General features: G+C 64.7%; 52 protein-coding genes (1 of these 52 cut by a window edge). 28 read left to right on the forward strand and 24 right to left on the reverse strand.

The genetic code is table 11. The features are described 5' to 3' along the window. Positions 1-114: 114 nt before the first annotated feature. Positions 115-237 carry a hypothetical protein gene (locus YU9_RS50805; protein WP_256375916.1) on the forward strand — a complete coding sequence of 41 codons (123 nt, stop codon included), beginning with the start codon at positions 115-117 and terminating at the stop codon, positions 235-237. A 254-nt stretch (positions 238-491) separates the two neighbouring features. On the opposite strand, the gene YU9_RS0121835 is transcribed toward YU9_RS50805, so the two are convergent. The 5 genes from YU9_RS0121835 to YU9_RS0121855 form a co-directional block, all read right to left on the reverse strand. Beyond that, positions 492-1,103, reverse strand: a complete 612-nt coding sequence (locus YU9_RS0121835; RefSeq protein WP_027574699.1) for a sigma-70 family RNA polymerase sigma factor — start codon at positions 1,101-1,103, stop codon at positions 492-494. Positions 1,104-1,549: 446 nt separating this feature from the next. After that, the gene (locus YU9_RS0121840; protein ID WP_027574700.1) at positions 1,550-2,287 is read right to left on the reverse strand and encodes a response regulator; all 738 of its coding nucleotides are present in this window, start codon (positions 2,285-2,287) and stop codon (positions 1,550-1,552) included. A gap of 24 nt (positions 2,288-2,311) precedes the next feature. Continuing rightward, complete coding sequence (locus YU9_RS0121845) at positions 2,312-4,057, reverse strand: DUF3369 domain-containing protein (protein ID WP_027574701.1); 1,746 nt, start codon at positions 4,055-4,057, stop codon at positions 2,312-2,314. Continuing rightward, positions 4,027-6,027 (reverse strand): ATP-binding protein, encoded by a 2,001-nt coding sequence (locus YU9_RS0121850; RefSeq protein ID WP_245266484.1) that lies wholly within the window; start codon positions 6,025-6,027, stop codon positions 4,027-4,029. The genes YU9_RS0121845 and YU9_RS0121850 overlap by 31 nt, the downstream gene beginning before the upstream one ends. 84 nt (positions 6,028-6,111) lie before the next feature. Next, positions 6,112-7,107 carry a TRAP transporter substrate-binding protein gene (locus tag YU9_RS0121855; RefSeq protein ID WP_027574703.1) on the reverse strand — a complete coding sequence of 332 codons (996 nt, stop codon included), beginning with the start codon at positions 7,105-7,107 and terminating at the stop codon, positions 6,112-6,114. A gap of 144 nt (positions 7,108-7,251) precedes the next feature. Between YU9_RS0121855 and ugpB the strand changes: the two genes are divergently transcribed. The 10 genes from ugpB (at position 7,252) to YU9_RS0121910 (ending at position 18,777) form a co-directional block, all read left to right on the forward strand. Next, positions 7,252-8,634, forward strand: coding sequence for a sn-glycerol-3-phosphate ABC transporter substrate-binding protein UgpB (ugpB, locus tag YU9_RS0121860; RefSeq protein ID WP_051380477.1), 1,383 nt, complete (start codon positions 7,252-7,254; stop codon positions 8,632-8,634). A gap of 224 nt (positions 8,635-8,858) precedes the next feature. After that, on the forward strand, positions 8,859-9,818 hold the full coding sequence (locus tag YU9_RS0121865; RefSeq protein WP_027574705.1) for a phosphotransferase: 960 nt from the start codon (positions 8,859-8,861) through the stop codon (positions 9,816-9,818). A 377-nt stretch (positions 9,819-10,195) separates the two neighbouring features. Then, complete coding sequence (locus YU9_RS0121870) at positions 10,196-11,818, forward strand: ABC transporter substrate-binding protein (RefSeq protein ID WP_027574706.1); 1,623 nt, start codon at positions 10,196-10,198, stop codon at positions 11,816-11,818. A 188-nt stretch (positions 11,819-12,006) separates the two neighbouring features. Beyond that, positions 12,007-13,020: an ABC transporter permease gene (locus YU9_RS0121875; protein WP_027574707.1), complete on the forward strand. Its 1,014-nt coding sequence runs from the start codon at positions 12,007-12,009 to the stop codon at positions 13,018-13,020. A 242-nt stretch (positions 13,021-13,262) separates the two neighbouring features. Beyond that, positions 13,263-14,162 carry an ABC transporter permease gene (locus YU9_RS0121885; RefSeq protein ID WP_027574709.1) on the forward strand — a complete coding sequence of 300 codons (900 nt, stop codon included), beginning with the start codon at positions 13,263-13,265 and terminating at the stop codon, positions 14,160-14,162. Between the two features lie 106 nt (positions 14,163-14,268). After that, positions 14,269-16,050: an ABC transporter ATP-binding protein gene (locus YU9_RS0121890; protein ID WP_027574710.1), complete on the forward strand. Its 1,782-nt coding sequence runs from the start codon at positions 14,269-14,271 to the stop codon at positions 16,048-16,050. An 18-nt stretch (positions 16,051-16,068) separates the two neighbouring features. Then, complete coding sequence (locus YU9_RS0121895; protein WP_018316853.1) at positions 16,069-16,248, forward strand: DUF4089 domain-containing protein; 180 nt, start codon at positions 16,069-16,071, stop codon at positions 16,246-16,248. Between the two features lie 7 nt (positions 16,249-16,255). Next, positions 16,256-17,650, forward strand: coding sequence for an AtzE family amidohydrolase (locus tag YU9_RS0121900; protein ID WP_027574711.1), 1,395 nt, complete (start codon positions 16,256-16,258; stop codon positions 17,648-17,650). Between the two features lie 12 nt (positions 17,651-17,662). Continuing rightward, on the forward strand, positions 17,663-18,058 hold the full coding sequence (hpxZ, locus tag YU9_RS0121905; protein ID WP_027574712.1) for an oxalurate catabolism protein HpxZ: 396 nt from the start codon (positions 17,663-17,665) through the stop codon (positions 18,056-18,058). Then, positions 18,055-18,777 carry a GntR family transcriptional regulator gene (locus tag YU9_RS0121910; RefSeq protein ID WP_027574713.1) on the forward strand — a complete coding sequence of 241 codons (723 nt, stop codon included), beginning with the start codon at positions 18,055-18,057 and terminating at the stop codon, positions 18,775-18,777. Before hpxZ ends, YU9_RS0121910 begins: the two co-directional genes overlap by 4 nt. A gap of 202 nt (positions 18,778-18,979) precedes the next feature. Here the strand turns inward: YU9_RS0121910 and atzF are convergent, their stop codons facing one another. Next, entirely contained in the window at positions 18,980-20,788 is a 1,809-nt protein-coding gene (gene atzF / locus YU9_RS0121915) for an allophanate hydrolase (RefSeq protein ID WP_027574714.1), read from the reverse strand. A 194-nt stretch (positions 20,789-20,982) separates the two neighbouring features. Then, positions 20,983-21,489, reverse strand: coding sequence for a MarR family winged helix-turn-helix transcriptional regulator (locus YU9_RS0121920; RefSeq protein WP_027574715.1), 507 nt, complete (start codon positions 21,487-21,489; stop codon positions 20,983-20,985). Between the two features lie 147 nt (positions 21,490-21,636). Here YU9_RS0121920 and YU9_RS42245 point away from each other — a divergent pair, with 147 nt between their 5' ends. Next, positions 21,637-23,556, forward strand: a complete 1,920-nt coding sequence (locus YU9_RS42245) for a feruloyl-CoA synthase (protein ID WP_245266482.1) — start codon at positions 21,637-21,639, stop codon at positions 23,554-23,556. 326 nt (positions 23,557-23,882) lie between these two features. Here the strand turns inward: YU9_RS42245 and YU9_RS0121930 are convergent, their stop codons facing one another. Beyond that, a complete protein-coding gene (locus YU9_RS0121930) occupies positions 23,883-24,389 on the reverse strand; it encodes a MarR family winged helix-turn-helix transcriptional regulator (RefSeq protein WP_027574716.1) in 507 nt (168 codons plus the stop codon). Between the two features lie 80 nt (positions 24,390-24,469). Between YU9_RS0121930 and YU9_RS0121935 the strand changes: the two genes are divergently transcribed. Genes YU9_RS0121935 through YU9_RS0121945 form a run of 3 tightly spaced genes read left to right on the forward strand, consistent with a single transcriptional unit; the run spans position 24,470 to position 27,275 of the window. Continuing rightward, positions 24,470-25,678, forward strand: a complete 1,209-nt coding sequence (locus YU9_RS0121935) for a cytochrome P450 (RefSeq protein WP_027574717.1) — start codon at positions 24,470-24,472, stop codon at positions 25,676-25,678. Between the two features lie 12 nt (positions 25,679-25,690). After that, positions 25,691-26,014 (forward strand): 2Fe-2S iron-sulfur cluster-binding protein, encoded by a 324-nt coding sequence (locus tag YU9_RS0121940; RefSeq protein ID WP_027574718.1) that lies wholly within the window; start codon positions 25,691-25,693, stop codon positions 26,012-26,014. Between the two features lie 49 nt (positions 26,015-26,063). Then, positions 26,064-27,275, forward strand: coding sequence for an ABC transporter substrate-binding protein (locus tag YU9_RS0121945; protein WP_027574719.1), 1,212 nt, complete (start codon positions 26,064-26,066; stop codon positions 27,273-27,275). A gap of 286 nt (positions 27,276-27,561) precedes the next feature. On the opposite strand, the gene YU9_RS0121950 is transcribed toward YU9_RS0121945, so the two are convergent. Beyond that, a complete protein-coding gene (locus tag YU9_RS0121950) occupies positions 27,562-28,824 on the reverse strand; it encodes an NAD(P)/FAD-dependent oxidoreductase (protein ID WP_027574720.1) in 1,263 nt (420 codons plus the stop codon). A 298-nt stretch (positions 28,825-29,122) separates the two neighbouring features. On the opposite strand from YU9_RS0121950, the gene YU9_RS0121955 reads away from it, so the two are divergent. Next, positions 29,123-30,295, forward strand: a complete 1,173-nt coding sequence (locus YU9_RS0121955) for an ABC transporter substrate-binding protein (RefSeq protein ID WP_027574721.1) — start codon at positions 29,123-29,125, stop codon at positions 30,293-30,295. Positions 30,296-30,591: 296 nt separating this feature from the next. Here the strand turns inward: YU9_RS0121955 and YU9_RS0121960 are convergent, their stop codons facing one another. From YU9_RS0121960 to YU9_RS48025, 10 genes are all read right to left on the reverse strand, one after another. Then, on the reverse strand, positions 30,592-32,463 hold the full coding sequence (locus YU9_RS0121960; RefSeq protein ID WP_027574722.1) for a bifunctional sugar phosphate isomerase/epimerase/4-hydroxyphenylpyruvate dioxygenase family protein: 1,872 nt from the start codon (positions 32,461-32,463) through the stop codon (positions 30,592-30,594). Further along, entirely contained in the window at positions 32,460-33,518 is a 1,059-nt protein-coding gene (locus tag YU9_RS0121965; protein WP_027574723.1) for a Gfo/Idh/MocA family protein, read from the reverse strand. Before YU9_RS0121965 ends, YU9_RS0121960 begins: the two co-directional genes overlap by 4 nt. After that, positions 33,515-34,252, reverse strand: a complete 738-nt coding sequence (locus YU9_RS0121970; RefSeq protein WP_027574724.1) for an ABC transporter ATP-binding protein — start codon at positions 34,250-34,252, stop codon at positions 33,515-33,517. The genes YU9_RS0121965 and YU9_RS0121970 overlap by 4 nt, the downstream gene beginning before the upstream one ends. Before the next feature lie 2 nt (positions 34,253-34,254). Then, positions 34,255-34,998, reverse strand: a complete 744-nt coding sequence (locus YU9_RS0121975; RefSeq protein WP_027574725.1) for an ABC transporter ATP-binding protein — start codon at positions 34,996-34,998, stop codon at positions 34,255-34,257. Next, positions 34,995-35,993: a branched-chain amino acid ABC transporter permease gene (locus YU9_RS0121980; protein WP_027574726.1), complete on the reverse strand. Its 999-nt coding sequence runs from the start codon at positions 35,991-35,993 to the stop codon at positions 34,995-34,997. Before YU9_RS0121980 ends, YU9_RS0121975 begins: the two co-directional genes overlap by 4 nt. After that, entirely contained in the window at positions 35,990-36,865 is an 876-nt protein-coding gene (locus tag YU9_RS0121985; RefSeq protein ID WP_027574727.1) for a branched-chain amino acid ABC transporter permease, read from the reverse strand. The genes YU9_RS0121980 and YU9_RS0121985 overlap by 4 nt, the downstream gene beginning before the upstream one ends. A gap of 195 nt (positions 36,866-37,060) precedes the next feature. After that, entirely contained in the window at positions 37,061-38,191 is a 1,131-nt protein-coding gene (locus YU9_RS0121990) for an ABC transporter substrate-binding protein (RefSeq protein ID WP_027574728.1), read from the reverse strand. A gap of 55 nt (positions 38,192-38,246) precedes the next feature. Next, on the reverse strand, positions 38,247-39,125 hold the full coding sequence (locus YU9_RS0121995; protein ID WP_027574729.1) for a shikimate dehydrogenase: 879 nt from the start codon (positions 39,123-39,125) through the stop codon (positions 38,247-38,249). A gap of 133 nt (positions 39,126-39,258) precedes the next feature. After that, on the reverse strand, positions 39,259-40,197 hold the full coding sequence (locus YU9_RS0122000; RefSeq protein WP_027574730.1) for a LysR family transcriptional regulator: 939 nt from the start codon (positions 40,195-40,197) through the stop codon (positions 39,259-39,261). A 275-nt stretch (positions 40,198-40,472) separates the two neighbouring features. Next, entirely contained in the window at positions 40,473-40,649 is a 177-nt protein-coding gene (locus YU9_RS48025; RefSeq protein WP_036017812.1) for a hypothetical protein, read from the reverse strand. A gap of 177 nt (positions 40,650-40,826) precedes the next feature. Here YU9_RS48025 and YU9_RS0122010 point away from each other — a divergent pair, with 177 nt between their 5' ends. From YU9_RS0122010 to YU9_RS0122040, 7 genes are all read left to right on the forward strand, one after another. Further along, positions 40,827-41,555 (forward strand): LuxR family transcriptional regulator, encoded by a 729-nt coding sequence (locus tag YU9_RS0122010; RefSeq protein ID WP_027574731.1) that lies wholly within the window; start codon positions 40,827-40,829, stop codon positions 41,553-41,555. Between the two features lie 71 nt (positions 41,556-41,626). Continuing rightward, positions 41,627-42,298, forward strand: a complete 672-nt coding sequence (locus YU9_RS0122015) for an acyl-homoserine-lactone synthase (protein ID WP_156952041.1) — start codon at positions 41,627-41,629, stop codon at positions 42,296-42,298. Between the two features lies 1 nt (position 42,299). Further along, positions 42,300-42,518 (forward strand): hypothetical protein, encoded by a 219-nt coding sequence (locus YU9_RS0122020; RefSeq protein ID WP_027574733.1) that lies wholly within the window; start codon positions 42,300-42,302, stop codon positions 42,516-42,518. Between the two features lie 292 nt (positions 42,519-42,810). Next, positions 42,811-43,728 carry a branched-chain amino acid ABC transporter permease gene (locus tag YU9_RS0122025; RefSeq protein ID WP_027574734.1) on the forward strand — a complete coding sequence of 306 codons (918 nt, stop codon included), beginning with the start codon at positions 42,811-42,813 and terminating at the stop codon, positions 43,726-43,728. Then, the gene (locus YU9_RS0122030) at positions 43,725-44,669 is read left to right on the forward strand and encodes a branched-chain amino acid ABC transporter permease (protein ID WP_027574735.1); all 945 of its coding nucleotides are present in this window, start codon (positions 43,725-43,727) and stop codon (positions 44,667-44,669) included. The genes YU9_RS0122025 and YU9_RS0122030 overlap by 4 nt, the downstream gene beginning before the upstream one ends. Further along, entirely contained in the window at positions 44,662-45,429 is a 768-nt protein-coding gene (locus YU9_RS0122035; protein ID WP_027574736.1) for an ABC transporter ATP-binding protein, read from the forward strand. Before YU9_RS0122030 ends, YU9_RS0122035 begins: the two co-directional genes overlap by 8 nt. Next, the gene (locus YU9_RS0122040; protein WP_027574737.1) at positions 45,422-46,135 is read left to right on the forward strand and encodes an ABC transporter ATP-binding protein; all 714 of its coding nucleotides are present in this window, start codon (positions 45,422-45,424) and stop codon (positions 46,133-46,135) included. Before YU9_RS0122035 ends, YU9_RS0122040 begins: the two co-directional genes overlap by 8 nt. A 148-nt stretch (positions 46,136-46,283) precedes the next feature. On the opposite strand, the gene YU9_RS0122045 is transcribed toward YU9_RS0122040, so the two are convergent. From YU9_RS0122045 to YU9_RS0122055, 3 genes are all read right to left on the reverse strand, one after another. After that, positions 46,284-46,592: a hypothetical protein gene (locus YU9_RS0122045; RefSeq protein WP_027574738.1), complete on the reverse strand. Its 309-nt coding sequence runs from the start codon at positions 46,590-46,592 to the stop codon at positions 46,284-46,286. A 293-nt stretch (positions 46,593-46,885) separates the two neighbouring features. After that, positions 46,886-48,334 carry a glutamine synthetase family protein gene (locus YU9_RS0122050; RefSeq protein ID WP_027574739.1) on the reverse strand — a complete coding sequence of 483 codons (1,449 nt, stop codon included), beginning with the start codon at positions 48,332-48,334 and terminating at the stop codon, positions 46,886-46,888. A gap of 133 nt (positions 48,335-48,467) precedes the next feature. Further along, positions 48,468-49,826, reverse strand: a complete 1,359-nt coding sequence (locus tag YU9_RS0122055) for an aromatic ring-hydroxylating dioxygenase subunit alpha (RefSeq protein ID WP_027574740.1) — start codon at positions 49,824-49,826, stop codon at positions 48,468-48,470. A 112-nt stretch (positions 49,827-49,938) separates the two neighbouring features. Here YU9_RS0122055 and YU9_RS0122060 point away from each other — a divergent pair, with 112 nt between their 5' ends. Further along, positions 49,939-50,724, forward strand: a complete 786-nt coding sequence (locus YU9_RS0122060) for an IclR family transcriptional regulator C-terminal domain-containing protein (protein WP_027574741.1) — start codon at positions 49,939-49,941, stop codon at positions 50,722-50,724. A 65-nt stretch (positions 50,725-50,789) separates the two neighbouring features. Beyond that, positions 50,790-51,122, forward strand: a complete 333-nt coding sequence (locus YU9_RS0122065; RefSeq protein ID WP_027574742.1) for a PRC-barrel domain-containing protein — start codon at positions 50,790-50,792, stop codon at positions 51,120-51,122. 33 nt (positions 51,123-51,155) lie between these two features. Here YU9_RS0122065 and YU9_RS0122070 read toward each other — a convergent pair whose 3' ends face one another. Then, positions 51,156-51,551 (reverse strand): group II truncated hemoglobin, encoded by a 396-nt coding sequence (locus tag YU9_RS0122070; protein WP_027574743.1) that lies wholly within the window; start codon positions 51,549-51,551, stop codon positions 51,156-51,158. 2 nt (positions 51,552-51,553) lie between these two features. Further along, positions 51,554-52,462, reverse strand: coding sequence for a helix-turn-helix transcriptional regulator (locus YU9_RS0122075; RefSeq protein ID WP_027574744.1), 909 nt, complete (start codon positions 52,460-52,462; stop codon positions 51,554-51,556). A 121-nt stretch (positions 52,463-52,583) separates the two neighbouring features. On the opposite strand from YU9_RS0122075, the gene YU9_RS0122080 reads away from it, so the two are divergent. From YU9_RS0122080 to boxC, 3 genes are all read left to right on the forward strand, one after another. Next, the gene (locus YU9_RS0122080; RefSeq protein ID WP_027574745.1) at positions 52,584-54,125 is read left to right on the forward strand and encodes a benzoate-CoA ligase family protein; all 1,542 of its coding nucleotides are present in this window, start codon (positions 52,584-52,586) and stop codon (positions 54,123-54,125) included. A gap of 229 nt (positions 54,126-54,354) precedes the next feature. Next, positions 54,355-55,173, forward strand: coding sequence for an alpha/beta fold hydrolase (locus YU9_RS0122085; protein WP_027574746.1), 819 nt, complete (start codon positions 54,355-54,357; stop codon positions 55,171-55,173). A 132-nt stretch (positions 55,174-55,305) separates the two neighbouring features. Beyond that, positions 55,306-56,227, forward strand: the 5' portion of a protein-coding gene (boxC, locus tag YU9_RS0122090; RefSeq protein ID WP_027574747.1) for a 2,3-epoxybenzoyl-CoA dihydrolase. Its footprint extends 767 nt past the window's final position; 922 of the gene's 1,689 nt are visible here — the first part of the coding sequence; the start codon lies at positions 55,306-55,308; the stop codon falls past the right edge of the window.

The following is a 56,227-nucleotide window of genomic DNA, read 5'->3' on the forward strand; positions in this document are numbered from 1 at the left end:
CTGGGCGCGCGCCCGCTATCTGGGCTTGGCGCGCAACCAGACGCATCTGCGCCTGATCTGCCTCGCCATGAATCTCAAACGATGGGCGGTGCTGTCTCCTGCGGGAGCTGCGGCATGACCGCCGCCGCCCGACGCCAGCGGTCGGCCGCGGAAAACGCACCCATTCCACGCCGCGCGCCGTCCGACGCCGCGCAAAAAAAGCCCGACATCGGGAACCACTCGCTCACATCCCATTAAGCAAAGCTCTCGCAAGCGGGAGAGGCGGGCGCTCGCGGCGAGAGCCTGGGCCCAAACACAAAACGACCCGGACGGGGGCATCGTCCGGGTCGTTGGAGGTCTTGGGAGGTTTAACGAAACCGTATGGGAGCTTTATAGGGGGGAAGTTTTTCCGCCTGATGTTGTCGTTTGTTTCAATTGTTTCGTCGGTGGTAACGCTTCCGTGTCCCGGATAGGACCAAACAAAGGTCCTATCCCATTGAAATATCTAAAGTTCAGGCGGCGAAACGATCGACGCCGGCGCCCTTAAGCAAATCGGCCAGCTGCTTGCGGGCGTAGAACATCCGCGTCTTCACCGTGCTCTGGGGGATGCCGATGATCTGGCCGACCTCCTCCACCGACTTCTCGTGGTAGTAGACGAGGTTGATGATCTCCCGGTGCGCCGGCGACAGCTTCTGCACGCAGGCGCGCAGGATGGCGCTGGTGTCGCTGCGGTCGAGCGAGGTCTCCGGCGTGTCGCAATCGTCGGGAATCTGGCGCACGTCTTCCTGGTCGATGTCCTCGAAACGGCGCTGGCGCATCGCGGTCAGCGCCTTGAAGCGGGCGATCGACAGCAGCCAGGTCGAGACCTGCGAGCGGCCCTGGAACTGGCCGGCGGTCCGCCACACGTCCAAGAACACCTGGCTGACCAGGTCTTCCGCCGTGGTGGCATCGCGCACGATGCGCAGGATGAAGCGGTACACCCGCACATTATGCCGGCAATAAAGGATGTGCATGGCGGTCCGGTTGCCGTCGGCGATGCTCTCGAGGAGCATGTCGTCCGAGGTCGCCTGAGCGGCAATGATGCTCTGGCTGGCTTGGGCGTTGATGGCAATGACGTTCCGCATGGACTTGGCTCCCCGTAGCGCCGCAACCGAGCGGCGTTTCCTTGGACCAAAGTGTTAATGAGCCAACGTTTCGGGACGTCTGCACCAAAAGCGGAAAATGGTTTCGTGCGCCGCCAAATTGTTTCGTCGCAACGGGCACGACGAAACATTCGGAGCAAAAAAGCGTGGAATTTCAATGTAGGGAAAATACGGGGTGGGGATTTGGTGGAGCCCTGAGCAGCCCGGAACGAATCTCCGGGCTTTGCGTTCGGTGTCGCCAAACACTCGCCTGTCGTCCCGGGGGCGCGAAGCGAACCCGGGACCCCGGGACCCATAACCACAGGATGCAGTTTGACGAAGGCTCGGAGTTACAGCTTCCCGGCAAACCACGCCCTGTGGCTGGGTCCCGGATCGGCGCGCGCTTGAGGCGCGCTTGTCCGGGACGACAGCGGTGGGTGCCGCGTCCCTTACGCCTTCTCGCCGGCCGGCGAGAACAGATAGCCGCCGCCGCGGATGGTGCGAATCACGGCCGGCTTGGCCGGGTCGGGCTCGATCTTGCGGCGGATGCGCATGATGCGGAGATCGACGGCGCGGTCGAAGGCCTCGGCGTCGCGCGCATTGGCCAATTCCAGCAGGCGCTCGCGCGACAGCACGCGTTTCGGATTGGCCGCGAACACCTTGAGCAGGCCAAACTCGGACGCCGTCAGCGGATGCTCGTTGCCCTCGTCGTCGCGCAGGGCCTGTGCTTCGAGATCGAGCCATTTGGTGCCGAAGCGCACCAATTGGTCCTTGTCCGATTTCGCCGCCGACGCGTCCGGCGCGGCAGCCTTGGCCGGCCCGCTCCGCCGCAGCACCGAGCGGATGCGCGCCATCAGCTCGCGCAGCTCGCACGGCTTTGCCACGTAATCGTCGGCGCCGAGCTCGAGCCCGACGACGCGGTCGATCGGGCTCGCGGTCGCCGTCAGCATGATGACGGGCACGTTGATGCGGCTCTTGAGGTCGCGAATGATCGAGAGCCCGTCTTCCTCGGGCATGTTGAGATCGAGCACGACGAGATCGGGCATGCTGCCCTGGATCGCGGCGCGCAAGCTCTTGCCGCCGTCGCACAGCGTCACGGTGAAGCCGTGCATCTTGAGATAATCGCCGACCATCTCCCGGGCCGGGGCCTCGTCGTCGACGATCATGATGTGCTGGCTTTGGGTCATGTCACTAAGATCTTGGCGCTCAAATCATGGCATTTCTGTCGTGGGCAGGGTGATGGTGAATGTCGAGCCCTGGCCGGGCCCGTCGCTGTCTGCGGTCACCTCGCCGCCATGCATGTCGATAATACGCTTTACAATCGACAACCCAAGCCCTGTTGAGCTCTCGCCGGCGGTCGGTTTTGCGGAGAGCCGCTGGAACCGGCCGAACAGGCGGCCAAGATCCTCTGGCGACAGGCCGGCACCCTCGTCGCTGACGCGGACGATGGTGTCGCTGCCGTCGTGAGTGACGGCCACGTCGATCCTGCCGCCGATCGGTGAGTATTTGATGGCGTTGCTGATGAGATTGTCGATCGCCTCGCGGATGCGGTCGGTGTCGCACATCGTGACGATGTTGGGCGGCGCGGTGACGCTGATCGCCTGCTGCTTGTTGACCGCGAGCGGCTGGTTGGCGTCGGCGACCTCCTTGACCAGGGCCGCGACGTCGACCGGCTCGCGGCGGATGGTGATGTCGAAGGCATCGGCCATCGCATCCGAGATCAAATGATCGACCATCGTGGTCAGGCGCTTGGTGGCGTCGCGGATGTGGTCGACCTGGGCGACCACGCCGCTTTCCGATGCGCCGGTCGAGATCAGCTCCTTCAGCATCTCGGTGCGGCCGAGGATGACGCCGAGCGGGTTCTTCAGGTCGTGCGCGACGGTGCCCAGGATCTCGTTCTTGAAGCCGTTGGCGCGCTGCAGCCGCAGCCATTGCGCCGACAGGCGGCGGTTGGCCTGCATCAGCGCGCGGGTGCGCTGGGCGACGCGGTCTTCGAGCTGGGTGTTGGCGTCCTGCAGTTGCTGGTAGAGGATCACGTTGTCGAAGGCGATCGACAGCCGGCTGGAGAAGATCTCGACCAGCGAGCGGTCGGTCTCCGACAGCTCGCGCTCGGCCTGGAGCAGCACCACGACCTCGCGGCCCGATCCGGTGCGCAAATAGATCACGCTGCGATGGTCGGCGAACTCGTTCTTGCGGCGCTGGAACGCGGCCTCGACCATCTCGCGCAGCTCGGGGTCGAGCGCCTTCGAGGAGGTGGTGCCGATGAAGCGGCTGTAGCAGCCGCTACCGGCGAGCACCGAGAGCTCGGGATCGGTGCCGCCATTGTCGCGCAGGACCAGGATCCCGGCGCAATCGACGTTGAGCAGCGAGGCGAGCTGGGTCAGCACGCCCTCGGCGAGCCGCTGCATCGACTTGAAGTCGTACAGCGTGGAAGCGGCGTCGATGATGATCTCCAGCCCGCGCCGTGTCTGCACCATGCGCTCGAGCTGCTGATAGGAGCGCAGCGCCGCGGTCAGCGAGGTGAACAGCTTGTCGGCGGTGAGCTCGGTCTTGGCCTTGTAGTCGTTGATGTCGTACTGCACGATCACGCGCCGCTCCGGCGCCTGGCCGGGCTGGCCGGTGCGCAGGATGATGCGCACGGTCTCGTTCCTGATCTCGTTGCGGATGAACTCGACCAGCTCGAGGCCGGCGACGTCGGTCTCCATGATGACGTCGAGCAGCACGGCGGCGATGTCGCCGTGCTCGGCCATCAGCTTGCGGCCTTCCGCTGCGGAATAGGCCGACAGGATCTCCAGGCTCTGGCCGTTCAAGCTGTAATCCGAGAGAGCAAAACGGGTGCCGTCATGCACGGCCGGATCGTCGTCGATGACGGCGATCTTCCATTTCCGGGCGTTACTATCCTCCGACGCGGTACCGGTATCGTCGATCAGGTGGAGGACATCGTCCTGTTCGGCCATTGAGAAGTCCCGTCACTTTCTGTGCTTTGCGCGCCGCCCTTGGCGACCCGGGGCATGATAATGCGAAAAGTAGTGCCTTGTCCCAGCTTGGATTCCAGCATCATGCGGCCGCCGAGCTGCTGGGTGACGAGGTTATAGACGATATGCAGGCCAAGTCCCGTGCCGCCTTCATTGCGCCGGGTGGTAAAGAAAGGGTCAAAGGCTTGGCGCTGCACGTCGGGGGTCATGCCGGCCCCATCATCGGCAAAGCTGATCTCGATGTCCTCGGTCCCGCGCGGCCGCGCCGAGATCGAGATCGTGCCGGCGCGCCCGTCGGCGAAGGCGTGGTTGGCGGCGTTGAGGAAGAGGTTGGTCAGGATCTGGCCATAGGAGCCGGGATAGCCGTCGAGCAGCAGCCCCTCGGGCACATCAACCTGAAGCGTGATCGGCGAGCGCTTCAGCACCGGGCGCAGGCTGGCGATGATCTGGTCGGTGGCTTCGCTTAAGCTGAATTGCCGTCGCTCGGCATGGGAGCGGTCGACCGCGACCTGCTTGAACGACTGGATCAGCTCGCCGGCGCGGGTGAGGTTGGCGACGAGCTGCTGCGAGGCGTCGCGCGAGGACTGCACGAACTCCTCCAGCTGCGAACGGCGCAAGCCGCCGTCGCCCTTGAGCTGGGCCTCGAAGATCTCGGTGCGCCGGGCAAAGCTCGAGGCAACGGTGAGGCTGATGCCGATCGGGTTGTTGACCTCGTGCGCGACGCCGGCGACGAGACCGCCGAGCGCGGCGAGCCGCTCGGCGTCGATCAAATTCTGCTGCGCGGTGTTGAGCTCGAGCAGGGCGCTCTCGGCCTTCTCCTTCGAGGCGCGCAGCTCGTCCTCGGTCTCGCGCTTGGCGATCGCGTTCTCGCGGAACACCTCCACCGCGCGCGCCATGGCGCCGACCTCGTCGCGGGCCTTGGTGCCCTGCACCTCGCGGTCGAGGTCACCGAGCGTGATGGCGCGCATCGCCGTCATGATCTGCTGCAGCGGCAGTCGGATCGACAGTGCGATCAAGACGCCCGCCGTGAGGATGATGCCGAGGAAGATGATCGCGATCGACAGCACGCGCCGGGAAATGTCGGCCAGCGTGCGATCGAAGGTCTCCTGCGCCTTCTGCTCGCGCTGGCGCATCTTGGTGGAGAGGTCGTCGATGGCGCCGATCGCCTCGGCCTGGCTGGCATCGATGGTGTTGCGAAGCAGCTCGGTGCGGCTCGCAAGCTGCTCGGAGAGCTTTGCAAAGCCCTCGCGCAGGGACGCGGTGCGGTCGGCGAGCTTTCGCAGCGCCATGCGCTGGAGGTCGTTGTCGGCGAGATCGATCATCACGGGGATGGTCTTCTCGATCGTCTCGGTGTTGCGGCGCGCGTCGTCGGCAGCGCCCGATGACTGCGACAGATAATAGGAATTGGCCGCGACCAGCATCGCGGTGAAGGCCTCGCGGGACTTGCCGAGCGACGGCCAGATCAGCGCGTCGCGATGGCCGGTGGCGCCCTCGATGATGGAGTAGAGGCCGGCCATGTCCCTGGCCGGCCCTTGCACCTGCTCCTCATAGGTTTTCGCGATCGTTGCCTGCACGCTGCGCAGCTCGCCAAAACCGTTGAGGAAGCGGTCGGTGGTGCGCTCCAGCTCCTCGACCGAGCCCGACAGCATCGGGTCCTTGGCGGCGCGGCTGGTCAACGTGCCCAGCACCGCCTCGCGCAACAGCAGGATCTCGGCGAACAGGTCCGGGCTCGGCTGGTTGATGTAGCGGTGGATCAGGTTCTGCAGTCGCCCGGTCTCGCTTTCGAGCAGCGCCAGGATCCGGTCCGACTCGCGCACCCGGCGCACGTCGTCCCAAGCCGAGCCCAGCACCTGCGCGCCGTTCCAGATCATCCCCACCAGCACCACCACCACGGCGGAGTTCAGCGCCGCGATCGACAGGATGCGCCAGCGGATCGGCACCGCCCGCAGCATGCCGACGAGTCGCGCGCGCAGCTGCCCGATCGGGCCGGGCGGCCTGTCCGCGTGCTCGTGATGTCCAAGCGCAGCCAACGCGGCTCACTCCACCTTGCGAATGCGTTCGATCAGCGCGGCTGCCGCGGGATCGCGTCCGGCCTTGGCGTAGATTGCGGCCATGGCGTCCTCGAACGGCTTGCGGTCGATATCCTTGATGATGGTCACGCCGGCTTCCTGCGCCTTGCGCTGCGACTGCTCCTCGAGGTCGCGCCACTTCTCGCGCATGAACCGGCTGGAGCGCTGCGCGGCCTCCTTGAAGATCATCTGCTCCTCCGCCGACAGGCTTTTCCAGGCCTTAAGCGAGATCACCAGCACCTCCGGGCTCATCGTGTGCTCGGTGAGGGTGTAATGGCCGGCATGCCTGTAATGGTCCGTCGTCACGAAGGATGGCCAGTTGTTCTCGGCGCCGTCGATCAGGTGGTTGGCAAGTCCGGTCAGCACCTGCCCGTAAGGCATCTCGACCGGTTCGGCGCCGAGCGAGCGGATCATCTGGCTCATCAACTCCGACTGCTGCACCCGGATCCGCAGGCCCCGGAGGTCTTTGAGGCTCCGGACCGGGCGGACGCCGTTGTAGATCGACCGCGCACCCGAATCGTAGAAAGCGAGCCCGACGAAGCCGTAGGGCTCGAAGCTGCCGAGGATCTCGCTGCCGATGGGCCCGTCCAGCACCTTCTGCATGTGCTCGACGGACCGGAACAGGAACGGCATGGCGAGCACGTTCATCGCCGGGACGAAATTGCCGATCAGGGCAACATTGGTCCGATTGAGGTCGATCGCGCCGGCCCGGGTCTGCTCGATGGTCTCCCTTTCCTCGCCGAGCTGACGGGAGTGGAACACCTTGATCTCGTGCCGGCCGCCGGTGCGCTCAGTGATCAGGGCGCCCATGTAGCGCAGCGCCTGGACGGTCGGGTAGTCCTCGGTCTGGGTGTCGGCGGCGCGAAATTCGCGTGCAACGGCGCCCGTCGTCCAGACGGCAAGCAGAAGCGCGACGAAGATCACCCCGGTCCGCGAGAGTTCGGCACGGCTCAGCACTGGCACACTCAACCCCTCAGTGGTGGAGTCTATGGCAGGAGGAAAAGGTTCAATGCAATCTAGCAGATGGTTAAGGGAAGGCCATCCCACGCCGGGCCCGCAGGGCGATTGTGCGGCGCGGCTTGACCGTATTCCCGGTTGAAACCGCCAATGCCCCGCCTTAAGCAGGGGCAGTCGCCTTTGTTGTGCGAGACGGGAAGAGCCATCGTGACGTCAGCATCGCGCCTTCTGCAGCTCGTCGCCGCCTTTGCGGCGCTCTCATTGGCCGTCCCTGCGCGTGCCGCCACCGACATCGCGTTGTGGCACGCCATGTCCGGAGAGCTCGGCCGGCAGCTGGACAAGCTCGCCGCCGACTTCAACGCCTCGCAGTCCGACTACCGGATCGTTCCTGCCTACAAGGGCAACTACACCGAGACCGTGACGGCTGCGATCTTCGCCTTCCGCTCGCGCAGCCAGCCCGCGATTGTCCAGGTCAACGAGGTCGCCACCGCCACCATGACCGCGGCCAAGGGCGCGATCTACCCGGTGTTCAGCCTGATGCGGGACCAGGGCGAGCCGTTCTCGCTGGGCGATTACCTGCCCGCGGTCTCCGGCTACTACACCGATGCGGCCGGCAATCTCTTGTCCTTCCCGTTCAATTCCTCGACGCCGATCCTGTACTACAACAAAACCATGTTCCGCGACGCCGGCCTCGATCCGGAGGCGCCGCCGAAGACCTGGCCCGAGCTCGGGCTAGCCGCGAAGCGCTTGCGCGACCGTGGCGCGGCCTGCGGCTTCACCACGTCCTGGCCGTCCTGGATTCACGTCGAGAACTTCTCCGCCTTCCACAATCTGCCGCTGGCGACGCGAGCGAATGGCTTTGCCGGACTGGATGCGGAATTGACCATCAACAATCCGACGCTGGTGCATCACATCGCGGCGCTCAGCGAATGGCAGAAAACCAAGCTGTTCGACTACAGCGGTCGCGGGCAAGCGGCGGAGCCGCGCTTCCAGAACGGCGAATGTGGCATCTTCATCGGCTCCTCGGCGACGCGCGCCGACATCAGAGCGAATTCGAAGTTCGAGATCGGCTACGGCATGATGCCGTATTGGCCGGACGTGAAGGGCGCGCCGCAGAACTCGATCATCGGCGGCGCCACGCTGTGGGTGCTGCGCGATCGTCCCCGCGAGGAATACAAGGGCGTGGCGCGGTTCTTCGCCTATCTGTCGCAGCCCGGCGTGCAGGCCGCCTGGCACCAGAACACCGGCTATCTCCCTGTGACCCGCGCCGCCTTCGAGCTGACGCGCTCGCAAGGATTCTACGAGCGCAATCCGGGCTCGGCGATCTCGTTCGAGCAGATCACGCTCAATCCGCCGACGGAGAACTCCAAGGGCATCCGGCTCGGCTCCTTCGTCCTGATCCGCGGCGCCATCGAGGACGAGCTCGAGCAGGCCTTCGCCGGCCACAAGAGCGCGCAGAAAGCGCTCGATTCCGCCGTCGAGCGCGGCAACAAGCTCTTGCGCCAGTTCGAGCGCGCAAGTCCCGAGCGGTAGGGGCGTGCTCTAATGAGCTCTCGCTGTCGCCGCGGACCAGGTGCGCTCCCTCCCCCGCCTGCGGGGGAGGGCTGGGGAGAGGGCTGTTTCCACAACGGGACAATCCCCTAGAGGAAAAAGCCCTCACCCGGCACTACGTGCCGACCTCTCCCGCAAGCGGGAGAGGTGCACCGTCTCCTCGGCCTCCATCGAGCCGACAAGCTAATCCTGCTTTCGATATGCAAATGACAGTCACGCCGCCGCAACAGCTGCCTCACCTCACCGACGCCGAAAGCTTTCGCACCTTCCGCTCCCGTCCATCCCGATGGCTGCCGATCGCGCTCGACATCGCGCGCGGCCATGGCCTCAATGCCGGCTCGCCGCAGGTGTTTGCGACCGGCACCAATCTCGTGGTTGGGCTCGGCGACAAACTCATCCTGAAAATCTTCCCGCCGCTGCTCCGCGCGCAATTCGTCTCCGAGCGCGCCTCGCTGACGCAGCTGGCCGGCCGCTTGCATTTGCCGATCCCCGAGATCGCCGCGGAGGGCGAGCGCGATGGCTGGCCCTATCTCGTCATCACGCGCCTTGCCGGCACGCTCGGCTCGGAGGTGTGGCCTTCACTCCCGGAACACCAGAAGGAACGCCTGCTGCGCCAGATCGGCGAGGTCATCGCTAGCGTCCAGCGCGTGCCTCTCGGGGAGCTCGCACACATCGAGCCGCGCTGGGACGCGTTCGTGCGCGCCCAGATGCAGGCTTGCCGCGCGCGGCACACCCGTCTCGGCCTCGCACCAAAATTCCTCGCCGGCTTCGACGACCTCCTGCGCGATGCGACAAAGCTGATCCCGATGGATGAGCCGCCCGTCATTTTGATCGGCGAATACATTCCCGAGAATTTCCTGCTCGCCTGCGATGACGGTCAATGGTCGCTCAAAGGCCTGTTCGATTTCGGCGACGTGATCGCAGGATGGCGCGATTACGATCTGCTCGGCCCCAGCGCCTTCATGGCGGCGGGCCGGCCGGGCCGAGTCCGCAGCCTGCTCGAAGGCTTTGGCTATGCGGAGCTGGATTTCGAGTTGAAGCGCCGCCTGATGGCCCTGATGCTGCTGCACCGCGCCAGCGATCTCAACGCGCACATCTGTATTGAGGGCTGGCAAGACAAAGCCAACGACCTGATCGAGCTGCAGGAGCTGATCTGGCCAGGGTGAGTGCACGACCTCCCGCCGTCATTCCGGGGCGCCGCAGAGCGGCGAGCCCGGAATCCATTGTCCCGCGCGTGCTGCGGCCCGATGGATTCCGAGCTCGATGCTGCGCATTGCCCCGGAATGACAGCCGGGACATGCCGCTTGCGGCCCATCACCAACGATTCCGCCCGTCGCCTCCCCAATGGGCTTCCAAATTATGCAGCCTAATTTTTGCGCAATTGCTCCTCTTTGTATGCAATTGCGCCTGCTACACAGCGTGACGAAACTGAAAGAATAATGTTTTATATCAATCGGTTATGGCGAATTTAGCGCTTCGTTAAGCGCTGGCACGAACCTTGCGAATCCGGTTCCAACCAAAAATGTTATGTTGGAGCGATTTCATGAAGCGCCGCGATTTCCTCAAGTCCGTTTCCGGATTGGCCGCTGGCGCGGCGCTTCCGGCCATGCCTTCCGTGATCTCCTCGGCCAAGGCCGACGCCCGATCGGAGACGCTGCTGATCGTCTCGGAGGGTGGCCCCAACAATCTCGACATCCACGGTGTCGGCACCAACGTGCCCGGCTATGAAGTTTCGTGGAATTGCTATGACCGCCTGATCAGCCACGAGATGAAGAGCGGCCCCGGGGGCGTGCCCTATTACGACCGCGACAAGTTCAAGGGCGAACTCGCCGAGGACTTCAGGATCGACGACATGTCGGTCACCTTCAAGCTGAAGAAGAACGCCAAATTCCACGACGGCACGCCGGTCACCGCGAAAGACGTGAAATGGTCGCTCGACCGCGCCGTCAGCGTCGGCGGCTTCCCCACCTTCCAGATGAGCGCGGGCTCGCTGACCAAGCCGGAGCAGTTCGTCGTGGTCGACGACTACACCGTGCGTGTCGACTTCCTGAAGAAGGACAAGCTGACGATTCCCGATCTCGCAGTCATCGTGCCCTGCATCGTCAACTCCGAGCTGGTGAAGAAGAACGCCAGCGAAAAGGACCCCTGGGGTCTCGAGTTTACAAAACAGCAGACCGCGGGCTCCGGCGCCTACAAGGTGACGAAGTGGACCGCTGGCACCGAAGTGATCATGGAGCGCAACGAGGACTGGGTCGGCGGTCCGCTGCCCAAGATCAAGCGCGTGATCTGGCGCATGGTGCCGCAGGCCGGCAACCGCCGCGCGTTGCTCGAGCGCGGCGACGCCGACATCTCCTATGAATTGCCGTTCAAGGATTTCCAGGAGATGAAGGCGAACGGCAAGCTCAACGTGGTGTCGCTGCCGTTCTCCAACGGCATCCAGTATATCGGCATGAACGTCACCAAGCCGCCGTTCGACAATCCCAAGGTGCGGCAGGCCATCGCCTATGCGCTGCCGTACCAGAAGATCATGGACGCGGTGCTGTTCGGTCTCGGCAATCCCATGTTCGGCGCGCCCAAGGACAAGGCCACCGAGGTCGCCTGGCCACAACCGCACAAATACAACACCGACATCGAGAAGGCGAAGGCGCTGCTCAGCGAGGCCGGCTACGCCAACGGCTTCGAGACCACGATCTCGTTCGACCTGAATTTTGCCGGCGTCAACGAGCCACTCTGCGTGCTGGTGCAGGAGAGCCTGGCGCAGATCGGCATCAAGACCACCATCAACAAGGTGCCCGGCGCCAACTGGCGCACCGAACTGAACAAGAAGGAGATGCCGCTCTTCACCAACGTGTTCTCGGGCTGGCTCGATTACCCCGAGTACTTCTTCTACTGGTGCTATCACGGCAACAATTCCGTCTTCAACACCATGAGCTACAAGTCGGCGGAGATGGACAAGCTGATCGACGGCGCGCGCACCGCCGCTGCGAGCGGCGACAAGGCCGCCTACGATGCCGACGTGAAGGGCTTCGTCAATCTCGCCTTCACCGACATCCCGCGCATCCCGCTGTACCAGCCCTTCGTCAACGTCGCGATGCAGAAGAACATCAGCGGCTACCAGTACTGGTTCCACCGGAGGCTCGACTATCGCGCGATGGCGAAGGGGTGAGCGATCATGGGTGAGGTGAGCACGCTCTTCAGGCTCCCTCCCCCCTTTCGGGGGAGGGTTGGGGAGAGGGGTAGCCCCGAACTCCGATCTCGCTTGGGGCCACCCCTCTCCCTAGCCCTCCCCCGCAAGGGGGGAGGGAACATAGCTGCGCTTTCCGAGAGAACTTTGTCCACGATGGGGAGCACCCCATGCTCACCATGATCGGCAAGCGCCTGATGTTTGCGATTCCCTCGCTGATCGGGGTCGTCATCGTCACGTTCCTGCTGACGCGCGCGCTGCCCGGTGATCCCGCCGCGTATTTCGCCGGGCCGGCCGCAACCAAGGAAGCCGTCGAGCAGATCCGCAAGAAACTCGGCCTCGACAGGCCGCTGATCGAGCAGTTCTTCCGCTACACCAACGATCTCGCTCATGGCGATTTCGGCAACTCGCTGACCACGGGACAACCGGTCGCGGCCGAGATCCGCAATCGCCTGCCGGCATCCGCCGAGCTGACGCTGCTCGGCCTCTTCGTCTCGATCGTGATCGCCATTCCGCTGGGCGTGCTGGCAGCGACACGGCCGGGATCATGGATCGATCATCTCTGCCGGGTCACGACGACAGCCGGCGTGTCGCTGCCGGTGTTCTTTACCGGCCTCGTGCTGGTGTACGTGTTCTATTTCCGGCTCGGCTGGTCGCCGGCGCCGCTCGGCCGGCTCGACGTGTTCTACAGCGCGCCGCCGACGGTGACCGGCTTCTATCTGATCGACACCCTGATTGCGCGCGATGCCGAGGCGTTCCGCTCGGCGCTGAGCCAGCTCATTTTGCCGGCAACGACGCTTGCGGTCTTCTCCCTGGCACCGATCGCACGCATGACACGCGCCTCGATGCTGGCGGTGCTCGCGAGCGAATTCGTCCGCACGGCCCGCGCCAGCGGCTTGTCGCCGTCGACCGTCATCGTCACCTACGCGTTTCGGAATGCGATGCTGCCCGTTATCACCACGCTCAGCATGGTGTTCTCGTTCCTGCTGGGGGCCAACGTGCTGGTGGAGAAAGTGTTCGCCTGGCCCGGCATCGGCTCCTACGCGGTGGAAGCGCTGATCTCGTCGGACTTCGCGCCGGTGCAGGGTTTCGTGCTGACCATGGCGGTCATGTACGTGCTGCTCAATCTCGTGATCGACATTTTGTACGGCGTGATCGATCCGCGCGTGCGGCTGGAGGGGTAGCCCATAATGATCGCGTTCGATTCGAGTCATGCGAACGGTGCGCTCCCTCCCCCGCTTGCAGGGGAGGGTTGGGGAGAGGGTTTCTCCTCGGTCGAGACCCCCCAAGAGGAGAGAGCCCTCACCCGCGCCGGAGCCTGTCATCGGGCGCGCCTGCGGCGCGACCCGTTGGGCGCGACCTCTCCCGCAAGCAGGAGAGGTGAAGCCAACTCCCAGCTCGTCATGAAGCACCAGGAGTGAAACCAATGAGCTCCGTTGCGCCTGCTGTTGAACCTGTCGGCCCCGCCCGCACGTCGGGATTATCAGCGATCCTCGAACAGACTCGCTACGTCCTCAGTGAAAACAAGGTCACGGGCTTCGCCTTCGCGCTGCTCCTGATCATCGTCTTCGCCGCGCTGTTCGGCCCCTATGTCGTGCCCTACGATCCGCTCGCCTCCGACACGGCCGCCGCGTTGAAACCGCCCTCCGCGGCGCACTGGTTCGGCACCGACCAGCTCGGCCGCGACATCTTCAGCCGCGTGATCGTCGCGACGCGCCTCGATTTGTTCATCGCGATCGCCTCGGTCGCGCTGGTGTTCCTGATGGGCGGCCTTGCCGGCATCGCCGCGGGCTATTTCGGCGGCTGGACCGATCGCATCGTCGGCCGCATTGCCGACACCATCATGGCCTTTCCGCTGTTCGTGCTCGCCATGGGTATCGTCGCCGCGCTCGGCAACACCGTGCAGAACATCATCCTCGCCACCGCGATCGTGAACTTCCCGCTCTACGCCCGCGTCGCGCGTGCCGAAGCCAATGTCCGCCGCAACGCCGGCTTCGTGCAGGCCGCGCGGCTATCAGGCAACGGCGAATTCCGCATCCTGCTGGTGCACATCCTGCCGAACATCATGCCGATCATGATCGTGCAGATGTCGCTGACCATGGGCTACGCCATCCTCAATGCTGCGGGCCTGTCCTTCATCGGCCTCGGCGTCCGCCCGCCGACCGCCGAATGGGGCATCATGGTCGCGGAAGGCGCGGGCTTCATGGTCTCAGGGGAATGGTGGATCGCGCTATTCCCCGGCCTTGCCCTGATGATCGCCGTGTTCTGCTTCAACCTCCTCGGCGACGGCCTGCGCGACATCGTCGATCCCCAGCGGAGGACGTGATGGCTGCTCCGCGTCCAAAATTCTTGCTAAAATTCCTAAACGATTTCAATGTCATATCTACTGTGCATGGGGTTGTTTTCGACCTTTTGAGTGTCGGGAGCCGCCCATGACCGCCCAGCCCCTGCTCGAGGTCCAGGACCTCACCGTCGAATTCACCACCCGCCGCGGCATCGTCAAGGCGGTGCAGCACGTCAACATCTCCGTCGCCAAGGGCGAGACGCTGGCCATCGTCGGCGAATCCGGCTCGGGCAAGTCGGTGACGTCCTATGCAGTGATGCGCATTCTGGACCGCGCTGGACGTATCGCCGAGGGCTCGGTGATGTTCTCCGGCATCGACGTCAAGGCCGCGACTGAGGATCAGATGCGCGATTTGCGTGGCCGCGAAGTCTCGATGATCTTCCAGAACCCGCGTGCGGCACTCAACCCGATCCGGAAGGTCGGCGACCAGATCGAGGACGTCTTGCGCACTCATGTGCAGCAGGCCCAGGTTGCCGATCACGGCGAGAAGGCGATCGAGGCGCTGGAGCAGGTCAAGATCGCCCGCCCGCGCGAGCGCTATCACGCCTATCCGTTCGAGCTGTCGGGCGGCATGTGCCAGCGCGTCGTCATCGCGCTCGCGCTGGCCTGCAATCCGCAACTGCTGATCGCGGACGAGCCGACCACCGGCCTCGACGTCACCACGCAGAAGGCGGTGATGGACCTGATCGTCGAGCTGACCAAGCGCCGGGCGATGTCGACCATCCTGATCACGCACGATCTCGGCCTCGCCGCGACCTATTGCGACCGCGTCGTCGTGATGGAGAAGGGCCGCGTCGTCGAAACCGCCAAGGCCGCCGAGATCTTTGCGAACCCGCAGCACCCCTACACCAAGAAGCTGATGCGCGCGACGCCGCGGCTCGGAGTGAGCTTGCGCGACTTGCTGCCTGAGGAAGATACGAGTGCGGCGGGTGAGGGGGACTCTCCCAGCACCGTGCTCGTGGAGAGTCCCCCTCACCCCAACCCTCTCCCCGCAAGCGGGGCGAGGGGGCGCAGCAGCGCGAATGGTGAGAGCGCGCCCCTCCTCCTCGTCGACAAGCTCGTCAAGGAATACCCCCGCCAGGGCGCCACCGCCGTGCTCGGAAAGCTGTTTGGCCGCAAGCCGCCGGTCGAGCCCGATGTCTTCCGCGCCGTCGACGGCATCAGCTTCTCGATCGGCCATGGCGAAAGCGTCGGCCTCGTCGGCGAATCCGGCTGCGGCAAATCGACCACGTCGATGATGGTGATGCGCCTCCTCGACCAGACCTCCGGCCTGATCCAGTTCGATGGCGAGGCGATCTCCGGCCTCGCACCATCAGCTTTTGCCCGGCTGCCGCAGCGCAGCCGAATCCAGATGGTGTTCCAGGACCCGACCGACAGTCTCAACCCGCGCTTCACCGCCGCGCGCGCCATTGCCGATCCGATCATGCAATTGGGCGACATCAAGGGACGCGATGCGCTGCGCACCCGCTGCGAGGAGCTGGCCACCATGGTCGGCCTGCCGCACAATCTGCTGGACCGCTTTCCGCACCAGCTCTCCGGCGGCCAGAAGGCCCGCGTCGGCATCGCCCGTGCCATCGCCCTGCACCCGAAGCTCGTCATCCTGGACGAGCCGACGGCGGCGCTGGACGTCTCGGTCCAGGCCGTGGTCCTCAATCTGCTGCAGGACCTCAAGGCCCGGCTAGGTATGAGCTATCTGTTCGTCTCGCATGATTTGAATGTGGTGCGCTTGTTGTGCGATCGTGTCATTGTGATGCGGACGGGACGGATCGTTGAGGAGGGCTCTTCCGAGCAGGTGCTCAGCGATCCCAAGGACGACTACACAAAGGAGCTGCTGACGGCGATCCCGCATCCGCCGTTGCCGGTGCACTGAGATCAGCTTGAGAGCGTGATGGCCGAACCCCTGGACGACTATATCGACGCCGTATCGAAAGCGCTGGCGCTGCCGGTCGAGGAGGCCTGGAGGCCCGCGGTGCGTGCCAATCTCGAAGTCTCGCTGCGGCTCGCCCGCCTCGTCGACGAATTCGCGCTGCCGGACGAGACCGAGCCGGCGCCGATCTTCACGGCCTGATGTTGCCATGACCGCCAAGCCAGAGATGAATGCGGCCGACATCGCCAATGCGGTGGCCGGCGGCCAATTGTCCGCGCTCGCCGCCACCGAAGCCGCGCTCGCCCGCATCAAGCAGCATGACGGCATCCTCAATTCCTTCACCGACGTCACGGCCGAACGTGCCCGTGCGAAAGCGCGCGCGATCGATGCCGACATCGCCGCGGGCAGGAAAGTGGGCCCGCTCGCCGGTGTGCCCTTCGCGGTGAAGAACCTGTTCGACGTCGCCGGCCTCGCCACGCGCGCCGGCTCGAAGATCAACCGCGACCTCGCACCTGCCAAGCGCGATGCGACCTTGATCGAGCGGATGGAGGCGGCCGGCGCAGTTCTCGTCGGCGCGCTCAACATGGGCGAATACGCCTACGACTTCACCGGCGAGAACATCCACGACGGCCCCTCGCGCAATCCGCACGACACCACGCGGATGAGCGGCGGCTCCTCCGGCGGCTCCGGCAGCGCTGTCGGTGGCGCACTGGTGCCGATCGCGCTCGGCTCTGACACCAACGGCTCGATCCGCGTCCCGTCCTCGTTCTGCGGCATCTTTGGCCTGAAGCCGACCTATGGCCGGCTGTCGCGTGCGCGCTCCTTCCCCTTCGTGGCGAGCCTCGATCATCTCGGCCCGTTCGCGCGCTCAGTCACCGATCTTGCGCTCGCCTATGACGTGATGCAGGGACCGGATGCGGAGGATGGCGCCTGCACCACGCGCGGCGTCGAACCGGTCACGCCGCTGCTGGCTGAGTCCATCTCGGGCCTGCGCGTTGCCATCGCCGGCGGGCATTTCCAGAAGAACGTGTTTCCGGAAGCGGTCGAAGCCGTCAGCCGCGTCGCCAAGGCGCTCGGCGCAACGCAAGTGGTCGATATACCCGAAGCCTCGCGCGCCCGTGCCGCAGCCTATGTCATCACCACCACCGAAGGTGCTTCGCTGCATCTCGACCGCCTGCGCAAGCGCCCGAACGACTTTGATCCCGCCGTGCGCGACCGGCTGATCGCGGGCGCCATGGTCCCGGCGACCTTGGTCGATCGCGCGCAAAAATTCCGCCGCTGGTATCGCGCGCAGCTTGCCGAGATCTTCAGGTCGGTCGACGTGCTGTTGGCGCCGGCGACGCCGTGCACCGCGCCAAAGCTCGGACAGGTGAATTTCAACCTCGACGGCGTCGAATTGCCGGTACGCGCCAATATCGGCATCCACACCCAGCCGATCTCGTTCATAGGCTTGCCGGTGGTCGCGGTCCCGGTGCCGCTCGAGCCGCTGCCGATCGGCGTGCAGATCATTTGCGCGCCTTGGCGCGAGGGCATCGCGTTGCGCGTCGCGCACGCATTGGAGAAGATGGGCGTCGTCGCCGCGCCCGCGCCAAGGGGACTTTGAGAGGATTCTGAGATGGAGATCGATCTCCCCGAGGTGATCGCGGAAGTCAAAGCCGCGTTCGAGCGCTATGAGCAGGCCCTCGTCAGCAACGACGTCGCCGTGCTCGGCGAGCTCTTTCGCAACAATCCCCGCACCTTACGCTACGGCATCGGCGAGAACCTCTATGGCTATGAGGCGATAAGCGGCTTCCGCGCCGCGCGCTCGCCGGTCGGCCTCAACCGTCGTACGACAAAGACGGTGATCACGAGCTACGGCCGCGACACGGCCGTGGCGTCCACCTTGTTCTATCGCGATACGGCGCCCGGCAAGGTCGGCCGGCAGATGCAGACGTGGATTCGTTTCCCGGAGGGCTGGCGCGTCGTCGCCGCTCATGTCAGCATCATCGACGAGCCGAAAGAGACCGTATGACGCTTGACGATCCTCCGCCTGGGACACTGCCGGCCGAGCCGGTGGTGCCCCGCGTCGATCGGGCACTGCCGTCGGTGCAGAAGGTCACGCGCGCCGAGGAGCTGCGTCTTCAGCTTGCCGACGAGATTGTGCGCGGAACCCTGGCGCCGGGCGCGCCACTAGACGAGACCGACATTGCGCGGCGCTTCAGTGTTTCGCGCACGCCGGTGCGCGAGGCACTGCGTCAGCTGGTGGCGAGCGGGCTCGTCGAGGCGCGGCCTCATCGTGGCGCGGTGGTGGCGCGGCCATCCGTCGAGCGGCTGAAAGGCATGTTCGAGGCGATGGCCGAGCTTGAGGCATTGTGCGCAGGCCTTGCCGCCGAGCGCATGTCCCCTGCCGAGCGCCATGGGCTCGAGGCCGTCCACGAGGAGCTGCGGCTGTTGAGCTACGCCGGCAATCCCGAGCGCTTCCACGAGGTCAACGAGCGCTTCCACAACACGATCTATGCCGGCTCGCAGAACGGCTACATCGCCGAGATCACCCTGGCGACGCGCGTGCGCGTGCAGCCGTTCCGCCGCGCCCAGTTCCGCAATCTCGGACGTCTGGCCAAATCGCAGGCCGAGCACGACCGCGTCGTCGTCGCCATCATGCGCGGCGACAAGCAGGGCGCCGCCGCCGCCATGCGCGCGCATATCGAGCTTGTGCGCGGGGAGTACGAGATCTACGCGGTGTCGGTGTAGGCCGCCTCCGCCGCCACTCTCATTGTCGTCCCCGCGAACGCGGGGACCCATAACCACAGCCAGGAGTGCGAGGCAAAGCGCCAGCTCCGAGTCTTCGCAGAACCACTCCCTGTGGCTATGGGTCCCGGATCTGCACTCCGCTCTGGACAACGCTACGCGTTGTCCAGAGCTGCGCTTGTCCGGGACGACAGCGGTGTTGAATTCACGCCGTCGCAGCTTCCGCCATATACTTCCGCCAGCCACCATACGCCGTGATATCGCGCGCCTCGCCCAGCACTTGCGGCTCGACGAGAAAGCCCTTCACGCTGCGGCCATCGGCAAGCCGGATCGTGCCGATCGCCATCGGCGCGGGAATCGCGTCGACGAATTTGCCGAAGGCCGCCGCAGATAGCGACCAGATCTCCAGCTCGATCGACGCACCCTTGCCGGCTTCGACGCGCAGCAGGCCCGGCTTCGGCGGCGTGGTGTTGAGTGCATAGAGTTTGTAGTCCGGCGCAGTCCTGGTTGCCTCGACTAATTTTGCACTCAGTGCCTTCAGCTCGCCGTTCAGCGCCATGCCGGACAGATGCGCGCCGACCACTGCGATCGGAATCTCATCGACGCCGCCTGTAGGCAGCGGCGCGAGCGCGGGCTGCGCGACGCCCTTCGCGCCAATCGTCAGTTTCGTATCTGCGTGGAACACGCGGCCGATACTGGCCAGCATCGCATCGCGTCCGGCCGGCGCGAGCAGCGTGATACCGAACGGAATGCCATCGGCGCGCATCGAGGCCGGCACCGCGAGACCGCAGAGGTCGAGCAGGTTCACGAAGTTGGTGTAGGTGCCGAGCCGGCTGTTGAGCTCGATAGGGTTGGCGAGCACCTGTGCGGTCGTGTAGGCCGTCGGCGCCGTCGGCAGCACCAGCGCGTCGATGTTCGCAAACGTGCGCTCGGCGATCTTGCGCAGGCCCTGCAGGCGATAGAGCGCCGAGAAGGTTTCCGCCGCCGTCAGCCGCGCGCCGGCCGCGGTGATCTCGCGGGTGACGGGGTGAATCGCGTCAGGCGCGGACGCCAGCAGATCCTTGATCACGAGATAGCGCTCGGCCACCCAGGGACCTTCATAGAGCAGTCGCGCTGTCTCGTAGAACGGTTCGAGATCGAACTCGACGAGCGTGGCCCCGAGCGTGGTCCAGCGCTTCAGCGCATCGGCGTAAGCGGCTTCCGCCTTCTTGTCGCCGAAGAAGATCAGCTGTCCGTTGCGTGGCATCCCGAGGCGCAGATTCGCGGGGAACGGCGTGATCGCGGCAAGCGGCCGGTCGCGCGAAAACGGATCGGCCTGATCGGGGCCGGCCATCACGGAGAGCGCGAGCGTGGCGTCGTCGACCGTCAAAGCGAACACCGAGATGCAGTCGAGCGTGCGGCAGGCCGGCACGAGTCCTGCGGTCGAGATCATGCCGAGGCTCGGCTTGAGGCCAACAATGTTGTTGAGCATCGCCGGCACGCGGCCAGAGCCGGCAGTGTCAGTCCCCAGCGACAGCGGCACCAGCCCGGCGCCGACCGCGGTGGCCGAGCCCGAGCTAGAGCCGCCGGGAACGAGATCCTCGCGGATCGAATTCTTGGGAATGCCGTAGGGCGAACGGACGCCGACGAGGCCGGTTGCGAACTGGTCGAGATTGGTCTTGCCGATGATGATGGCGCCGGCGGCGCGCAGGCGCTCCACGGCGGTCGAGTCGTGCACCGGCGTGTAAGCGAAGGCCGGGCACGCGGCTGTGGTCGGAAAGCCCAGCGCATCGATATTGTCCTTCACCGCGACCGGGATGCCGTAGAGCGACAGGCTCATCGCATCCGCGTGGGCGGCGACCTTCTCGGCCTCTGCGATCGCGTCCTTCTCGTCGCGCAGGCTGATGAACACGGCAGGATCGTTGTGGTCGCGGATGCGCTGATAAGTCCGCGCGATCGTCTCTGCCGGCGTCCTCGTCCCCGCGCGATGCGCGGCCACAATCGCGGCGATCGTTTCAGGCTGCTCAGCCCCCATGGCGACAAAACTCCGGCAATTTATCTTCGCCCGGAGTGAAGCAAGCGATGTGCCATTGTGTACATTATCCGGGCAGGACGGTAACTCCGGATGTTATCGTGCGATCAGTGGCTTGAGGGATATTTCGGCAGGCGCGCAGGTCGTCGCATCGGCGGCCTGTGGCGTGCATCTGCCCAAATCATGGGCAGTCAACATCAGGTGAAGCCCGCGAGGATCCGAAGCAGCTGCGCCCGGTTCTCTTTGCCGATCTTCGCCTCGACGTGCCGCTCGTGCTCGGCCGCGAGCCGCTTGAACTTCGCCAGCGCCGTCTCGCCCTGCGCGGTGAGGTGCAGCGCATGGGAGCGCCGGTCCTCCTTCGACTTGGTCCGCTTGACCAGCTTGCGCTGCTCGAGGCTGTCGAGCAGATGCACCAGCCGGGCGCGCTCGATGCCGAGGCGCTTGGCCACCGCCATCTGTGACAGGCCCGGATTGGCGCCGATCACCGTCAGCACCGAATATTGCGTCGGCCTGATGTCGACCTCGCCGAGCGTCTTGATGAAGTCCTGAAAGATCCAGATCTGGAAGCGCCGCACCGCATATCCGGCGTGGCCGACCAGGGCGTCGAGGCCGACGTCGTCGGCGACATCGCGAGGTGCCGCACCGTTGCCGGCGCGCTTGCGTGGCGAAGGGCGGCTATCGGCCTGGACCGCATTGGCTGTCACGTCGGTGTCTCCTGTCGCGCAATCCTAACGGCTCGCGGCCTTGAGAGAAAGATTGTTGTTGACGACAACAATTGCCGTGCCCAACATTATGGCCAAAGCGGCCCGGTACGAGGCTGCGGCCGATCCTGTATCGGGAGGAGGAAACACATGACAGTCGCCCAAGATGGTGACGTTGCAGGCCTGTTCGCAACGCCAAGGACCGTCGCAGAGCATCGCGCCGACGGCAGCATCGTGCTGCGATCGCCAGATCCGTTGCGCGATGGCGCGCGTTGCGTCGGCGACTGGCTTGAGCAATGGGCGCGGCAGACGCCGGATGCGGTCTTCCTGGCCGAACGCGGCAATGTCGAAGCGCCCTGGATCACCGTCACCTACGCGCAGGCGCTGCGGCAGGTGCGCGGGGCGGCGTCGTGGATTCTCGCGCAGGGCCTCAGCGCAGAGCGCCCGCTCGCGATCCTCTCCGACAACAGCATCGATCATGCGCTGCTCGCGCTCGCCGCCCAGCATGTCGGCGTGCCGTCGGCGGCGATCTCGCCGGCCTATTCGCTGATGTCGAAAGATTTCGACAAGCTCAAGAGCATGATCGCGTTGCTCGAGCCGGGTGCGATCTACGTCTCTGCGATGAAGCCGTTCGCGCCAGCGCTGGCAGCCATCAAGCCGCTGCACAACGCGCAGATCATCAGCGGCGATGCTGATGACGCCGACGCGCTCGCGTTCCGCACCGTTGCGGCAACGCCCGAGACGCCTGACGTCGCAAGAGCCTTTGCTGCGCTCACGCCGGACACGATCGCAAAATTCCTGTTCACCTCGGGCTCGACCGGCACGCCCAAGGCGGTCATCAACACTCAGCGCATGCTGACCTCCAGCCAGCAAGCCAAGGCGCAGACCTGGACCTTCCTCGAAGAGAGCCGCGGCAGTCTCGTGATCCTTGACTGGCTGCCCTGGAGCCACACCTTCGGCGCCAACCACAATTTCAATCTCGTGCTGCGCAACGGCGGCTCGCTCTATATCGATGGCGGCAAGCCGGCGCCCGGTCTGTTCGCGAAGTCGCTCGCCAATCTGAAAAGCGTGATGCCGACGGTCTATTTCAACGTGCCGCGCGGTTTCGACATGCTGATCGCGGCGCTGCGCGCCGACGAGGAACTGCGCCGCCGCTTTTTCAGCGAGGTGAAATTCGCCTTCTATGCCGGCGCCGCGCTGCCGCAGAACCTCTGGGACACGCTCAAGCAGCTTTCGATCGAGACCGTCGGCCGTGCGCTGCCGATGGTCTCGGCCTGGGGCTCGACGGAAACCTCACCGCTCGCCACCGACTGTCATTTCCTCGCCGAGCGCTCCGGCAACATCGGCGTGCCCATTCCCGGCACCGAACTGAAGCTCGTTAGGTCGGGCGACAAGCTGGAGGTGCGCGTGCGCGGTCCCAACGTCACGCCCGGCTATTGGAAGGCGCCGGAGCTGACCAGGCAGGCCTTCGACGAAGAGGGCTTCTATCTGATCGGCGATGCCGTGAAGCTTGCAGATAGCGCGCGGCCCGAGCGTGGCCTGTTCTTCGACGGCCGCGTTGCCGAAGACTTCAAGCTCAACTCCGGCACCTGGGTCAGCGTCGGCACGCTGCGCGTGGCCGGCATCGCCGCGCTGGCGCCGCTGGCGCAGGATATCGTCGTTACGGGCCATGGCGGCGACGAGGTGCGCTTCCTGGTGTTTCCGAATATTGCGACCTGCCGCGCGCATGCCGGGCTATCCGAGACGGCCGATGTGAACGATGTGTTGGCGCATGACAAGATCAGGACGGCAATCGCACAGGGTCTGGCGAAACTGAAGCAGCAGAGCGCCAACTCCTCCGGTCACGCCACCCGCGCGCTACTGCTCGCCGAGCCGCCATCGGTCGATGGCGGCGAGATCACCGACAAGGGCTACATCAACCAGCGCGCCGTGTTGACGCGACGTGCCGACGCAGTGGCGCGGCTGAATGATGATGCGTCGAGCGAGTGGATCGGGCTGTACGCCGATCGTGAATGTTCACCCTCTCCCCTTGTGGGAGAGGGTGGCTTCGCGGAACGCGAAGCCGGGTGAGGGGTTCTCTCCGCGGGGCACATTGCCAGTGTTGGAATCGCGGAGAGAACCCCTCATCCGGCGCTTTGCGCCACCTTCTCCCACAAGGGGGAGAAGGGGACGAGAGAGGGTGCACCCAATAAGCCACCCATCCTGCCGCATTATTTTGCCGATTCTTTTGTTGCCTAAGCAACTAATTTGTGCGAACCGTTCCCAGACGGGGACGATGGCGGGCGAAACCGCTGCGTCCGATCTCGGAGGAAACAATGCTCGGCAGGAATTGTGCCGCGGGCAAACGTGGGCGCGTGCCTTACAGCGGCGACACGACGCGCCTGCGGCGCGGCACGTCAGGTGTAGCTGCTGTCCGTCACCGCGCCGAGATTCTCGTGCAGCCGGCGGAGCAGATCGATCAGCACCTCGCGCTCGTCCTTGCTCAGGCAGGACAGCAGCCGCCGTTCGCGCTCGAACGCTGCGACGATTACCTTGTCATGGGTGGCGCGACCCCTCGCGGTCAGCGCGATCGAATGGGTGCGGCCGTCCTCGGGATCGGTACGGATGGACACCAGCCCGCGTTTCTCCAGCCCCGCGAGCGTCCGGCTCACCGGGCCCTTGTCGAAGCCGATGACGTGGCAGATGCGCGAGGCGGGAATACCGGGCTCGATCGCCAGCAGCGACATGATCCGCCATTCCGTGACGTTGACGCCGAACTGCTTCTGATAGAACGCGGTCGCGCTATTCGAGAGCTTGTTGGCGATGAAGGTGATGAACGCCGGCACGTAACGCTCGAGGTCAAGCGTTGGCCCTGCATCCGCGGGCGCGGGCTTTTGGCGGGCTCTGGTCGAAGACGGCGGCATATCGGGTTTCTGACTCGCGGCGTGCCCAAAGACCTAAGGGCATGCGCCGCCCTTTCACAAGATCAAAATGAGGGAGGGCTATGAGTGCACCCGGCTCCGCCGCATCAGGCGTCCCGCATCTCGATATCGACCCCTTCGACATGAAGTTTCTTGCCGACCCCTATCCCGCGCATCAGCAGCTGCGGGAGGCAGGCCCCGTGGTCTATCTCGACAAATGGAAGGTCTACGGCGTTGCGCGCTATGCCGAGGTCCATGCGGTGCTGAACGATCCCGTCACCTTCTGTTCCAGCCGTGGTGTCGGCCTGTCCGATTTCAAGAAGGAAACGCCGTGGCGGCCGCCCAGCCTGATCCTCGAGGCCGATCCGCCCGCGCACACCCGCACCCGCGCCGTGCTGTCAAAAGTGCTGTCGCCGACCGCGATGAAGCAGGTCCGCGACCGCTTCGCCGCGGCGGCGGAGGAGCGGGTGGATGCGCTGATCGAAAAGCGCAGCTTCGATGCGATCGCGGATCTTGCCGAGGCCTATCCGCTCTCGATTTTTCCCGATGCGCTCGGCCTCAAGCCGGAGGGGCGCGAGCACCTGATTCCCTATGCCAGCGTGGTGTTCAACGCGTTCGGTCCGCCCAACCAGTTGCGCCAGGAGGCGATCGAACGCTCGGCGCCGCACCAGGCCTATGTCGCCGAGCAGTGCCAGCGCGAGAACCTCGCGCCCGGCGGCTTCGGCGCCTGCATCCATGCGCAGGTCGACGAGGGGGCTATCACGCCCACCGAAGCGCCGCTGCTGGTGCGCTCGCTGCTCTCGGCCGGTCTCGACACCACCGTCAACGGCATCGGGGCCGCGGTCTATTGCCTCGCGCGCTTCCCTGACCAATGGCAGCGCCTGCGCGACGATCTCACGCTCGCGCGCGGCGCTTTCGAGGAAGCCGTGCGCTTCGAAAGCCCGGTGCAGACCTTCTTCCGCACCACTACGCGCGAGGTCGAACTCTCAGGTGCGAGAATCGGCGAGGGCGAGAAGGTGCTGATGTTCCTTGCCGCCGCCAATCGCGATCCCAGGCGCTGGGACAGCCCCGACAGCTACGACATCACCCGCCGCACCTCCGGCCATGTCGGCTTCGGCTCCGGCATCCACATGTGTGTCGGCCAGCTCGTCGCCCGCCTCGAAGGCGAGGTGATGCTGACGGCGCTGGCTCGGCGCATCGCGAAGATCGAGATCACGGGCGAGCCGAAGCGCCGTTTCAACAACACGCTGCGCGGGCTCGACAGCCTGCCGGTGACTATCACTGCGGCCTGACGAGGAGTCTTGATGCCCGCCATCACCTTTATCCATCCTGACGGCAAGTCCGACCGCATTGAGACTTCAGGCGGCGAGAGCGCCATGCAGGCCGCGACCCGTCACGGAATCGACGGCATCCTGGCCGAATGTGGTGGCAACGCCATGTGTGCGACCTGCCACGTTTATGTCGACGAGAGCTGGTTCGCGCGCCTGCCTGCGGTCACCGACGACGAGGACGCGCTGCTCGACGGCGCCGCCGCCGAGCGGCTGCCGAACAGCCGGCTGTCCTGCCAGATCAACGTTACGCCCGAACTCGATGGGCTAGTGCTGCATCTGCCGGATCGGCAGGTCTGAAGCTCGATGTGCCGGCGACGACCGGCAACCAGCAAATAGGGAGGGAATGATGAAAGGCCTAAAGTGGACGCTTGCGCTGGCCGCGAGTCTGGTGACCGGCGCGGCGAATGCCCAGATATCGGACAACGTCGTGCGCATCGGCGTGCTCAACGACATCTCCGGCATCTTTCAGGACACCAACGGCATGGGCTCGGTCGAGGCTGCGCGCATGGCGGCGGAGGATTTCAACGGCGGCGGCAAGGGCATCAAGGTGGAGATCGTCTATGCCGATCACCAGAACAAGGCCGATGTCGGCAACGCCATTGCGCGTAAATGGCTCGATGTCGAGGGCGTCGATGCCATCGTCGATGTGCCGAACTCGGCGGTCGGCCTCTCGATCAACGCGCTCTTGCGCGACAGCCGCATGACGTTCCTGGCGTCCTCGACGGCGAGCTCGGATCTCACCGGCAAGGCCTGCTCGCCCAACACCATCCAATGGGTCAACGACGCCTGGGCGACCGGCAACACCACGGCAGCCGCGATGATGTCGCGCGGCGGCAAGGACTGGTATTTCCTCACGGTCGACTATGCCCTCGGCAAGGGCATCGAGGCGGAGGCGCAGAAGTACATCGAGTCCCATGGAGGCAAGGTGATCGGCTCGTCAAAACATCCGCTCGGCACCTCCGATTTCGCGTCCTTCCTGTTGCAGGCGCAGAGCTCAAAGGCGCAGGTGATCGGCCTTGCGAATGCCGGTGGCGACACCATCAATGCGGTGAAGCAGGCGGCCGAGTTCGGCATTCAGCAGAGCGGGCAAAAGCTCGTCGCCTTCCTGCTCTTCATCAACGACATTCATGGCATGGGCATCAAGGTCGCCCAGGGCCTCCAGCTCATGGAGGCCTTCTACTGGGACATGAACGACGACACCCGCGCCTTCGCAAAACGCTTCGCCGCACGGTCCGGCATGAACGGCAAGATGCCGAGCGGCAACCAGGCCGGCGTCTATGCCTCCACGCTCGCTTATCTCAATGCGGTCGCGGCAACTGGCAGCGATAACGCCAAGGATGCTGTGCCCGAGATGAAGAAGTTCAAGGGCAAGGACAAGCTGTTCGGCGACACCACGATCCGCCAGGACGGCCGCGTCGTGCACCCGATGTACCTGTTCGAGGTGAAGAAGCCGGAAGAGTCGAAATATCCGTACGACTATTACAAGTTGGTTTCCACGATTCCTGCGGATCAAGCCTTTCGTCCCCTGGCGGAGGGCGGGTGTGAGCTGGTGAAGTAGCTGCATTCGCCTCTCCCCGCTTGCGGGGAGAGGCCGACGCGCGCAGCGCGGCGGGTGAGGGGGAGTCTCCGCGAGTGAGATGCCTGCGGGAACGTCGGTCTTTTCAACACGTCATTGCGAGCGCAGCGAAGCAATCCAGAATCTCTCCGCGGAAGGACTCTGGATTGCTTCGCTGCGCTCGCAATGACGATGGGGAAACATCGGAGGTTTCGTTTCTCACTGTCGCCGCGGAGAGGCCCCTCACCCCAACCCTCTCCCCGCAAGAACGGAGAGAGGGGGAAGCCACCTACACCACCTTGCTCGATCCCTGCGTGATCAACCTCGCAGCCCGCTGATCGCGCGCGTAGATCCAGAGCCAGCTCAGTGCGACGCTGAGGCGGTGGCGCAGGCCGATCAGGAAGTAGATGTGGGCGATGCCCCAGATCCACCACGCGATGGTGCCGCGCAGCCTGATGCGGCCGAAATCGATCACCGCAAGCCGCTTGCCGATCTGCGCGAGGCTGCCGGCGTGCTTGTAGCGGAACGCGCCCTTCGTCTCTCCGCGCAGCCGAGCTTTGATGGTCTCTGCGACGTGGCGGCCCTGCTGCTTGGCTGCCGGCGCGATGCCGGGCACCGGCTTGCCGTCCCAGGCGTTGATGCTGACGGTGTCGCCGATCGCAAAGATCTCGGGATGGCCGGGAATGGTGAGGTCGGCCCCGACCTGCACGCGCCCGGCACGATCACTGGGTGCGCCCAGCCATTCGGCCGCGGGCGATGCGCGCACGCCGGCGGCCCAGATGCGTGTCTTTGCCTCGAGCAGCTTGCCGCCGAACACGACGCCCTCGCGGTTGATCTCGGTGACGGCCTCTCCCAGCACGACCTCGACACCGATCTTTTCCAGCGAGGCCTGCGCATAGGCAGACAGCTCGTCGGGAAAGCCGGCGAGCACGCGCGGGCCGGCCTCGATCAGCACCACGCGCGCTTTGGTCGTGTCGATGTTGCGAAAGTCGGCGGGCAGGGTGTGATGCGCCATCTCGGCGATGGTGCCGGCGAGCTCGACCCCGGTCGGGCCGGCACCGACGATGACGAAGGTCAGCCGCGCGGCGCGCCGCTTCGGATCCGTCTCGCGCTCGGCGCGCTCGAACGCCACCAGGATGTGCCGGCGCAAGGTGGTCGCATCCTCCAGCGTCTTCAGGCCCGGCGCCCATCCCTCCCATTCGTCGTGGCCGAAATAGGCGTGCCGCGCACCGGTGGCGAGCACCAGCGTGTCGTAGGGCACCTCGCTGCCGTCGTCGATCAGCACGCAGCGACGTGCCGTATCGACACCGCTCACGGTGGCAAACAAGGTCGTCACCTCGCGTCGGTCGCGCATGAGATGGCGAATTGGCCAGGCGATCTCGCTGGTCGCGAGCGAGGCGGTCGCGACCTGGTAGAGCAGCGGCTGGAACAGATGATGATTGCGGCGGTCGATTAGCGTGATCTCGACCGGCGCGCCTGCAAGCCGGTAGGTGGTCTCCAGCCCGCCGAAGCCGGCGCCGACGATGACGACGCGATGGGGATTTGCGGCCATGATGCACCCTCGAATCTCGCTGCTGCTCTCTATCATTTAAGTGCGGATTGGGCGCCGCGGTCCAATAGCTGTCATCAATGGCCGCATAGGCCTGGTGTATCGACCTGGCGCGAAAAAGCGCCGCAGCCTTCTCCCAAATGAGTAGAATTATATTTCTTGCCATCGCCGATTGAGGCGAAATATGGTGCAGGGACGGGCGCTGAGCCATTGGCGGCTCGACAGATTTTGCGTTCAATAGAGACAGGCCGGAGCGGCGATCACCCCGTTTCCGGGACCGATAATAAGGAGGGGAGTGGTTATGAGGACGGCATTTTGGCTGGCAGGCGCCGCGGCGCTGGTGCTGGCAAATCAGGCATTCGCCGGCGACACCATCAAGATCGGTTTCGTCTCGACCTTCAGCGGCCCGACCGCCGTGATCGGCAACGACATGCGCAATTCCTTCGAGCTCGCGCTCGACCATCTCGGCCGCAAGATGGCCGGCAAGCCGGTCGAGGTGATCTACGAGGATGACGGGCAGAAGCCGGACGTCGGCAAGCAGAAGACCGAGAAGCTGGTGCAGTCCGACAAGGTCGACTTCATCGTCGGCTACATCTGGTCGAATGTGCTGCTTGCCTCGCTCAAGACCGCGGTGGACTCGAAGACCTTCCTGATCTCCGCCAACGCCGGCCCGTCGCAGCTCGCGGGCGAGCTGTGCTCGCCTTACGTGTTTTCGACCTCCTGGCAGAACGACCAGACCCCGCAGGCGGTCGGCACCTATATGAACCAGAAGGGCGTCAAGTCGGTGTTCCTGATCGGCCCGAACTACGCCGCCGGCAAGGACATGCTGGCCGGCGTCAAGAGCACCTTCAAGGGTCAGGTCGTGGGTGAGGAATACACGGTGTGGCCGAGCCAGCTCGACTTCTCCGCCGAGCTCTCCAAGGCGCGCGCCTCCGGCGCCGAGTCGATCTTCGTGTTCTACCCCGGTGCCGCCGGCGTGCAGTTCCTCAATCAATATGCGCAGGCCGGGCTGAAGAGCACGATGCCGCTCTACACCGCCTTCACCATCGACGAGCTCTCGCTGCCGCTGCAGAAGGAGAATGCGCTCGGGGTGCCCGGCGCGCAGCAATGGGTCAACGATCTTCCCAACGAGCAGAACAAGCGCTTCGTCGCCGACTACCGCAAGAAGTATACCGGCCTGCGCCCGACCTTCTACGGCGCGCAGTCCTATGACGCCGCGAATCTGATCAACAGCGCCGTCGTCGCCGTGAAGGGCGACACCTCGAAGAAGGACGAGATGAAGGCCGAGATGGAGAAGGCGAACTTCAAATCGGTGCGCGGCCCGTTCAAATTCGGCAACAACCACATCCCGATCCAGAACTTCTACCTGCAGGATGTGGTGAAGGACGCCGAAGGCCAGCTCGCGCTGAAGACCGTCGCCACCATCGTCGAGAACGACCAGGATCGCTTCCACGACAAGTGCAAGATGAAGTGAGCTGACTCTCGCCGAGGTCTCTTGCCCTCTCCCCGCTTGCGGGGAGAGGGCAGGAGCCTCCGCGGGGACGGTAGAAGTTAGCTCAGCAAGCTCTCACCACAGCGTCATTGCGAGCGCAGCGAAGCAATCCAGAGTCGTTCCGTGGAGGGATTCTGGATTGCTTCGCTGCGCTCGCAATGACGTGTTGAGAGAGTGTGATTCCAGCGGATATATGACTCGCGGCGAGTCCCCCGCACCCGGAATTCAAGCTGCGCTCGAATTCCGGCCTCTCCCCGCAAGCGGGGAGAGGCGAACAACTACACCCTTGGCATGCTGGCAGGTCGCACTTCGCGGGCCTGCGCTGCGAGCCTGATGCCGGCATTGGCTGCGCCAAAACCCTGATAATTCCTGCGCTCGACGATCTCGAAGAAGAAGCGCTCGTCGAAAATGTGGGTGTAGACCTGGAAGAATTCGCCGTCGCCTTCGCGGTCGTAGAGGATGTGGTTGGCGCGCAGCTGCGCCATCAGCTCGGGGGCGAGGTCGTACTTGGCTTCGATATCGTCGTAATAGTTCTCGGGGATATCCAGGAAGTCCGCGCCGCGGGCGCGCATCGCCGCGACCGTCGCGAAAATATCCCGGCACGCAAAGGCGACATGTTGCACACCCGAGCCGAAGAATTCGGAGATGAAGCGCGCCGGCAGGGTGCGATTGGCGGAGGAGCCGTTGAGGACGAAGCGCAGGCTCTGGTCGGCGTTGATGATGGCCTGGCTTTGCACGAGGCCTCTGGGATCGGCGATCTCCATCTGCGGCAGCCGCTTGAGGTCGAGGATGCCGGTGTAGAACAAGAGCCAGGACAGCATCTCGTCATAGGGCATCGACTGCGCGATGTGATCGACGGCGAGCAGGGCGTCGGCGCTTGCATCGCTTGCGACCGGCTCGAAATCCGTGTCCCAGTTCTTGCCGGCCTGATCGAGGAAATAGAGCAGGCTGCCGCCGACGCCGTGGATCGCGGGGATCTCCAGCTCGCCCGGCCCGACCGGCTGATAGAACGTGCGCGCCTTCAGCGCTTCGGCGCGCTGCATGGCAAGGCCGGCATTGTCGACGTCGAGCGCGATGGCGCAGACACCGGGGCCGTGGGTGACGTAATGCGAATGCGCGAAGCCGTCGGTCTCGCAATTGATCACGAGCTCGACCTTGCCCTGTGACCAGCGCTCCACCGCCTTGCTGCGATGCTGACCGGTCTTGCGGAAGCCGAGCTGCGAGAACAGGCGGGCAAGCTCGCCGGCCTTGATCTCGTTGACGGCGAACTCGACGAAGCCGGTGCCGCGGCTTTTCGCCTTCGGCGCCAGCGGCTCGCGGACGAGCCTCGGCCAATCCGATGCAAGCTGGTCCTCCAGCAGGATCAGCGAGCGCAGACCGTCTACCGCGGTCTGCGCGGCTGAGCCGGCGCGGAACTGGTCGTTGAAAATCTCAAGCGACAGCGGCCCGGCATAGCCGGTCGCCGCGATCGCCTGCATGAAGTCGCCGACCGGCAGGTCGCCTTGGCCGGGGAAGGAGCGGAAGTGTCGGCTCCACGACAGGATGTCGAGCTCGAGCCTTGGCGCGTCCGCCAGCTGCACCAGAAAGATCCTGTCGCCGGGGATCGACGCGATCGCGCGGGTCGGAAAGCCGGGCGCCAGCGCATGAAAGCTGTCGAGGATGACGCCGATCGCGGGGTGATCGGCGCGGCGCACGATCTCCCAGGCATCGCGGTAGTCGTTGACGTGGCGGCCCCAGGCCAGCGCCTCGTAGCCGACGCGCAAGCCACGTTTCGCGGCGCGCTCGCCGAGCTCGCGAAAATCGTCCGCGGCGCGGTCGATGCCGCCGAGCGAGGCGGGCGAGATGTTGGAGCAGATCAGCAACAGATCGGTGCCGAGCTCCTGCATCAGGTCGAACTTCCGCTCCGCACGGGCAAAGTTGCGTGCGCGCTGCGGCTCCGGCATGCCCTCGAAATCGCGGAACGGCTGGAACGCGCAGATCCCGAGATTGAGATCCGTGCACAGCTTTGCGATGTCGCGCGGACCTGCGCCGAACGACAGCAGATCGTTCTCGAAGATCTCGACCGCGTCGAAGCCGGCGGCCGCGATGGCACGGAGCTTTTCGTCGAGAGTGCCGGAGAGGGAGACCGTTGCGATCGAGCGCTTGTTCATGCGACCTGCTCCATGATCTGCCCTGGCGAGATCTTTTGCCCCGTGCGCGCGGCCTCGCCGACTGCCTCGACGACCGCGAGCGTTCCCATCGCGTCCTCGACCGAGATCAGCGGCTGTTCGCGGCCCGCGATGACTGCGCAGAAATGCCGGAGCTGCTCGACGAGGGGATCGAATGTTGCGAGCGCGATCGGCTCGCGCGATAGCGGCGCATGCCAGCCCGGGTTTTGCGGATAGGACCATAGCTCCATGGTCGGCACCGACAGCGAGCCGTTCGTTCCGGCGAAGACGTAGCAGGGCTGGTCCTGCCTGGGGTAGACCGGGTTCTCGCCGGCGGTCAGCTCCCAGCTCCACGGCGCCGGCGTCGCATCCGACACCGTCACCGTCCCGAGTGCGCCATTGGCGAAGCGCAACAGGAGAGCGGCGGTGTCCTCGACCGCGAAGCCGCGTACCTTGTTCGAGGTCAGCGCCTGCACCTCGACGATCTCGCCGCAGACGAATCGGAGGTTGTCGATGTCGTGGATGAGATTGATAAGCAGCGGCCCGCCGCCCTGCTCGCGCCGCCAAGTGACCTCGAAATAATCGTCGGGCTTCTTCAGCAGCCACAGCCCGACCACGGCTGTGAGCTGGCCGAGCTTGCCGGTCGCGACGGCCTCGCGCGCTGCCTTGATGATCGGATTATGCCGCCGGTGATGGCCGACTAGCATCGGCACGCCGGTGCGCTTGACCGCGGCGCAGAGGCGTTGCGCGGTGGCTACCGTCTCGGTCACCGGCTTCTCGATCAACGCAGGCACGCCAGTTTCCGCGCAATCGAGCGCCATTGGCAAATGCAGCGTGTTGGGCGAGGCAATGACGAGGCCGTCGGGCTTCTCCTCTGCCAACAGCGCGCGGTGGTCTGCATAGCAACGCACGCCACGCGCCAGCGCATACTCCTTCGCGGCGGGCGAGGGATCGGCGATGCCGGCGAGCACGCAATCCTGCGATGCCTCGATCAGCTCGATATGCCGGCGGCCGATCAGGCCTGCGCCGGCAACGGCGATACGCATTGCCTGGCTCATGCCGCGCTCTCCTCCATGGCGCCCCCGAGGAAGAGCTGGCCGATGCGGGGATCGTTCAGGATGCGTTTCGCGTCGTCGACCATGCGGGTCTGGCCGAGCTCGAGCACGATGCCGTTATCCGAGATTTCGAGCGCTGAGCGTGCGTTCTGCTCGATCATCAGGATGGTGACGCCGCGCTCGCGCAAGCTCTTGATGATGTCGAAGGTCTGCTGCACCATCAGCGGCGACAGTCCGATCGAGGGCTCGTCGATCAGCACCAGCTTCGGTTCGAGCAGCAGCGAGCGGGCGATCTCGAGCTGCTTCTGCTCGCCGCCCGAGAGCGTCGAGGCCTGCTGTGCCGATTTGCGGCGCAGCGCCGGAAACAGGTTGAGCGCGGCCTCGATCCGCCTGGGCAGGTCGATACCCTTGTCCACAGCTACCCCGCCAAGCTCGATATTGTGGCGCACCGACAGCTCGGGAAAGATGTTGCGGCCCTGCGGCACGTAGCAGATGCCGGCATTGAGCAGCGCGCGCTGGCTCAGATTGGTGACGTCGCGGCCCGCGAAATTGATCTTGCCCTCGCGCAGCTTGAGCAGGCCGAAGATCGCCTTGAACACGGTGGACTTGCCGGCGCCGTTGGGGCCGATGATGGTGGTGATGGTCGCCTGCGGCACGGCAAAGCTCGTGCCGTTGAGGATCGTCATCTTGCCGTAGCCGCCGACGAGGTTGTGAACCGAGAGGATCGGGTCGCTCATGGTCAATGTCCCAAATAGGCTTCGATCACGGCAGGGTTCTTGCGGACCTCGTCCGGCCGTCCCATCGCCAGCACCTTGCCTTCCGCCATCACCATCACGCGCGAGCACAGCGACATCACGAACTCCATGTTGTGCTCGATCACGACGAAGGTGGCGTTCTTCTCGCGGTTGATCGCGACCAGGCGCTCCTTCAGATCCGCCAGCATCGACGGGTTGACGCCGCCGGCGGGCTCGTCGAGCAGCACCAGGCGCGGGCCGCCCATGAAGGCCATGGCGGCGTCGAGCAGCTTCTGCTGGCCGTAGGAGAGGCCCCCGGCGGGCTCGTCCGCGAGATGGTCGAGCTTGAAGAAGCCGATCATCTGGTTGGCGGCGTCGGTCAGCCCGGCATCGGAGCGGCCGATGAGGCGCGAGGCCATGTTGCTCTGGTGCTCCTGCCCCGCAAGGATCAGGTTCTCGCGCACCGAGAGTTTCGGGAAGACCTGCAAGAGCTGGAAGGTGCGGCTGACCCCGAGCTTGTTGAGCTCGGAGGGGCGCAGGCCCGTGACCAGCTTGCCGTCGAGCTTGACCTCGCCGCCTGATGGCGTGAGCTGGCCCAGGATGCAGTTGAACAGCGTGGACTTGCCGCAGCCGTTCGGGCCGATCAGGCCGAGGATCTCGCCTTCACGCACGTCAAAGCTGACGCCGTCGACCGCGCTGATGCCGCCAAAGTTCTTCTTGATGTTGGTGACTTCGAGGACCGCACTCATTGCACCGTCTCCAGCCGGGATTTTGCGACGGCACGCAGCGCGGACGCCGCCTTGGTGCGCCGTTCGGCGAGATAGCGATCCAGGATTCCCAGAATGCCCGTCGGCGACCAGATCAGCAGCAGCATCACGGCGACCGCGTACAGCATCAGATAATAGCCTTCCGTGAAGCGCAGCCATTCCGGCAGCAGCACCGCGATCATCGCGCCAAGGAAGGGGCCGAAATAGAAGCCGGCACCACCGACGATCACCATCATCAACAGGTCGAGCGAGAGCGACAGGTTGAAGGGAACAGGGTCGATATATTGCGTCAGCGGAGCGTAGAGCGCGCCGGCGATGCCGCCGAGCGCCGAGCCGATCGCGAATGCCATCAGCGTGTAGCGGCGCGTGTCGACGCCGAGAGACTGCGCGCGCAAGGGATTCTCGCGCAGCGCCATGAAGGCGCGGCCCCAGGGCGAACGGATCAGCCACCATACCGCCAGCGACACGATCGCGAGCGAGCCGAGGCAGACATAGTAGAACGGCAGCGGCTTGTTGGTCGCGAGCCCGAAGACGTGGGGGCGCGGGATGTTGGAGATGCCGTAGATACCGCCGGTGAGCCAGCTCTCGTTGCGGAACACCAGGAAGGCGAGGGTGGAGAAGGCGAGCGTGACGAAGGCGAGGTAGTGGTGCTGCACGCGCAGCGCTGGATAGCCGAGCACCCAGCCGACCGCGAAGCTCAAGACGATCGCGGCCAGAATCGCCGCCGGCAGCGGCCAGCCATGGGTGGTCATGATCGCGGCGGCATAGGCGCCGATGCCGACGAAGGCGCCTTGCGCTAGCGAGACCTGGCCGGCATAGCCGAGCGTGAGATTGAGCCCCATCGCGGCGATGCTCATCACCGCCCACTGGCTCAGGATGAACAGGCCGTAGCGGTTGAAGTTCATGGGGACCACGATCAGCGCGGCGACGACGGCAAGGCCGAGCGCGATCTTCAACGGTTTGGCGAAGCCGCTCATACGGTGCGCTCCTCGGCGCGGCCGAGCAAGCCCTGCGGCCGGAACAGGATGACGGCGATCAGGAAGAGCATCGGCACGGCGGCGCGGTACTGCATCGAGACATAGGCGGCCGCGAGATTGTCGAGCACGCCGATCAGCAGGCCCCCGGCGATCGCACCGCGCACCTGGTTGAAGCCGCCGACGATCGCGGCGATGAAGGCCGCCTGGCCCAGCACCTCGCCGGACGAGAACTTTGCAAGGTAGATCGGCGTGATCAGCAGCGAGGCCAGCGCGACCAGGAAGGCGTTGATCAGGAAGGTCAGCAGGATCATGCGCTCGACCGGGACGCCGATGATGCGCGCCACCGTCGGGTTCTGCGCCGCCGCTTGCATCTGGTGCCCGAGCGAAGTGCGATTCAGCAGCGTGGTAAGGCCGACCACCGCGAGGATGGCGACGACGAGGACGCCGATGCTTTGCAGCGACACGGATTGGCCGAGAATGGAGATGTCGCCGGTCGGCACGATCGACGGGAAGGGCGAGGCCTCGGCGCTGAAGAACTGCTTGACGGCCTCCTTGATGCCGATCGCGAGCGCCATGGTCGCGATCGCAAGCGGCAACACGCCGTGACGCATCATCGGGTCCACCAGCAGCAGCTTGAAGGCAAGGCCGAGCAGGATCATCGACAGGAGGATGCCAAGGATGATCGCGAGCCAGAACGGCGCGCCCACATGCATCGCGGCCAGTATCAGGAACGCCGGCAGCATCACGAACTCGCCTTGCGCGAAATTGATGGTCTGCGAGGTCTGCCACAGCAGTGTGAAGCCGACCGCAACCAGCGCATAGATCGCGCCGGTGGCAAGTCCCGCGACCAGAAGATCGAATAGGTTGGACATGGGTTCTCTTTAATCGTTAGAGCCCGATGGAATTGGGTCGACACAGATTCGGTCTATCACNCCCTCTCCCCGTTCTTACGGGGAGAGGGTGGGGTGAGGGGCTCTCTCCGCGAGCGCATCTCTCACCGTCTATGCTGAAGCACCCCTCACCCCGACCCTCTCCCCGCAGAGCGGGGAGAGGAAGGGGGAGAGACCTCACTTCACTTTCGGCAGCACCTGCTTCACCACCTGCTTGCCTTCGACCACCTCGACCAGGAAGCTCTGGCGATCAATGTCGCCGGTGTCGCTGAAGGTGACGTCCATCAGGATGCCCGGCTCGTCTGCGGCCTTGATGGTGAGGCCGTGCAGCGTGTCGGCAAACTTCTTCGGGTCGACCTTGCCCATCTTCTCGGTGGTTGCTTTCACCATGTAGACGGCGAGATAGCCCTTCAGGCCGTTATGGTCGGGCACGTAATTGTACTTCTTGGAGAACTTCTCGCGGAACGCCTTGATGAGGTCGACCGGGGCGTCGGTGGTGAGGCCGACATGGCCGCGTGCGCCGTTGGCGGCATCGCCGGCGAGCTCGATCACCTTCTGGCCGATCAGCGTGGTCTCGCCCATCAGCGGCGCGGTGACGCCTTGGCGCTTCAGCTCCTTCAGGATGCGCGCGCTCTCTTCCTCGTTCAGGTAGACGAACACCGCGTCGGGATTGGCGGCCTTGATCTTGCCGACGTCGGCGGCGAAGTCGGCCTGGCCCGCCTCAGTGGAGAGATCGGCGACCACCTTGGAGCCGAGCCGGTCGAGCTCCTTGACCACGACGTCGCGGCCGCCGCGGCCGAAGTCGTTGTTGACCCAGACCACCGCGACCGTCTTCGCCTTCATCTCGTCGTGGATGTACTTTGCGACCTTCGGCATCGAGGATTGCTGGCCGAACGAGGTGCGGAACAGGAACTTGTTGCCGGCTTGCGTCAGCTCGGCGGCTTCGCCCCCCATGATCTGCGCGATGCCGGCTTCGGCCGCGAGCGGCGCGGTGACCTTCACCGAGCCGGAATAGCCGGGCCCGAGCAGCACGTAAGGTTCAGCATCGAGCGCCTTCTGCACCTGGGCGCGCGCCACGCCGGGGTTGGACTGCGAGTCGGCGTGGGTCACCTCGAGCTTGCGGCCGAGCACGCCGCCCTTGGCGTTGATCTCCTCGATCGCAAGATCGATGCCGTTCTTCCAGTTGGTGCCGACAGTGGCGCCGCCGCCCGAGAGCTCGGCAACGTCGGCGAGCTTGATCGCCTGGGCAAGGGCGCTCGTTGCAGTCATGACGGTGAGCAGCGCGCCCACCAATAGCGTTGATTTCATCGTCCTCTCCTCCCGTTTCAAATCTTGCGAGCAGCCTTGTGCCGGCCGCTTCGTCTCAAGCTGCCTGATAGGCCCCGCTGCGCGCCGCCATCACGGCGTCAAAAGCCTCTCCCATGACATCGGTCGATGGGGCAAGGCCGGTGAACAGTTCGAAGGCGTCGGCGGCCTGGTAGATCGCGAGCTCGCGCCCGGTCATGATTCGGGCGCCTTTCTCTCGCGCTGCGGCCAGCAGCGGGGTGATCAGCGGCGAATAGACGGCGTCGGCGACCCACAGGCCCGGCCTGAGCAGCGCTGCCGGTACCGGCGTGTCACGGCTCGGCAGCATGCCGACCGGCGTGCCGTTGACGAGACCGGTTGCGCCATCGAGCGCATCCTCGACGCTGGCGACGACGCGGGCGCCCCCGCGCGGGGCGATCAGGGCGGCCAGCGTTTCGGCGCGCGCCGGCTCGCTGTCGAAAATGCGGATGTCGATCACCTGCAGGCTCGCCAACGCAAATGCGATGGCCTTGCCGACGCCGCCGGCGCCAATCACGGCGACGGCGTTGCCGGACGGTGCCAGCAATGGCGCCACCGCCCGTGCAAAACCCGTGGTGTCGGTGTTGTGACCGGTCAGCCGGCCATCCCTGACGACGACGGTGTTGACCGCGCCGATGCTGGCTGCGCCCGGCGCCAGCGCGTCGAGCAGCGGGACCACGGCTTCCTTGTAAGGATAAGTGACGTTGACACCGGCAAAGCCGAGCCGCCGCACGCCTTCGAGCATCATCCGCAGCTCGGCCGCATCGGCGCCGGCGACTTCGATGAGCTGGTAATGGCCGCGCAGGCCAAGCGCCTCGGCGGCGCGCTCATGCATGGCGGGGGACGCGGAATGCGCGATCGGGGCGCCGATCAAGCCGGTGAGAAGCTTCTTGCTGGCGGCGTATCTGCGCTTTGACATGGTTCGTTATCGTCTCGTTGGGAGCGTCCGGTCCCGGGCCATTAGCGGGGAAAATCGCGCAATTCCAGTTGCGACGATAGCCTTTCCCCCGCCTAACACAATTACCCTTCTATCCGACAAACCTAACATCATGTTATTTCTTTCGCCCGCGTGCCGGGGCGGCCTTGCCGTTGCCACGCGACGGCTCGACCGCGCGCATCTCGGTGCGCAGGGATTCGATGAAATACTCCGCATGCAGCGACAGCGGCGTGCCGCGCTTGACTGCGATGTAGGTGTCGAACCGCGTCGGCTCGGTGATCTTCAACAGCTCTATGCCGGGATAGCCGCCATGGGCCACCGTGAACTGGTCGATGATGGCGATGCCGAGGCCCGCCTTCACCAGCGCGCAGACCGTGGTGCCGAAGCGGGCGCGGATGGTGATGTTGTAGTCGAGCCGGTGGCGGGCGAAGATCTCGGCCATGATCCGGCCGTAGGGGTCGTTGGGGTCGATGCCGATCAGCGGATAGCGGGTGATCTCGGCGGCGGAGACCTGCTTGCGGCCGGCGAGCTCGTGCCCCGGCGGCACGATGCAATAGAGTTCACCCGAGGCGAGCGGCATGAAGTCGAGCCCGGAATGCTCCAGCCGGTAGCTCATCGCGACGCACTCGCCGCGGCCGAGCATCAGGTAGTCGATGGCTTCCTCGAGCTTGAGGATGTTGATATCGATGCCGAGATCGGGATAGCGGCGGCGGACGCGCTCGATCGCGCGCGGCACCATCACCTGCGAGATGCTCGGCACCGAGCCGATGCGCAGCTCCGACAGGCCGCCGCGGCCGATCTTGGAGATGATCTCGGAGAGGTCGTCGACCTTCTTGTAGACGCCGTTGATCTGCTCGAAGATGTTCTCGGCTTCCGGCGTCGGGAAGTAGCGCCCGTTCTGGCGCTGAAAGAAGCGGATGCCGAGCGACCGCTCGGTGTATTTGACGAGACGGCTGATCCCGGGCGCCGAGACGTTGAGCAGCTTTGCCGCACCGCCGATGGTGCCCGTCACCATCACGGCACGGATCACTTCAACCTGGCGCAGCGTCATCATGGCCTGAGCATCCGAAAGACGATCGTGGCGGCGATCATCTCACGAGAGCGGCGCTGTCATCCAGCGGCAAGTGGGTCGATGTGGACGGAGGCAAGTCCCGTGTCCCGGACGTGCTGCAACGCGTTTGGCGTTGCGGCGCAGAGCCGCGACCCAGAAAGCCAGAGAGGAAGTTGCGGAAATTCGCTTTCAGAGTGTTCGACTAGAATCGCACGCGTTCAGATGGAGGGGCGTCATCGCGCGATCTGTGGCTTCGGCGTCGTCTGTTGCAACTGCGTTTAGCTCGCCGGGCCCTCGGGCGACACGCGGTCATCCAGCTCCGCGCGCTCGCTTTGCAGCACCTCGCGCGCAAACTCGATGATCTTCTGCTTGTTGGCCGTTTCGCGGACGGCAAAAAACACGCGGTTCAATTCCAGGCCGAGCACGCTGTTGAGGGCGATGTCCTCGTCTTGCATCGTGGTTTTCCCGCTTCGGACGCGTTCAGGTGTAACTGGACGTCACTTCTTCCACAAGTAGATTAAATCTTCGGAGCAGGCGGAACACCGGCAAACTACGGGAGCAGCGAATTGAGGCAGCCCCCAAATACATGCTATATGGGGGGGCGAGGGTCAGGAATCGTACTGATGTCTGCCGTGGATGCCGTGGACTATGGCCGGGAGGCGCTCGACTTCATCGAGGGGCTGGCGACCTATCGCAAGGTACCGGAGGCCATGAATGCGCTCGAAGCGGCCTTCGGTCGCTTCGGCTTCGAAACCATCATCGTGACGGGATTGCCGAACCCCGACCAGCAGTTTGCACAGATGGTGCTCGCCAAGCGCTGGCCGGCTGGATGGTTCAGCCTCTACACCCAGAACAATTACGACCGCTTCGATCCGGTGGTGCGTCTGTGCCGGCAATCGGTCAACCCCTTCGAATGGTCGGAAGCGCCCTACGATGCCGAGCTCGAACCGAATGCGGCCGAGGTGATGAACCGCGCCAGCGAGTTTCGCATGTCGCGCGGCTTCATCGTGCCAATTCACGGGCTCACCGGCTATGAGGCCGCGGTGTCGCTCGGCGGTGTCCATCTCGACCTCAATCCCCGCAGCAAGCCGGCGCTGCACCTGATGGCGATGTATGGCTTCGACCACATTCGCCGTCTGCTCGAGCCGGTGCCGTATCCGGCGACGCGCCTCACTCCGCGCGAGCGCGAGGTGATCGCCTGGGCTTCGCAGGGGAAGTCGGCCTGGGAAATCGGTGAGATCCTGCACATCACGCAACGCACCGCCGAAGAGCATCTTGCAACTGCCGCGCGCAAGCTAGGCGCCGTCAACCGTACGCATGCAGTGGCGCTGGCGATCCGGAACAAGATCATCACTCCTTAAAGCGCCGTACTGGGAAATTTCCCAATACCGAATCTGCGCCTTTTCGCAGAGCCTGCCTCCATTGGAGATGAATGGGGGTTTTCATGATTCACGCAATTTCCGCGATAAATCGCCACCTTTATGAAGACGTGATCGAGCAGCATTTCCGGCTGCGTCACGAGATCTTCGTCGAGGAGCGTCGCTGGGAAACGCTGCGCAGGCCGGATGGCCGCGAGATCGATTCCTATGACGACGAGGACACCGTCTATCTGCTGGCGCTGGAGGGGCGCCGCGTCGTCGGTGGTCACCGACTCTACCCGACGACCAAGCCTTCGATGATGAGCGAGGTGTTCCCGCATTTGGCGTCGGTGCGCGGATGCCCCGCCGATCCCCTGGTCTGGGAATGGTCGCGCTACTTCGTCGTGCGTGATCGCCGCGACGGCGCCCTCAACCTGCAACTGATGGCGGCGGTGCAGGAGTTCTGCCTCGATCAGGGAATCGCGCGGGTCAGCGCGATCATGGAGACCTGGTGGTTGCCGCGCTTCCACGAGGCAGGGTTCGTCGTGACCCCGCTCGGCCTGCCCGCTCTGGTGGAGAACGCGTGGACCATGGCGGCGACCATCGACATTCGTCGCGAGACCCTCGATGCCCTGCATGATCGTATCGGCATGACTTCCGTCGTGTGCCAGGACGGCCCGCATCTGGATGCCGTCGCCCGTGCCAACCTCTGCGGTCTTGCTGCCGCCCAACGAAAGAGCGCCTGAGATGTCGAACGTGATGCGGGACAGCCAGATCTTGGCGCAAATCAAGGACGAGAATCTCTGCTACATGTCCGACATGGCGCTCGAGCTGGCGCAGATGGCGGACGATTCTGGATTGGCGACGCTCGCCTATCTGTTCCGGATGGCGGCGCTGGAGGCCTCGACGGTCAACAGCGTGCTCGCCGAACCGGACGATCTTCCCCGGCAGATGACGTCGCACTAGACTTCCCTGCATTCCGACGAATCTTGCACCCTCTCTCCGGCCCGCCGGCGAGAGGGTGTTCGTTTGGGTGCGGCAGGTTGCCCCAGCCTGCACGGCAGCTTTCTTGCAAGTCGATTTCAATCGCATGCATCGGCATGCAACAAAGTGCATGTTTGGTGTCGAATCGCTCTTGCCTCGGAACGATACTGCCATTACCCATTTTTCGGCCTTGAAGAGGCAGGGGGAGCTCTTTCACTGATGGCGACTGTGTTCGAACATCGGCGCGACGCTGCGTGCGCCTGAAAGAGTCTTGATGCTGCTCGTCGTCGAACAGTTCCTGAACGGATTGCAGTTCGGCCTGCTCCTGTTCCTGCTCGCTGCCGGCCTGACGCTGGTGTTCGGGATCATGGATCTCGTCAACCTCGCGCACGGCTCGCTCTATATGATGGGCGCCTATTTTGCCGCGACTTTCGCGGCATGGACCGGCAGCTTCCTGCTCGGCGCGCTGATGGCGTTAGGGGCCACGCTGGTGCTCGGCATCGTGCTGGAGGTGACCGCGCTGCGGCATCTCTACGGCCGCGACCATCTCGACCACGTGCTCGCGACCTTCGGCCTGATCCTGTTCTTCAACGAAGCGGTGCGGCTGATCTGGGGCCCGGCGGGCCTCGCGCTGCCACTGCCGGCCTGGCTCACCGTGCCGGTGCCGATCCTGCCCGGCATTCACTATCCCGCCTATCGGCTCGCCATCATCGCGGTGGCGCTGCTGGTCGCGCTCCTGCTCTATCTCGGCGTGATGCGCACCCGCATCGGCATGCTGATCCGGGCCGGCGCCTCCAACCGCGAGATGATCGGCGCGCTCGGCATTAACATCAAGCTGCTCTACACGCTGGTGTTCGGCTTGGGGGCTGCGCTCGCGGGCCTTGCCGGCCTGATGCAGGCGCCGATCCTCACCGTGCAGATCGGCATGGGCGAGAACATTTTGATCCTCGCCTTCGTCATCATCGTGATCGGCGGCATCGGCTCGATCCGTGGCGCGTTCCTGGCCGCGATCTTCGTCGGCATGATCGACACGCTCGGCCGCGCCTTCCTGCCCAATCTGCTGCGGCAGGTGCTGAGCGGGGCCGCCGCTTCCACCGCCGCGCCCGCGCTGTCCTCCATGCTGATCTATCTCCTGATGGCGATCGTGCTGGTGGTGCGGCCGGAGGGGCTGTTTCCGGCCACCCGTCGATGAAGAGTTTGAGCGCGAGCAAGGCCGTCACGGCCCTGATGCTGGTGGGCCTCGTGCTGCTGCCGCTTTATTCGTCGCTGTCCGGCAACATCTTCATCCTGACGCTGTTCACCCGCATCATCATCCTGGCGCTGGCGGCGGCGAGCCTCAACCTCATCATGGGCTTTGGCGGCATGATGAGCTTTGGCCACGCCGCCTATCTCGGCATCGGCGGCTACGCCGTCGGCATGCTGGCGCAGGAAGGCGTAGGTTCCGGTTTCGTCCAGTTTCCAGTCGCGCTCGCGGCCTCTGCGATCTATGCGCTGGTGATCGGCGCGCTCTCGCTTCGCACCCGCGGCGTCTATTTCATCATGATCACACTCGCCTTCGCGCAGATGGCCTATTACGTCGCCTCGGGCCTGGCGCGCTACGGCGGCGATGACGGTCTCACCATCTACAAGCGCAGCGACTTCTCAGGGCTGATCGATCTGTCGAACCGCACGCAGTTCTATTATCTCTGCCTCGCCTGCCTCTTTGGCGTGATCTTCCTGATCTGGCGCATCGTGAATTCGCGCTTCGGCCTCGTGGTGCAGGGCCTGCGCTCCAACGAGCAGCGCATGCAGGCGATCGGCTTCCCCGCCAAGCGCTACCAGCTGGTCTGCTTCGTCATATCAGGCACCATGTGCGGCCTCGCCGGCGCGCTGCTCGCCAACAACACCGATTTCGTCAGCCCGGCCGTGATGTACTGGACGCGTTCCGGCGACCTCATGGTGATGGTGATCCTGGGCGGCATGGGCACGCTGTTCGGCCCGGTCATGGGCGCGGTGGTGTTCCTGCTGCTTGAAGAATTCCTGTCGCAGATCACCGAATATTGGGCGCTGATCATGGGCCCGCTGCTGCTATTGATCGTGCTGTTCGGCCGCGGCGGCATCATGGGCGTGCTCGGGAGGGCTGGCCGTGGCTGAACCCTTGCTCCGCGTCGAAAAGCTGGTGCGCCGCTTCGGCGGCATCGTCGCGACCGACAACGTCTCGCTCGACGTCGCGTCCGGCGAGCTGCACGCCATCATCGGCCCGAACGGCGCCGGCAAGACCACGCTGATCAGCCAGCTCACCGGGCATCTCGAGCCGCATTCCGGCAGCGTCTCGCTGGCGGGGCGCGACATCACCTATTTGCCTGCCTATCGCCGCTGCGCGCTGGGGCTCGCCCGCTCGTTCCAGATCACCTCGCTGCTGCTGGATTTCACCGCCGCCGACAATGTCGCGCTGGCGGCGCAGGCGCATGCCGGCACCTCGTTCCGCTTCTTCGCCAATGCGCGCAAGGAGAGGGGCCTACGCGATGCCGCCCATGCCGCGCTCGATCGCGTCGGCCTCGGCCATCGCGCCGATGTCGTGGTGAGCAGGCTCAGCCATGGTGAGCGTCGCGAGCTGGAACTTGCGGTCGCGCTCGCGAGCAAGCCGAAGCTCTTGCTGCTCGATGAGCCGATGGCCGGCTTAGGGGTCACCGAATCCCAGCGCATGGTGAAGCTGCTCCAGGAGCTGCGCAAGGAAGTCTCGATCGTCCTCGTCGAGCACGACATGCCGGCGGTGTTCGCGCTCGCCGACCGCATCTCGGTGCTGGTCTATGGCCGCGTCATCGCCTCCGGCGATCCGGCCGCGATTCGGGCCAACGAAGACGTCAAGCGCGCCTATCTCGGCGATCAGCATGTGGTGACGCACCATGGCTGATACGCTGCTCGACGTCGACGGCATCGAGACCTGCTATGGCCTGTCCCAGGTGCTGTTCGGCCTGTCGCTGTCGATCAAGCCGGGCGAGATGGTCTCGCTGATGGGCCGCAACGGCATGGGCAAGACCACCACCATCCGCTCCATCATGGGTCTGACGCCGGCACGCGCAGGCAGCATCCGCTTCGCTGGCGCCGAGGTCAGGCAGCTTCCGTCCTACAGAATTGCAAAGCTTGGCGTCGGCCTCGTTCCCGAGGGACGCCAGATCTTCCCGAACCTCACGGTACGCGAAAACCTGGTCGCGGCCGCGGCGGATCGCTTCAACAACAATAATCCCTGGACGCTCGCCGCGATCTACGTGCTGTTTCCGCGCCTTGCCGAGCGTGCGTCCAATATGGGCAACCAGCTCTCCGGCGGCGAGCAGCAGATGCTTGCGATCGGCCGCGCACTGATGACGAATCCAAAGCTCCTGATCCTGGATGAGGCGACCGAAGGCCTCGCGCCCCTGATCCGCGAGGAGATCTGGAGCTGCCTGTCGCTGCTGAAGAGCCGGGGCCAGTCGATCCTGGTCGTCGACAAGAACGTCGACCATCTCGCCCGCATCTGCGATCGCCACTACATCATCGAGCGCGGCAAGACGGTGTGGAGCGGTACCTCCGGCCAGCTGATGGCCGCGCCGGATTTGCAGCACAAATATCTGGGGATTTGATCCCCTCCCTCTCCCGTCATTGCGAGGAGCCCGCGACAAAATTGCGAAGCAATTTTGCGCTGGCGACGAAGCAATCCAGGCTGTCGCCGCGGAGGGATTCTGGATTGCTTCGCTTCGCTCGCAATGACGGAGGAGAGAGCTGGGGACCCTACCAATAAATCCCGTGCCGATGCAGCTCCCGGATCACGCGCGCCTCGGTGGACGGCCGACGGTGTTTCGGTTTGGCCGTTTCGGTTGTGTTCACCACTCGTGCGGTAGTGGACTGAACGGGCGTCGTGGCAACCGGAGCGGTTGCAGCTGGAGCCGCTGAGGTGGTGGGCGGCGGCGGCGTGACCGCCGCCGGCTCGGTCGCCTGCTGGCTCGCATTTGTTGCCGCTAGGCTCAGGCTGCGCGAACCGCCGGCATAGGCCTGGGTCGTCAGCAGCGACATCGTCGCGATCAGGATCAGCTTACGCATGGAAGCATCCTCGATTCGGTCAATCCGTCTGACCTGATTTGCGCGCCGTCAGCGCGCCAGACGGTGCACTCCGATTTCGACCAGGGTGGACCGGCATGACAGGCGATAGATCAGGCTGAACAATTGATCCCACATGATCGAACTCCGCTGTTGATCATGGGGCGGCAGTCTAGGCGCGGTGTCTTTCCGCCGTTTTTCGAGCGAGGCGGAAAATGGCTTCGTCGGAGCGTTGTAAGATGTCGTCGGAACAGGGGAGACGAAGTCGTCTCACGGGGGCGTGAGGCGGATCGTCCTCAAAACACCTCGAAGTATTCTCGATGCTCCCAGTCGGTCACTTCGGACAGGAAGCGATCGATCTCGGCGTTCTTGATGTGGGTATAGTAATCGACGAATTCAGCCCCGAGCTTCTCGCGGAAGAACGGGTCGTCCTTCAGTGCGGCGACGGCATCGCGTAGCGACTTCGGCAGCAGCGGTGCCTTGGTCTCGTAGGGCGTGTCGGCCGACGCGCCGGGATCGAGCTTGCGGTCGACGCCGTCGAGGCCGGAGAGAATCTGCGAGGCCATGTAGAGATAGGGGTTGGCAGCGGGCTCGCCGATGCGATTCTCCAGGCGCGTGGCGGCATCATTGGCCGCGCCGAGCACGCGGATCATCACGCCGCGATTGTCGCGGCCCCAGATCGCGCGGTCGGGGGCCAGCGAATAGGAGCGGTAGCGCTTGTAGCCGTTGATGGTCGGCGTGGTGAACACTGTGGAGGCGCGGGCATGGTCGAGCAGGCCGGCGAGGTAGGATTTGCCAAATGCGCTGAGAGGCTCGCCGTCTGCCTTTCCCGTTTCCTTGGCCATGAATTGGTTCTCGCCGCTCGCGCGCGAGACGATCGACTGGTGCAGGTGCCAGCCGCTCGCGAACACGTTGGGCAGTTTCGGTCGGCACATGAAGGTGGCGTGGTAGCCGTGGCGCCGCGCGATTTGCTTCACGGCGGAGCGGAACAGCACCATGTTGTCGGCAGGCTCCAAGCCCTTCTTCGGCGCGAAGGTGAACTCGCACTGGCTCGGCCCGAACTCGACCTCGACCGAGCGCAAGGGCAGCCCGAGCGCGACGATGTCGCGCCGTAAGATCTCCAGCACCGGCTCCATCTGATCGAAACGCTGCTCGGTGAGGTATTGATAGCCGTGGCTGAGCAGGCTGACCGAGGGCGGCGTGCCGGGCTGCCCGGCGTCCTCAGGCCGCATATGCGGGTCGTCGAGCCTAAAGATGTGGAATTCAACCTCGAGCCCCGCGACGAAATCGTAGCCGCGCGCGCCGAGCTCATCGAGCACGCGCTTGTAGAGCCCGCGCGTCGCGAACGGCACGGGACGGCCGTCGTTGAAATAGAGATCGCACAGCACCCAGCCGGTGGTGGGCGCCCACGGCAGCACGCGAAACGTGGTGGGATCGGCGACCATCAGCACATCGGCCGCGCCCTCCATCTCCTTCATGCCGAAGCCGCCGCCTGACGTAAACACGGGAAACACTGTGCGGTGCGAGGTGTCCTTGGCGAGCATGGTGGTGGTGATGGAGCAGCCGCTCTCCAGCGAGGCGATCGCCTCGGAGGCGACGATGGTCTTGCCGCGCAAGATGCCGTGCTGGTCGGGAAAGGCGAGGCGGATGACCTCGAGGTTCTTCTCCTCGGCGATGCGGCGCATACGCGTCGCCGCGTCCCTCTGCTCATCCGACCACAGCGCATGGCGTGCGACGAAAGTCACTTTGGTTGCTCCTTGCTAGCCTGTCATTCCGGGGCACGCGAAGCGTGAACCCGGAATCTCGAGGTTCTCAGGTGCGCAAGTGCGCACCATAGTTCGATGCTATCGCATCGCCCCGGAATGACGGTGCGTCAAATCACTCCGCCGCCGTCAGCCGATGCACCTTGCCTTCAATCTCCTTCGGCACGGGCGCGGTCCATGGCGCGCCGCGGCGGCGCTTGACGTCGACCTCCATCCAGTAGGTCTCCCAGCCCCGCGTCGGCCCGATGCCATCCATGGTGGCCGGTCCCTGGATCGAACGCGCGTTGGCTTCGTCGAGAGACAGCATCGGCTTCTCGCCGCCCTGAACCTTCTCGATCTCCTGCCGCAGCAGGCGGCGATACTGCACGATCGCCTTGTCGGACTGTCCGAGATGCTCCTTGGTGCGATCCTGGATCGACCCCATCGACTCCACCGCCCATTGGTCGTGCACGTTGATGTCGGTGCCCATGCCGGTATAGGTCGCGGTCTGCTGCTCGTGCGGATCGAAACCGTAATCGTTGCTGCGGTTCTTGCGCGACTTGTAGTCGGGCAGCTCATAGAGCTCGAGCCGCTGGTCGCGCATCTTCTGCTTGTCGACCGGGTTCGAATAGCTGGTGAAGATCGCGTACCAGTAGCAGTTCTCGTCATCAACAGGCACATGCCACTGCGTGATCGTCATCTCCGTGCTCATGGGGATGACGAAGCCGTGCGGGAACAACTGGTTGGTGACGCGCACATGGGTGCGCTCCTCGTCGATCTCGCGCAGCGCAATCAGCCGCAATCCGTATTCGGTGTGCTCGACATTGATGATCGGGCGGTCGTATTCGCGCAGGATTTTCGTCATCGGCAGGTCGGAGCCGGCGGAGGCGCCGCGGAATTGCTTGCCGTAGGCGGTGGAGGTGTCCTCGTCCTCGAAGAAGCGGTGCAGATAGGAGGCATGCGCGGGATCGATGCCGACTTCCAGCGCCTGCAGCCAGTTGCAGGCCATGTGACCCTTGAACGCGAAAGTATGACTGCCCGGCGCAATGAAGCAGTCGATCTCCGGGAATGCGGGCGGCTCGCCTTCGCCGAGATAGGCCCAGAGGATGCCGCTCTTCTCCACCACGGGATAGGAGCGCTGGCGGATGTTCTGGCAGAGCTTTGAATCCTTCGGCTCGGCCGGCGTCTCGATGCACTGTCCCGTGGCGTCGAACAGCCAGCCATGGAAAGCGCAACGCAAGCCGCCATGCTCGAGCCGTCCGAAAGCGAGGTCGGCGCCGCGATGCGCGCAGTGCCGGTCGATCAGGCCGTAGCGTCCGCTCTCGTCGCGGAACAGCACCAGGTTCTCGCCCAGCAGTCTGACGGGACGAATCGGCCGCGCACCCTCCAGCTCATCCACCAGCGCCGCCGGCTGCCAATAGCTCCGCATCAGCTTGCCGCAAGGGTCCTTCGGCCCGGTGCGGGTGATCAGGTCGTTCTGCTCCTGGCTCATCATGGCGAGTGCATCCTTTGTGGAATGGGGTCTGTTCGCCTATTGAACGAATGGGCGAATTATGACATGCCTTGGAGCGGCAGCAAGCACTATTTTGCAGGAGTGTCCCGAGGCCATGCCTAAGCTGAAGCGCAGCGAGAGCGATGAGCGCGCGACGGACTTCGTCGAAGCCCTCGACCGTGGCCTGCGCCTGCTGCAGTGCTTCGGCACCACGGCCGGCCCGATGACGCTGAGCGATCTCGCCCGCGCCGCCGATCTGCCGCGCGCCACCGCGCGGCGCATGCTGTTCACGCTCCAGCGTGGCGGCTTTGTCAGCGGTGACGGAAAACTGTTCTCGCTGACGCCGCATGTGCTGACGCTGGCTTCGTCCTATCTGCGTTCGAGCCAACTCGTTGCGGTGCTTCAGCCCGTGCTCGATCGCATCGCAACGGCCGCACAGGAGATCTCGTCGCTCGCCGTGCTCGACGGCGATGAGGTCGTGTTCATCGCGCGCGGAAGCCCGGCGCGCGTTTTCTCCGGCGGGCTTGAGATCGGCTACCGCCTGCCGGCCTTCTGCACCTCGGTCGGCCGCGCCATGCTGGGGCAGTTCGGCGATACCGATCTCGCTGCGCGCCTGAAGGCGATGAAGCGGGAGGCGCTGACGCCTCAGACAGTGACCGATCCCAAGGCGCTGCTCGCGCGCATCGCCGCCGACCGTGCACAGGGCTATGCGCTGGTCGACCGCGAGGCCGAGCCGCATTTCCGCTCGATCTCGGTCCCCGTCCGCCGCTACGACGGCGTGATCGTCGCCGCCATCAACATGGGCGCCCATGTCGATCGCGTGCCGGCGCAGGAACTGATCGACCGCTTCCTGCCGCTGTTGCGGGAAGGCGCGGAGGCGGTGCGTTCGCAGCTTCTGTAGCTGCTCCCGCCGGTTCGAAACCGGTGCTATAATAGCCGCAAGCACAAGAGAACAGGGAGGACACCATGAACCACACCATGGTTCCCAGTGATCGCGTGGAGCACGTCGCCGTCTACGGACGCGACGGCACGAAGCTCGGCACGATCGAGCGACTGATGCTCGACAAGATGAGCGGAATGGTCGCCTATGCCGTGATCAAGACCGGCGGGCTGCTCGGTACCCGCCACCACTATCCTCTCCAGTGGAGCGCGCTGAAATACGATCCAAGCCGCCAGGCGTTCCAGACCGAGCTGACGCTGGACGAGCTCAGCAGCGGCCCGTGCGAGTTCGATGGCGACGCGTTCGACTGGGGCGACCGCTCGCGGCCCTACCCGCATCCGCATTACTGGTCGGTCTAGCTGCGTCGGAAGTATGGGCGCCGGTAAGCGGCGTCACGGCCGATTGCGCATCCAGTCGGCAAGACCTGACAGCGCGTTGTCGAGATCCCGACGCGCGGCGCTATCCGTCACCGTCTCTTCCAGCGCGCCGCGCATGCAGCGCAACCACGCGTCGCGCTCGGCATCGCCGATGGCGAAGCCGAAATGGCGCTGGCGCAGCCGCGGATGACCCTTCTCGGGGGTATAGAGGCGCGGACCGCCGGTCCATTCGGTGAGATAGCGCTTCAGCACGTCCCTGATCAGGCCGAGATCGTCCGCATGCATGGCACGGATCACCTGCGCTTCCGGTAGCGTGTCCATGCGATCGTAGAAGCGGTCGACCAGACGATCGATCGTGGCGCTGCCGCCGATCCGCTCGAACATGGAGATTGCGGTGGTGCTGTCGGTCATCTCTACAGCGCCACGCTGCGCAGCCCGAAGCTGCGCGCTTCGTTCTGCAGCACCGGCCGTACCGCGTCGATCAGGCGCGCAGCCGCTGCATCGACCGACAGCCCCGCGGTATCCACCACCGCGGTCGCGCGCGAGTACAGCGGCTCGCGGCTGAGCAGGATGTTGCGCAGCTCGGTCATCGCCGAGCGATCATCCGCCATCGGGCGCAGGTCGCCCTGGCGGCGCACGCGGGCCATGTGCTCCTCGGGCTCGGCCTTCAGCCAGATCGTGTAGAACGAGGTCAGGATCTGGTCGAAGGTCAGGGGCTCGGAGACGATGCCGCCGCCGGTCGCCAGCACCATCAGCTCGTTGCGCGCGAGCAGCTGTTGCAGCGCCGCCTGCTCCATGCGGCGAAAGCCTTCCTGGCCGTAGAGCGCAATGATCTCGGCGACCGAGAGGCCGTTCTGCTGCTCGACCTCTTTGTTGAGCTCGACGAAGCTCCAGCCGATCTTCTTCGCCAGCATCCTGCCGAGCGTGGACTTGCCGGCGCCGCGCAGGCCGATCAGCGCGATGCCGCAGAATGGCGCACGCCGCGGCGCGGACGCGCTGCCGCCGGCGAGCAAATCCTTGGCCTGTGCGATCTGGCTAGGGGTCGCCTTGCGCAAGAGGTCGCGAAACATCTGCCAGTCCGGCGTCGGATCGGCGGAGGGGAGCAAATCCTCGAGATGCGCGCCCATCGCGTCGGAGACGCGGCGCAGCAGCACGATGGAGACATTGCCCTTGCCGCTCTCGAGCTGCGCGATGTAGCGCTCCGAAATCCCTGATACCTTGGCGAGCACTTTGCGCGACATGCCGCGCAGTGCGCGCATGGTGCGCACGCGCTGGCCGAGCTGTTCGAGGAAGCGGGATTCGGCGTCGGGACTTTCGGTCATGAGCCTTCTTTACAGATGTCCTGCGGCGCGTTTTAATGAAACATAGTGCCTGCTGGCATTGACAGCAAGCCGCCGTGGTGTCTTTCTATGAATTATAATTCTAAATTCGGGGGAGATGTCCGTGAGCGAGGGATCCTATAACGCGGTGACCTGGCTGCTCGACCGTAACGTCGAGGAGGGCCGCGGCAGCAAGCTGGCCTTCGACGACACCGTCTCGCGGCTCACCTATGGCGAGCTCCAGCAGCAGACCCGGCGCGCCGCCAACATGCTGCGCCGGCTCGGCGTCCGCCGCGAGGAGCGGGTGGCGATGATCATGCTTGATACGGTCGATTTCCCGATCGTGTTCCTGGGCGCGATCCGCGCCGGCATCGTGCCGGTGCCGCTCAATACGCTGCTGACTGCGGACCAATACGCCTACATCCTCGCCGACTGCCGCGCGCGCGTGCTGTTCGTCTCCGAAGCGCTCTATCCCGTGATCAAGGACGTCGTCGGCCGCATGCCGGATCTCGAGCATGTCGTGGTCTCCGGCGCCAAGCAGAACGGTCACAAGCAACTCGCTGAAGAGATTGCAGGCGAAAGCGATCAATTCACCACTGCAGCGACGCACCCCGATGAGCCTGCCTTCTGGCTCTACTCATCAGGCTCGACCGGCATGCCCAAGGGCGTGCGCCATCTGCATTCGAATTTGCAGGCGACTGCCGATACCTATGCGAAGCAGGTGCTCGGCATCCGCGAGAGCGATGTCTGTTTGTCCGCGGCAAAACTGTTCTTCGCCTATGGCCTCGGCAATGCGCTGACCTTCCCGATGTCGGTCGGCGCCAGCGTGATCCTGAACAGCGAGCGGCCGACACCGGCGCGCATGTTCGACCTGATGAACCGCTACAACCCGTCGATCTTCTACGGCGTGCCGACGCTGTTCGCGGCCATGCTCAATGACGAGACGATGAAGAGCGAGCGTGGCGGCAAAAACTTGCGCATCTGCACCTCCGCGGGCGAGGCGCTGCCGGAATCCGTGGGCACCAGCTGGAAGGCGCGCTTCGGCGTCGACATCCTCGATGGCGTCGGCTCGACCGAGCTGCTGCACATCTTCCTGTCGAACGCCCCCGGCGACATCAAATACGGCACGTCCGGCAAGCCGGTGCCCGGCTATGCGGTGCGGCTGGTCAACGAGGCCGGCCAGGACGTCGCCGACGGCGAGGTCGGCGAACTCCTCGTCGATGCGCCCTCCGCCGGCGAGGGGTATTGGAATCAGCGCCACAAGAGCCGCCGCACCTTCGAGGGACCGTGGACTCGCACCGGCGACAAATACATTCGCGATGCGGACGGCCGCTACACCTTCTGCGGCCGCGCCGACGACATGTTCAAGGTCTCCGGCATCTGGGTCTCGCCCTTCGAGGTCGAGAGCGCGCTGATCACGCATCCGGCGGTGCTGGAAGCTGCCGTCGTGCCCGAGGCCGATCCGGAAGGACTGCTGAAGCCGAAGGCTTTCGTCGTGTTGCGGCCCGGTGCAACAACGACGGACTTGCAGGAAATTCTGAAGGAGCACGTCAAGCAGAAGATCGGCCCGTGGAAATATCCGCGCTGGATCGACGTGGTGGACTCGCTGCCGAAGACGGCGACGGGCAAGATCCAACGGTTCAAGCTGCGGGAAGGGGCCAATTGAGTGCGCGAACTGCACTTGCTTACCCTCCCCTGGAGGGGGAGGGTCGGCACGCGATCGAGCGAAGCGAGATGCGTGACGGGGTGGGGTGATCTCTCCACGCGGGCACTGCATCTGCGGAGAGACTGTCACCCCACCCCGCTTCACATCTCGCTACGCTCGCTGTGAATCGACCCTCCCCCTCCAGGGGAGGGTGCGCATCTCAGCATTGGCTAGGAATGGGAATTCGATCATGACCAATCTCACCCCCACCGGGTTCCTCGGCATCGGCGGCGCCAGCCTCGAATACAAATGGCTGGCACCGCAATCTGCCGATGCACCCACCATCGTCATGCTGCACGAAGGGCTCGGCTCGGTCGGTCTCTGGGGCGATTTCCCGGAGAAGCTGCAGCAGGCAACCGGCGCAGGCATGTTCGTTTATTCGCGCGCCGGCTACGGCCAGTCCAGTCCGGTCGAACTGCCGCGGCCGCTCGATTACATGCAACGCGAGGCGCTGGACGTGCTGCCGAAGGTTCTCGATGCGATTCAGTTCAAACGCGGCCTGTTGCTCGGCCATTCCGACGGCGCCTCGATCGCCACCATCTATGCCGGGGCGCATCAGGATCATCGCCTCAACGGTCTCGTGCTGATCGCGCCGCATTTCGTCGTCGAGGACATCTCGATCAAATCGATCGCCGCGATCAAGACGACGTTCGAGACCACGGACCTGAACACGAAACTGGCGCGCTGGCACAAGGACGTCGACAACGCCTTCTACGGCTGGAACGGCGCCTGGCTCGACCCAAAATTCCGCGATTGGGACATCTCGGAGTACCTGGCCTATATCCGCGTCCCCATCATGGTCGTGCAGGGCGTGGACGACCAATATGGCACCCTGCGTCAGGTCGAGATCGCGCAGGAGGAGTGCTACTGCCCGGTCGATCTGAAGATCGTTTCAGGCGCGGGACATTCCCCGCATCGTGAGGCGCCGGCGGCGACGCTCAAGGCGATCGAGCAATTCGCAAGAGCGGCCCTGCGCGATGATCAGGGCCTGCAAGGTCGTGCCGCATGACTGCGGCAAAGAACGGCGACTATGAAACAAAATGCATGCTTTGGCATTTGAAGACTAGACGCGCTCCAAAAGATGCATTATTGTGCATCTAACGCTCAAGCCAGAGCGCATAATCAAGCTCAGGGATGACCCATGGCCGGGGAAGATCGGCGCCTCGCAGGCGGCGCGACATTCATCGATTTCCAGACCGAACCGTCCCGCTACAAGCATTGGAAGCTTTCGGTTGATGGCGACGTCGCGACGCTGACCATGGACGTCGACGAGAATGGCGGCCTGTTCGAGGGCTATCAGCTCAAGCTCAATTCCTACGACCTCGGCGTCGACATCGAGCTTGCGGACGCCGTTCAGCGTCTGCGCTTCGAGCATCCCGAGGTGAAGGTCGTGGTGCTGCGCTCGGCCAAGAACCGCGTGTTCTGCGCCGGCGCCAACATCCGCATGCTCGCCGGCTCGACGCACGCTCACAAGGTGAACTTCTGCAAGTTCACCAACGAGACCCGCAACGGCATGGAGGATTCGTCGGAGAATTCCGGCCAGCGCTTCATCACGGTGGTGAACGGCTCCGCCGCCGGCGGCGGCTATGAGCTGGCGCTCGCGACCGATCACATCATCCTTGCCGATGACGGCTCGTCCGCGGTGGCACTGCCTGAGGTGCCGCTACTCGCGGTGCTGCCGGGCACCGGCGGTCTGACGCGTGTCGTCGACAAGCGCAAGGTGCGCCGCGACCACGCCGACTTCTTCTGCACCATCGAGGAAGGCGTGAAGGGCAAGCGGGCGGTGCAGTGGCGGCTCGTCGACGAGATCGCGCCGAACTCCAAGCTGGAAGCCAGGATTGCGGAGCGCGCCAAGGAATTCGCGGCCGCCTCGACGCGCAACGGCAGCGGCAGGGGCATCGCGCTGACGCCGCTCAGGCGCCTGATCGACGACACCAACATCCGTTACGGCTTCGTCACCGTCGACATCGATCGCACCGCGCGCATCGCCACCATCTCGATCAAGGCGCCGGAATCAGCGCCGCCGGCCGACATCGACGGCATGATGGCGCAAGGGGCTTCGT

Source organism: Bradyrhizobium sp. WSM1743 (genome assembly GCF_000473065.1).
Classification (GTDB): Bacteria; Pseudomonadota; Alphaproteobacteria; order Rhizobiales; family Xanthobacteraceae; genus Bradyrhizobium.

Excerpts from the sequence above, each read along its gene's own strand:
- YU9_RS0121875 (WP_027574707.1), top strand. The coding sequence starts at position 12,007 with ATGCTCACCATGATCGGCAAGCGCCTGATGTTTGCGATTCCCTCGCTG.
- ugpB (WP_051380477.1), top strand. The coding sequence starts at position 7,252 with ATGCCCCGCCTTAAGCAGGGGCAGTCGCCTTTGTTGTGCGAGACGGGA.
- YU9_RS0121995 (WP_027574729.1), bottom strand. The coding sequence starts at position 39,125 with ATGTCAAAGCGCAGATACGCCGCCAGCAAGAAGCTTCTCACCGGCTTG.
- YU9_RS0121940 (WP_027574718.1), top strand. The coding sequence starts at position 25,691 with ATGCCCGCCATCACCTTTATCCATCCTGACGGCAAGTCCGACCGCATT.
- YU9_RS0121845 (WP_027574701.1), bottom strand. The coding sequence starts at position 4,057 with ATGGCCGAACAGGACGATGTCCTCCACCTGATCGACGATACCGGTACC.
- YU9_RS0122070 (WP_027574743.1), bottom strand. The coding sequence starts at position 51,551 with ATGACCGACAGCACCACCGCAATCTCCATGTTCGAGCGGATCGGCGGC.
- YU9_RS0122000 (WP_027574730.1), bottom strand. The coding sequence starts at position 40,197 with ATGATGACGCTGCGCCAGGTTGAAGTGATCCGTGCCGTGATGGTGACG.
- YU9_RS0121990 (WP_027574728.1), bottom strand. The coding sequence starts at position 38,191 with ATGAAATCAACGCTATTGGTGGGCGCGCTGCTCACCGTCATGACTGCA.
- YU9_RS0122015 (WP_156952041.1), top strand. The coding sequence starts at position 41,627 with ATGGGGGTTTTCATGATTCACGCAATTTCCGCGATAAATCGCCACCTT.
- YU9_RS0121985 (WP_027574727.1), bottom strand. The coding sequence starts at position 36,865 with ATGTCCAACCTATTCGATCTTCTGGTCGCGGGACTTGCCACCGGCGCG.
- hpxZ (WP_027574712.1), top strand. The coding sequence starts at position 17,663 with ATGGAGATCGATCTCCCCGAGGTGATCGCGGAAGTCAAAGCCGCGTTC.
- YU9_RS0121850 (WP_245266484.1), bottom strand. The coding sequence starts at position 6,027 with ATGCTGCGGGCGGTGCCGATCCGCTGGCGCATCCTGTCGATCGCGGCG.
- YU9_RS0122055 (WP_027574740.1), bottom strand. The coding sequence starts at position 49,826 with ATGATGAGCCAGGAGCAGAACGACCTGATCACCCGCACCGGGCCGAAG.
- YU9_RS0121895 (WP_018316853.1), top strand. The coding sequence starts at position 16,069 with ATGGCCGAACCCCTGGACGACTATATCGACGCCGTATCGAAAGCGCTG.
- YU9_RS0121965 (WP_027574723.1), bottom strand. The coding sequence starts at position 33,518 with ATGAGCCAGGCAATGCGTATCGCCGTTGCCGGCGCAGGCCTGATCGGC.
- YU9_RS0121950 (WP_027574720.1), bottom strand. The coding sequence starts at position 28,824 with ATGGCCGCAAATCCCCATCGCGTCGTCATCGTCGGCGCCGGCTTCGGC.
- YU9_RS0122065 (WP_027574742.1), top strand. The coding sequence starts at position 50,790 with ATGAACCACACCATGGTTCCCAGTGATCGCGTGGAGCACGTCGCCGTC.
- YU9_RS0121885 (WP_027574709.1), top strand. The coding sequence starts at position 13,263 with ATGAGCTCCGTTGCGCCTGCTGTTGAACCTGTCGGCCCCGCCCGCACG.
- YU9_RS0121865 (WP_027574705.1), top strand. The coding sequence starts at position 8,859 with ATGACAGTCACGCCGCCGCAACAGCTGCCTCACCTCACCGACGCCGAA.
- YU9_RS0122075 (WP_027574744.1), bottom strand. The coding sequence starts at position 52,462 with ATGACCGAAAGTCCCGACGCCGAATCCCGCTTCCTCGAACAGCTCGGC.
- YU9_RS0121960 (WP_027574722.1), bottom strand. The coding sequence starts at position 32,463 with ATGAACAAGCGCTCGATCGCAACGGTCTCCCTCTCCGGCACTCTCGAC.
- YU9_RS0121835 (WP_027574699.1), bottom strand. The coding sequence starts at position 1,103 with ATGCGGAACGTCATTGCCATCAACGCCCAAGCCAGCCAGAGCATCATT.
- YU9_RS0122045 (WP_027574738.1), bottom strand. The coding sequence starts at position 46,592 with ATGCGTAAGCTGATCCTGATCGCGACGATGTCGCTGCTGACGACCCAG.
- YU9_RS0121980 (WP_027574726.1), bottom strand. The coding sequence starts at position 35,993 with ATGAGCGGCTTCGCCAAACCGTTGAAGATCGCGCTCGGCCTTGCCGTC.
- YU9_RS0121945 (WP_027574719.1), top strand. The coding sequence starts at position 26,064 with ATGAAAGGCCTAAAGTGGACGCTTGCGCTGGCCGCGAGTCTGGTGACC.
- YU9_RS42245 (WP_245266482.1), top strand. The coding sequence starts at position 21,637 with ATGACAGTCGCCCAAGATGGTGACGTTGCAGGCCTGTTCGCAACGCCA.
- YU9_RS0121930 (WP_027574716.1), bottom strand. The coding sequence starts at position 24,389 with ATGCCGCCGTCTTCGACCAGAGCCCGCCAAAAGCCCGCGCCCGCGGAT.
- YU9_RS0121840 (WP_027574700.1), bottom strand. The coding sequence starts at position 2,287 with ATGACCCAAAGCCAGCACATCATGATCGTCGACGACGAGGCCCCGGCC.
- YU9_RS0121975 (WP_027574725.1), bottom strand. The coding sequence starts at position 34,998 with ATGAGTGCGGTCCTCGAAGTCACCAACATCAAGAAGAACTTTGGCGGC.
- atzF (WP_027574714.1), bottom strand. The coding sequence starts at position 20,788 with ATGGGGGCTGAGCAGCCTGAAACGATCGCCGCGATTGTGGCCGCGCAT.
- YU9_RS50805 (WP_256375916.1), top strand. The coding sequence starts at position 115 with ATGACCGCCGCCGCCCGACGCCAGCGGTCGGCCGCGGAAAACGCACCC.
- YU9_RS0122030 (WP_027574735.1), top strand. The coding sequence starts at position 43,725 with ATGAAGAGTTTGAGCGCGAGCAAGGCCGTCACGGCCCTGATGCTGGTG.
- YU9_RS0122025 (WP_027574734.1), top strand. The coding sequence starts at position 42,811 with ATGCTGCTCGTCGTCGAACAGTTCCTGAACGGATTGCAGTTCGGCCTG.
- YU9_RS0122060 (WP_027574741.1), top strand. The coding sequence starts at position 49,939 with ATGCCTAAGCTGAAGCGCAGCGAGAGCGATGAGCGCGCGACGGACTTC.
- YU9_RS48025 (WP_036017812.1), bottom strand. The coding sequence starts at position 40,649 with ATGCAAGACGAGGACATCGCCCTCAACAGCGTGCTCGGCCTGGAATTG.
- YU9_RS0121955 (WP_027574721.1), top strand. The coding sequence starts at position 29,123 with ATGAGGACGGCATTTTGGCTGGCAGGCGCCGCGGCGCTGGTGCTGGCA.
- YU9_RS0122020 (WP_027574733.1), top strand. The coding sequence starts at position 42,300 with ATGTCGAACGTGATGCGGGACAGCCAGATCTTGGCGCAAATCAAGGAC.
- YU9_RS0121890 (WP_027574710.1), top strand. The coding sequence starts at position 14,269 with ATGACCGCCCAGCCCCTGCTCGAGGTCCAGGACCTCACCGTCGAATTC.
- YU9_RS0121970 (WP_027574724.1), bottom strand. The coding sequence starts at position 34,252 with ATGAGCGACCCGATCCTCTCGGTTCACAACCTCGTCGGCGGCTACGGC.
- YU9_RS0121870 (WP_027574706.1), top strand. The coding sequence starts at position 10,196 with ATGAAGCGCCGCGATTTCCTCAAGTCCGTTTCCGGATTGGCCGCTGGC.
- YU9_RS0122085 (WP_027574746.1), top strand. The coding sequence starts at position 54,355 with ATGACCAATCTCACCCCCACCGGGTTCCTCGGCATCGGCGGCGCCAGC.
- YU9_RS0122040 (WP_027574737.1), top strand. The coding sequence starts at position 45,422 with ATGGCTGATACGCTGCTCGACGTCGACGGCATCGAGACCTGCTATGGC.
- YU9_RS0121935 (WP_027574717.1), top strand. The coding sequence starts at position 24,470 with ATGAGTGCACCCGGCTCCGCCGCATCAGGCGTCCCGCATCTCGATATC.
- YU9_RS0121900 (WP_027574711.1), top strand. The coding sequence starts at position 16,256 with ATGACCGCCAAGCCAGAGATGAATGCGGCCGACATCGCCAATGCGGTG.
- YU9_RS0121910 (WP_027574713.1), top strand. The coding sequence starts at position 18,055 with ATGACGCTTGACGATCCTCCGCCTGGGACACTGCCGGCCGAGCCGGTG.